The sequence below is a fragment of the uncultured Chloroflexus sp. genome, from assembly GCF_938091255.1.
GTDB lineage: Bacteria > Chloroflexota > Chloroflexia > Chloroflexales > Chloroflexaceae > Chloroflexus.
The window spans coordinates 1-57671 of record NZ_CALLJH010000028.1; the positions used below are offsets into that span (position 1 = coordinate 1).

At 58.4% G+C, this 57671-nt stretch carries 45 protein-coding genes and 1 other annotated feature (1 of these 46 running past the window's edge); of the genes, 22 read left to right on the plus strand and 23 right to left on the minus strand.

Annotated features, from left to right (window positions below; all coding sequences use genetic code 11):
• Positions 1–286: 286 nt before the first annotated feature.
• Complete coding sequence (locus tag Q1A00_RS10130) at positions 287–1438, minus strand: FAD-dependent monooxygenase (protein WP_298404995.1); 1152 nt, start codon at positions 1436–1438, stop codon at positions 287–289.
• Positions 1439–1606: 168 nt separating this feature from the next.
• On the opposite strand from Q1A00_RS10130, the gene Q1A00_RS10135 reads away from it, so the two are divergent.
• Together Q1A00_RS10135 and Q1A00_RS10140 are read left to right on the plus strand one after the other, a co-directional pair.
• A complete protein-coding gene (locus Q1A00_RS10135; RefSeq protein WP_299756603.1) occupies positions 1607–3403 on the plus strand; it encodes a DUF1800 domain-containing protein in 1797 nt (598 codons plus the stop codon).
• A gap of 29 nt (positions 3404–3432) precedes the next feature.
• The gene (locus Q1A00_RS10140) at positions 3433–4794 is read left to right on the plus strand and encodes a DUF1501 domain-containing protein (RefSeq protein WP_298404989.1); all 1362 of its coding nucleotides are present in this window, start codon (positions 3433–3435) and stop codon (positions 4792–4794) included.
• A 148-nt stretch (positions 4795–4942) separates the two neighbouring features.
• Here the strand turns inward: Q1A00_RS10140 and Q1A00_RS10145 are convergent, their stop codons facing one another.
• The 3 genes from Q1A00_RS10145 to Q1A00_RS10155 are packed head-to-tail and all read right to left on the minus strand — an operon-like array spanning position 4943 to position 7312.
• Positions 4943–5986: an agmatine/peptidylarginine deiminase gene (locus Q1A00_RS10145; protein WP_298404987.1), complete on the minus strand. Its 1044-nt coding sequence runs from the start codon at positions 5984–5986 to the stop codon at positions 4943–4945.
• Complete coding sequence (locus Q1A00_RS10150; RefSeq protein ID WP_298404985.1) at positions 5986–6879, minus strand: carbon-nitrogen hydrolase; 894 nt, start codon at positions 6877–6879, stop codon at positions 5986–5988. Before Q1A00_RS10150 ends, Q1A00_RS10145 begins: the two co-directional genes overlap by 1 nt.
• Positions 6880–6901: 22 nt before the next feature.
• Positions 6902–7312, minus strand: coding sequence for a gamma-glutamylcyclotransferase (locus Q1A00_RS10155; RefSeq protein ID WP_298404982.1), 411 nt, complete (start codon positions 7310–7312; stop codon positions 6902–6904).
• 108 nt (positions 7313–7420) lie between these two features.
• On the opposite strand from Q1A00_RS10155, the gene Q1A00_RS10160 reads away from it, so the two are divergent.
• The 4 genes from Q1A00_RS10160 to Q1A00_RS10175 all read left to right on the plus strand — a co-directional run bounded on the left by Q1A00_RS10160 (position 7421) and on the right by Q1A00_RS10175 (position 10315).
• Positions 7421–8344, plus strand: a complete 924-nt coding sequence (locus Q1A00_RS10160) for an LLM class F420-dependent oxidoreductase (protein WP_298404979.1) — start codon at positions 7421–7423, stop codon at positions 8342–8344.
• 18 nt (positions 8345–8362) lie between these two features.
• A complete protein-coding gene (locus Q1A00_RS10165) occupies positions 8363–9574 on the plus strand; it encodes an MFS transporter (RefSeq protein WP_298404977.1) in 1212 nt (403 codons plus the stop codon).
• A gap of 148 nt (positions 9575–9722) precedes the next feature.
• Positions 9723–10010, plus strand: coding sequence for a hypothetical protein (locus Q1A00_RS10170; protein WP_298404974.1), 288 nt, complete (start codon positions 9723–9725; stop codon positions 10008–10010).
• Complete coding sequence (locus Q1A00_RS10175) at positions 9986–10315, plus strand: SGNH/GDSL hydrolase family protein (protein ID WP_298405003.1); 330 nt, start codon at positions 9986–9988, stop codon at positions 10313–10315. The genes Q1A00_RS10170 and Q1A00_RS10175 overlap by 25 nt, the downstream gene beginning before the upstream one ends.
• Before the next feature lie 10 nt (positions 10316–10325).
• Here Q1A00_RS10175 and sfsA read toward each other — a convergent pair whose 3' ends face one another.
• Both sfsA and Q1A00_RS10185 read right to left on the minus strand, forming a co-directional pair.
• On the minus strand, positions 10326–11108 hold the full coding sequence (sfsA, locus tag Q1A00_RS10180) for a DNA/RNA nuclease SfsA (RefSeq protein ID WP_298404971.1): 783 nt from the start codon (positions 11106–11108) through the stop codon (positions 10326–10328).
• A gap of 410 nt (positions 11109–11518) precedes the next feature.
• Positions 11519–11755, minus strand: coding sequence for a hypothetical protein (locus Q1A00_RS10185; protein WP_299756610.1), 237 nt, complete (start codon positions 11753–11755; stop codon positions 11519–11521).
• Positions 11756–11890: 135 nt separating this feature from the next.
• Between Q1A00_RS10185 and Q1A00_RS10190 the strand changes: the two genes are divergently transcribed.
• The 6 genes from Q1A00_RS10190 (at position 11891) to Q1A00_RS10215 (ending at position 25121) form a co-directional block, all read left to right on the plus strand.
• Positions 11891–12895 carry a homoserine kinase gene (locus tag Q1A00_RS10190; RefSeq protein ID WP_298404965.1) on the plus strand — a complete coding sequence of 335 codons (1005 nt, stop codon included), beginning with the start codon at positions 11891–11893 and terminating at the stop codon, positions 12893–12895.
• Positions 12896–13171: 276 nt separating this feature from the next.
• The gene (locus tag Q1A00_RS10195; protein WP_299756613.1) at positions 13172–18346 is read left to right on the plus strand and encodes an Ig-like domain-containing alpha-2-macroglobulin family protein; all 5175 of its coding nucleotides are present in this window, start codon (positions 13172–13174) and stop codon (positions 18344–18346) included.
• 70 nt (positions 18347–18416) lie between these two features.
• The gene (locus tag Q1A00_RS10200) at positions 18417–18965 is read left to right on the plus strand and encodes a GNAT family protein (protein ID WP_298404959.1); all 549 of its coding nucleotides are present in this window, start codon (positions 18417–18419) and stop codon (positions 18963–18965) included.
• Between the two features lie 79 nt (positions 18966–19044).
• Positions 19045–20655 carry a glycosyl hydrolase gene (locus Q1A00_RS10205; protein ID WP_298482199.1) on the plus strand — a complete coding sequence of 537 codons (1611 nt, stop codon included), beginning with the start codon at positions 19045–19047 and terminating at the stop codon, positions 20653–20655.
• A gap of 176 nt (positions 20656–20831) precedes the next feature.
• Positions 20832–21101 (plus strand) — a binding site (T-box leader).
• A gap of 41 nt (positions 21102–21142) precedes the next feature.
• Entirely contained in the window at positions 21143–24343 is a 3201-nt protein-coding gene (gene ileS, locus Q1A00_RS10210) for an isoleucine--tRNA ligase (protein WP_298404956.1), read from the plus strand.
• 37 nt (positions 24344–24380) lie between these two features.
• Positions 24381–25121 carry a hypothetical protein gene (locus Q1A00_RS10215; RefSeq protein ID WP_299756617.1) on the plus strand — a complete coding sequence of 247 codons (741 nt, stop codon included), beginning with the start codon at positions 24381–24383 and terminating at the stop codon, positions 25119–25121.
• Between the two features lie 164 nt (positions 25122–25285).
• Here the strand turns inward: Q1A00_RS10215 and surE are convergent, their stop codons facing one another.
• From surE to Q1A00_RS10235, 4 genes are all read right to left on the minus strand, one after another.
• Positions 25286–26044 (minus strand): 5'/3'-nucleotidase SurE, encoded by a 759-nt coding sequence (gene surE, locus Q1A00_RS10220; protein WP_298404952.1) that lies wholly within the window; start codon positions 26042–26044, stop codon positions 25286–25288.
• Position 26045: 1 nt separating this feature from the next.
• The gene (locus Q1A00_RS10225; protein ID WP_298404949.1) at positions 26046–27305 is read right to left on the minus strand and encodes a VWA domain-containing protein; all 1260 of its coding nucleotides are present in this window, start codon (positions 27303–27305) and stop codon (positions 26046–26048) included.
• Positions 27306–27499: 194 nt separating this feature from the next.
• On the minus strand, positions 27500–27883 hold the full coding sequence (locus Q1A00_RS10230) for a hypothetical protein (protein WP_298404947.1): 384 nt from the start codon (positions 27881–27883) through the stop codon (positions 27500–27502).
• A gap of 288 nt (positions 27884–28171) precedes the next feature.
• Positions 28172–28930: a sigma-70 family RNA polymerase sigma factor gene (locus Q1A00_RS10235; protein ID WP_298404944.1), complete on the minus strand. Its 759-nt coding sequence runs from the start codon at positions 28928–28930 to the stop codon at positions 28172–28174.
• A 240-nt stretch (positions 28931–29170) separates the two neighbouring features.
• On the opposite strand from Q1A00_RS10235, the gene Q1A00_RS10240 reads away from it, so the two are divergent.
• Complete coding sequence (locus tag Q1A00_RS10240) at positions 29171–30250, plus strand: hypothetical protein (protein ID WP_298404943.1); 1080 nt, start codon at positions 29171–29173, stop codon at positions 30248–30250.
• Here Q1A00_RS10240 and Q1A00_RS10245 read toward each other — a convergent pair.
• The 4 genes from Q1A00_RS10245 to Q1A00_RS10260 form a co-directional block, all read right to left on the minus strand.
• Complete coding sequence (locus tag Q1A00_RS10245) at positions 30242–31288, minus strand: UDP-glucose--hexose-1-phosphate uridylyltransferase (protein WP_299756623.1); 1047 nt, start codon at positions 31286–31288, stop codon at positions 30242–30244. The genes Q1A00_RS10240 and Q1A00_RS10245 overlap by 9 nt on opposite strands.
• A 14-nt stretch (positions 31289–31302) precedes the next feature.
• Positions 31303–32142 carry a carbohydrate ABC transporter permease gene (locus tag Q1A00_RS10250; RefSeq protein ID WP_298404938.1) on the minus strand — a complete coding sequence of 280 codons (840 nt, stop codon included), beginning with the start codon at positions 32140–32142 and terminating at the stop codon, positions 31303–31305.
• A 13-nt stretch (positions 32143–32155) separates the two neighbouring features.
• Positions 32156–33097, minus strand: coding sequence for a carbohydrate ABC transporter permease (locus tag Q1A00_RS10255; RefSeq protein WP_298404936.1), 942 nt, complete (start codon positions 33095–33097; stop codon positions 32156–32158).
• 244 nt (positions 33098–33341) lie between these two features.
• Positions 33342–34661: a sugar ABC transporter substrate-binding protein gene (locus Q1A00_RS10260; RefSeq protein ID WP_298404933.1), complete on the minus strand. Its 1320-nt coding sequence runs from the start codon at positions 34659–34661 to the stop codon at positions 33342–33344.
• A gap of 547 nt (positions 34662–35208) precedes the next feature.
• On the opposite strand from Q1A00_RS10260, the gene Q1A00_RS10265 reads away from it, so the two are divergent.
• Complete coding sequence (locus Q1A00_RS10265; RefSeq protein ID WP_298404930.1) at positions 35209–35673, plus strand: MarR family winged helix-turn-helix transcriptional regulator; 465 nt, start codon at positions 35209–35211, stop codon at positions 35671–35673.
• A gap of 5 nt (positions 35674–35678) precedes the next feature.
• Complete coding sequence (locus Q1A00_RS10270; RefSeq protein ID WP_298404927.1) at positions 35679–36950, plus strand: MFS transporter; 1272 nt, start codon at positions 35679–35681, stop codon at positions 36948–36950.
• Here Q1A00_RS10270 and Q1A00_RS10275 read toward each other — a convergent pair.
• The 3 genes from Q1A00_RS10275 to Q1A00_RS10285 all read right to left on the minus strand — a co-directional run bounded on the left by Q1A00_RS10275 (position 36898) and on the right by Q1A00_RS10285 (position 45768).
• A complete protein-coding gene (locus tag Q1A00_RS10275; RefSeq protein WP_298404925.1) occupies positions 36898–38499 on the minus strand; it encodes a hypothetical protein in 1602 nt (533 codons plus the stop codon). The two genes, Q1A00_RS10270 and Q1A00_RS10275, sit on opposite strands and share 53 nt — an antisense overlap.
• 64 nt (positions 38500–38563) lie before the next feature.
• A complete protein-coding gene (locus Q1A00_RS10280) occupies positions 38564–39835 on the minus strand; it encodes an alkaline phosphatase family protein (protein WP_298404923.1) in 1272 nt (423 codons plus the stop codon).
• A 170-nt stretch (positions 39836–40005) separates the two neighbouring features.
• Positions 40006–45768, minus strand: coding sequence for a caspase family protein (locus tag Q1A00_RS10285; RefSeq protein WP_299756631.1), 5763 nt, complete (start codon positions 45766–45768; stop codon positions 40006–40008).
• Between the two features lie 510 nt (positions 45769–46278).
• On the opposite strand from Q1A00_RS10285, the gene Q1A00_RS10290 reads away from it, so the two are divergent.
• From Q1A00_RS10290 to Q1A00_RS10300, 3 genes are read left to right on the plus strand one after another with little or no spacing between them, the layout of a single operon-like run.
• Positions 46279–46992 (plus strand): phosphatidate cytidylyltransferase, encoded by a 714-nt coding sequence (locus tag Q1A00_RS10290; protein WP_298404917.1) that lies wholly within the window; start codon positions 46279–46281, stop codon positions 46990–46992.
• 49 nt (positions 46993–47041) lie between these two features.
• On the plus strand, positions 47042–47428 hold the full coding sequence (locus tag Q1A00_RS10295; RefSeq protein WP_298404914.1) for an STAS domain-containing protein: 387 nt from the start codon (positions 47042–47044) through the stop codon (positions 47426–47428).
• Positions 47415–47816: an anti-sigma regulatory factor gene (locus tag Q1A00_RS10300; RefSeq protein ID WP_066788037.1), complete on the plus strand. Its 402-nt coding sequence runs from the start codon at positions 47415–47417 to the stop codon at positions 47814–47816. Before Q1A00_RS10295 ends, Q1A00_RS10300 begins: the two co-directional genes overlap by 14 nt.
• 35 nt (positions 47817–47851) lie before the next feature.
• Here the strand turns inward: Q1A00_RS10300 and Q1A00_RS10305 are convergent, their stop codons facing one another.
• A complete protein-coding gene (locus Q1A00_RS10305; protein WP_298404911.1) occupies positions 47852–49039 on the minus strand; it encodes an iron-containing alcohol dehydrogenase in 1188 nt (395 codons plus the stop codon).
• 269 nt (positions 49040–49308) lie between these two features.
• Between Q1A00_RS10305 and Q1A00_RS10310 the strand changes: the two genes are divergently transcribed.
• Positions 49309–50559 (plus strand): acyl-CoA dehydrogenase family protein, encoded by a 1251-nt coding sequence (locus tag Q1A00_RS10310; protein ID WP_298404909.1) that lies wholly within the window; start codon positions 49309–49311, stop codon positions 50557–50559.
• A gap of 99 nt (positions 50560–50658) precedes the next feature.
• Here Q1A00_RS10310 and Q1A00_RS10315 read toward each other — a convergent pair whose 3' ends face one another.
• Positions 50659–50982, minus strand: a complete 324-nt coding sequence (locus Q1A00_RS10315; RefSeq protein WP_298404906.1) for a metalloregulator ArsR/SmtB family transcription factor — start codon at positions 50980–50982, stop codon at positions 50659–50661.
• A 427-nt stretch (positions 50983–51409) separates the two neighbouring features.
• Here Q1A00_RS10315 and Q1A00_RS10320 point away from each other — a divergent pair, with 427 nt between their 5' ends.
• Positions 51410–53194: a SulP family inorganic anion transporter gene (locus Q1A00_RS10320; RefSeq protein ID WP_298404903.1), complete on the plus strand. Its 1785-nt coding sequence runs from the start codon at positions 51410–51412 to the stop codon at positions 53192–53194.
• Between the two features lie 190 nt (positions 53195–53384).
• Positions 53385–54323: a 1-phosphofructokinase family hexose kinase gene (locus Q1A00_RS10325; protein ID WP_298404900.1), complete on the plus strand. Its 939-nt coding sequence runs from the start codon at positions 53385–53387 to the stop codon at positions 54321–54323.
• Here the strand turns inward: Q1A00_RS10325 and Q1A00_RS10330 are convergent.
• From Q1A00_RS10330 to Q1A00_RS10340, 3 genes are read right to left on the minus strand one after another with little or no spacing between them, the layout of a single operon-like run.
• A complete protein-coding gene (locus tag Q1A00_RS10330; protein ID WP_298404898.1) occupies positions 54314–54637 on the minus strand; it encodes a hypothetical protein in 324 nt (107 codons plus the stop codon). The two genes, Q1A00_RS10325 and Q1A00_RS10330, sit on opposite strands and share 10 nt — an antisense overlap.
• Positions 54615–55430 carry a class I SAM-dependent methyltransferase gene (locus Q1A00_RS10335; protein WP_298404896.1) on the minus strand — a complete coding sequence of 272 codons (816 nt, stop codon included), beginning with the start codon at positions 55428–55430 and terminating at the stop codon, positions 54615–54617. Before Q1A00_RS10335 ends, Q1A00_RS10330 begins: the two co-directional genes overlap by 23 nt.
• Positions 55431–55447: 17 nt before the next feature.
• Complete coding sequence (locus tag Q1A00_RS10340; RefSeq protein WP_298404895.1) at positions 55448–56167, minus strand: SDR family oxidoreductase; 720 nt, start codon at positions 56165–56167, stop codon at positions 55448–55450.
• Positions 56168–56420: 253 nt separating this feature from the next.
• Here Q1A00_RS10340 and Q1A00_RS10345 point away from each other — a divergent pair, with 253 nt between their 5' ends.
• Positions 56421–56924, plus strand: a complete 504-nt coding sequence (locus Q1A00_RS10345) for an HD domain-containing protein (protein ID WP_298404892.1) — start codon at positions 56421–56423, stop codon at positions 56922–56924.
• 131 nt (positions 56925–57055) lie between these two features.
• Here Q1A00_RS10345 and Q1A00_RS10350 read toward each other — a convergent pair whose 3' ends face one another.
• A protein-coding gene (locus Q1A00_RS10350) for an AI-2E family transporter (RefSeq protein WP_299756640.1) crosses the window boundary here: on the minus strand, positions 57056–57671 show its 3' end. Its footprint extends 647 nt past the window's final position; the window shows 616 of its 1263 coding nt (coding positions 648–1263); its start codon lies off the right edge, out of view — the gene reads right to left on this strand; its stop codon occupies positions 57056–57058.

Below are 57671 nucleotides of genomic sequence, written 5' to 3' on the forward strand. Positions count from 1 at the left end.
CACCTCCTTTCTAGGGAGCAATCCCACTCACTGCTCACGTGCTACGGCGCGGCTCATCACCACGCGTGCCTGTTCAGGTGCTAAACCCCACACCCCCTAGCTCACTGCTGGGGGGTGTGGGGTTTTTTGCTCGCGCGCCGGATGCGGTGCTCTTTGGCTTGGGTACGTACAGCACGCCACGACACATACGCGAGCACTATACTTTTCAGCTATGGCGTGCAGGAGTGAACTGTCGCCTTCTACAATGCGCACGATGCACTATTTGATAGCGCAACGTTGAGAACGTTCATTCACGAAACTGATAGAGCCAATTGAGCTGGCGTTGGCTCAACCAAGCAGGCATTAGTCGTACTATCCTATTTCGTAGCCATTGTAAGTAGCCTGAACGGATATGCGCGATCTGGCTGAACAGACGCGCAGCGCGGGCAATGCGCTCAACACGGGGCCGGCGCGTTTGTTCATAAGCGTGCAACGTTTCAAATAAGGGCAGCTTACTTAAACAATCAGCCAACACAATGGCATCTTCAATCGCCTGCGCACCGCCCTGACCAAGATTTGGCATCATTGCATGGGCAGCATCGCCAAGCAATACCACTCGCCGTTGCCACCAACTCGGCAGCGGCGGCAATTCGTAGAGATCGGTGAGGATGATCTCGGCAGGCGGCGTATGTTGAAGCAACGTTGGCACTGGTTGGGGAAATGTAGCATAACGTTTCGCTAACTGAAGCGTTGCTAGGGTTTCATTTCCTCCCGCCGGCGCAAGCAGAGGCGCAAACCAGTACACATGGCGCTCATCAATCGCTGAAAAACCAAACCTGTGCTCGCCATCCCACCATTCTTGACAGGTATGAGCTAAGGGTGGCGGCAATGTGAACGAGGCGATGCCGCGCAGACACGTCTGCCCGCTATAGCGCACAGCAATGCCGGGAAAGAGCGTTTGGCGAATGATCGAATGCAGGCCGTCAGCCCCGATCAGCAAATCAGCAACCGTTTCGGAACCATCGGCAAAGTGCATAGTTACGCGCTGCTCGTCTTGGGTAAAACCAGTACATCGGTGATCAAGCTGGCAGGTTTCAGGCAGTAGATGATCGCACAAGACGTGATGCAAATCGGCCCGCCGGATCGAAAGAGTGGTATATCCTAGCCGCTCGGCGATCAAGCGCAGGTCTACTTGCTGTAGCAAACCATCACGGCAATCGAGTATTTCAATCTTGGCCAACGCCCAACCGCAGCTCATAAGCGGCACGCTTAAACCTAGTCGATCAAGCGCCCGCAACGCATTCGTAGGCAACCAGATGCCCTTGCCAACAGGTTGCCATGACGCCGCAGCCTCGTACACCCGTACCGAGAAACCGCGCTGCTGTAATGCGATCGCTGCGGTCAGCCCACCAATCCCGCCCCCGACAATTGCAATCTGCACAGTATTGACCTTTCGCACGAAATAGTACCTTCAGGTGATTCCATAGTTTTTGGATCAAGATTACATTATTGTCAGGTCAAGAGGTTATCTCTGCTGAGCGCAGATAAAAGTTATCGCGTTTGGCTGAGATCTTCGACCAATGCGCTATTTTCATTATCAAGTTAGCTTCATCAGGAACACCCTTGCATGGAACTCACCCGACGAGATCTTCTCGAAAGCGGCGCTCTGCTGATTACAGGGTTAGCCGCCGGCGGTTTTGCCGCTATCGGAGCTCCAGCCACCCCTGTCGCCGCCTGCTATAACGCTCCACCCTCGCTACGCGCAGTTGCGATGCGGCGCTTAGCGTTCGGCCCTAGTCCTGAACTCATAGCGATGTACGAGGCCACTCCGGGAAGCAATGACGAAGAGCGGTTTGACAATTGGGTACGCCAGCAACTGAACCCCGCGGCGATTGATGACACCCCCTGCGCCAACCGGCTCGCCGCAACCCAACTCAAAATCCGCTACACGTACAACAATCAGACGATGAATGAAATCCGTTCGCTCAATTGGCTCAATGCCTCACGTGAATGGCTCTGGCAACATCGCGTCATTCCTGACTTGGCTTGGGCGGAACGGATGCGGCCGTATGACGAAGTACGGGTTGCTACGTGGATTCGGGCAGTATATAGCCGGCGGCAGCTCTTCGAGGTGATGGTCGATTTCTGGCACAACCACTTCAATGTGCGGGCCGACGCCGATTCACGGATTGCGGCGACGTGGCCAGATTATGACCGGATCATACGCACGCACGCGCTCGGCAACTTTCACACACTGTTGCTCGAGGTAACGAAGAGCGTGGCGATGATGTACTACCTCAACAACGTTAGCAACAAAGCAGGCGGCGGCGAAGGTGGCAATGAGAACTTTGCCCGCGAACTGTTCGAGCTACATACGCTCGGCAGTGAGCATTATCTCAAGTTCTATGACCAACGCGAGAACATCCCGGTCGTCGAGTACGGTAGCGAACGGTTTGCCGCGGCGTACATCGATTACGACGTCTACGAAGCATCACGTTGCCTCACCGGTTGGACAATCGCCAACGGGCGTGATGGGAGACCAAACACTGGGGCATTTTATCTGATGGAAGCGTGGCACGACAACTTTCCCAAAACAGTGCTCGCACCGGCGCCGCTGCCGGGCATTCCGCCGGCACCGAATTTCCCCTTCAACAACGGCGCGCAACGCGATGGCGAGGAGGTGTTGCGCCTCGTTGCCCGCCACCCCGGCACAGGCCGTCATCTGTGCAAAAAGCTCTGCCAGCGCTTGGTTGCTGACGACCCACCTGAGGTGCTCATCAACGCTGCTTATACTGTCTGGATGCAACACCGCGATTCGCCCGACCAGATCCGGCGCGTGGTGGAGACGATTTTGTTATCACCCCAAGCAAAGAATATCTTTGGGCACAAAATGCGCCGTCCGCTCGAATCGATCTGGGCCTTTTTGCGGGCCACGAATGCCAATCTGCCTAGTGATGTCGCTTCGGTTAACGGGAATGCGACCGAAGGCAACTATTGGCAGCGTCTGTTCTGGAACGTCGATCAGACTGGTCACCGCCTGTTTGGGTGGGATACGCCGACCGGCCATCCCGATCGGGCTGAGTATTGGGCCAACACTAACGCGCTGCTGCGATCGTGGAATTGCTTTTACACCATCTCCCAATCGTGGGGCGGGAATGTTGGCATTGACATCGTCGGCCAAACCCCTGCCGGCCTGTCGTGCGCCGGGATTGTTGATTTTTGGCTCCAGCGGATGCTGACCTACACACCAACCGGCGATCTGCGCACCCTACTGATCAACTTCCTCGCCCAAGGCGGCGATCCAAACCAGCCGCCGCAACCGTTGCGCGGCGCGCCCGATTGGGGCAGCACGGAAGCAGTGCGTGATCGGATCAAGGCGATGGTGCAATTGTTGGCGATGAGTCCTGAGTTCTGGCTGCGATAAGTAACGCCCAATCCAAGGAGAATACAACAATGCAATGGACACGCCGCGAGTTTCTGATGGGTTGTAGCACTGCAATCGCTGCCATGGCCGCTGCCCGGATCGGTCACTTGGCATTCGCCGAGCCGGTCCAGCCGCAAGCGACCAATGAGATCTTTGTGCAGATCTTCTTGCGGGGTGGTTGCGATGGTCTCAGCTTGCTTAGCCCCTACGACGATAGCCATTATCGCACAGCCCGCGGATCGCTCGCGCTACCGTTGAGCGGCGCCAATGCGCCGTTGCGGATTGACACGTACAATCCTTCGTATCAGACAAACAGCTTTGGCCTCAATAGCAAGATGCCCCATCTGCGCGATCTCTACAACAGCGGCCATCTCGCGTTCATTCACGCCTGCGGCCTCACCGACGACACCCGCAGCCACTTTGATGCAATGGACTATATCGAGCGCGGGACGCCGGGCAACAAGACGACCAGCAGCGGCTGGATTACGCGCCACTTGCAATCACAAGGCGGAACGAGCAGTTTGCTACCGGCAGTGGCAGCCAATACCGCAACCCCGGCTTCGTTGCTCAATTATACTGCGGCAGTCGCGATGACATCGCCGAGTAGTTTCAATGTGAGCACGTACTGGCGCTACAACCGCCCCGAAGATAATTATCCCTTTCTGACCACGTTGCGCGAGATGTACAGTCGCAGCGCGATCAATCCGCTCGCCCCGGCTGGTCGGCGGGTGACGCAGGTGATCGATCTTATGAGAAGTATGGGCAGCTATAATCCAAGCAACTATCCATCGGGAACCTTTGGCGATGCGCTGAAGACGGTTGCCCAGTTGATCAAGGCTGAGATCGGCTTGCAAGTGGCAACGATTGACTTCGGCGGCTGGGATACCCACGAAGCGCAGGCGAATAGCGATGGCAGTGGTTATTTGTCTGACCGGCTCGGCATCCTCTCACAAGGGTTAGGCGCGTTCTACAATGATCTGGCAAACTACCATTCGCGTCTGACGATTGTGGTTTTGAGTGAATTTGGCCGCCGACTGGGCCGTAACCAGTCGAACGGCACTGATCACGGGCATGGGAATGTGATGATGGTACTGGGCGGGAATGTGAACGGGAGAAAAGTGTACGGCACGTGGCCGGGGTTGCATCCCGATCAACTTGATAAACGGCAAGATTTGCAGATTACGACCGACTTCCGGCAGGTACTGAGCGAGATCTTGATCCGCCGGTTGGGCAATCCTAGGCTGGGAACTATCTTTCCCGGCTTAGGGTCGTACACGCCGCTAGGCATTGTCCGGGGCGCGGATTTGCCGCCGGTGCTCTCAGCGGAAGAAGCAGGGTTGGCTAACGCCGAGCATCGCGTGTTCGTACCGGTGATTCAGCAGTGTCGGTGAGTACACTCCTCCTCTTGCGCCGGCCTTGCGGATAGCCCCCCTGCTCGTGCTCGCGGGGAATTGCTTCGCCGCCTACGGCGGCGCGCAATAATGCAGAAAAGCGGCGATGCGCAAGGATTGAGCACACGTTGAGCTGTCACACGCTACGCTAGCGAGTTGCCGGCACCTGCTGGCTGAGGCAGTGCCACGAACCCAATCCCCAAATGACATCGGTAGCATCGATACCTACCACGCGCCGATCGGGGAAGCAGCGCTGCAACACCTCACAAGCGCGCTGGTCATTGGGATGGTTAAAGATCGGTACGATCACTGCATGGTTCGCAAGGTAAAAATTGGCATACGAGGCCGGCAGACGCTGGCCTTGAAAAACCACCGGCGGCGGCATTGGGATGGTCAGCACCGTGAGCGGCTTGCCGGCGGCGTCGCGCATGAGTTGCAGGCGACGGAGATTGTCTTGCAAAGCATGGTAGTTTTCGTCGCTGGGATCCTCTTCGACCGCGGCGACGACAGTGCTCGGTGCGACGAAACGGGCGATGTCGTCAATGTGGCCATCGGTGTCATCGCCAACAATACCCTCGCCGAGCCAGAGAATCGTATGCACGCCGAGCATCTCACGCAGGCGCTGCTCGATCGCGGCCCGGTCGAGGTGCGGGTTGCGGTTGGGGTTAAGCAAGCATTGCTCAGAGGTCAGCAACAACCCCTTACCATCGACATCGATCGAACCGCCTTCAAGCACCATCTCGCCACGGAAGCGCGGCACGCCGAGGTATTCGGCCATGCGGGCCGGAATCTGGTTATCGAGATCGTAGGGCGGATACTTCTCGCCCCACGCATTAAACTCCCAATCGGTCGCGGCCAACTCACGTCCGTTCGGACCGTCGCGCACCACAAAGATTGCGCCGTGGTCACGACACCATGCGTCGTTGGTGGGAAACTCGTGCAGGCGAATATCGCCACTTGCTCCAGCTTCGGCTAAAAAGGCACGGGCCTGCGCTGCCATTGCGGCATCGTTGACATTGAGATGCACTGTTTCGCCGCGAGCTACCTCGGCAACAAAGCGAGCATAAACTGGCCAGATTCGCTCAATAATCCCCGGCCAGCTCGCCTCTTTATGCGGCCACGACAGCCACGTCGCCTGATGCGGCTCCCATTCGGCAGGCATGAAATATCCAAGTTCGGCAGGAGTCGCCATCACACCTCCTCCTCATCAATATAGCGGCGGGTAATCTCGCCATAGGCATCGATCCGACGATCGCGCAGAAATGGCCAATGGGTGCGTTGCACATCGATCTTGCCTAGATCGGTTGGCGCAACCAGCACGGCTGGCTCGTCAACCGGGGCGCGGGCAATGATCATACCCGACGGGTCGGAGATAAAGCTCTGGCCCCAAAACTCGATCCCGCCAGACGGATCGCCTTCGTGGCCGGTGCGGTTGATACTCACCACATAGCAACCGTTGGCAATCCCATGCGAACGCTGGATGGTCTCCCAGCTCTGATGTTGGGCAACGCCGTATTCGGCTTTTTCAGCGGGATGCCAGCCAATCGCGGTCGGGTAACAGAGAATGTCAGCGCCACGCAGCGCGGTGAGCCGGGCGGCTTCGGGGTACCACTGATCCCAGCAAATGAGCACACCAATGCGTGCATAGCGAGTCTTGAACACCTTGAACCCCAAATCACCCGGCGTAAAGTAAAATTTCTCGTAGAAGAGCGGATCATCGGGGATGTGCATCTTGCGATACTTCCCCAAATAGCGGCCGTCGGCGTCGATCACCGCCGCCGTGTTGTGATAGAGACCTTCGGCTCGCTTCTCAAACAGGCTCGCGACAATCACCACACCCAACTCAGCCGCCAGCTTGCTGAGACGCTCGGTACTAGGGCCGGGTACCGGTTCGGCCAGCGCGAAATAAGCGTGGTCTTCGCTCTGGCAAAAGTAGAGCGAACGGAACAACTCGGGCAGACAGACAATCTGCGCACCTTGAGCAGCAGCAGCACGGATACCGGCTTCTGCCGTAGCCATATTAGCTTCCGGGTCGGCGGTGCAGCGCATCTGCACCAAACCGACATGAACAATGCGTTGCGCCATCTCATCTCTCCTTCAGGGCATCTCACCACACACCGCCGTCAATCAACCGTAGTCGCCCTTGCCGGATCGCTTCTTCGGCGCCAGCCCCAGCGACATAAACCCACGCCTCGCGCGGGCCGTTAGCCGTCTGCACTGTTATGACAACCCGCTCGTAGAGATTGCCGGCGCGAGCGGGCATACAATCCTCTAACTCATCGAGCAGCGCCAAGACCGGCTGATACCGAGCTGGCGCCACTTCCATCAGCTCACCGAAAACGGTCGAACCCGGCGGCACCAGATCAACCGCTCGAACGAGAAACGGGTACGGGCCGGCGGTATAAAGCGCAGCACCGGGCAACCAAGCCGGCTCCTCGCTCACCGTCTGCCCGGCCAACAAACGGGCATAGTTTGCATGACCTCGCTTTAACGTTCCGTAGACAAAAAATGGACGCATCAACTATTTTTCGCGGTATACTAACAACGACGCCGCTATGCGGCACCCTGATACTATACCATCATTGTACGGACATAGCGTTGCTATGCCCCAACGAGGAGCGCATGCATGCCGATTGAAATCGCTCTCATGATCGAAGGCCAAAACGGGCTGACGTGGCCGCGCTGGCAGCGATTGGCGCAAGCCGCCGAAGATCTTGGCTTTGCCGGCCTTTACCGATCCGATCACTTTACCAACGCCAATCCGCCGGAAAAAGAATCGCTCGAACTGTGGATCTCGCTGGCATGGCTGGCTTCACACACCAAACGGATCGAATTCGGGCCGCTGGTCTCGCCGGTCTCGTTTCGCCACCCGGCGCTCACGGCGCGAATGGCGGCAGCGGTTGATGATCTGTCTGGCGGCAGGCTCCAGCTCGGCTTGGGAGCGGGATGGCAAGAGCGCGAACACACAATGTTTGGCTTTGACTTACTGCCGGTTAAGGAACGATTCCAACGTTTCGCCGAAGGGCTAGAGGTGGTTACACGCCTGTTACGCAGCGACACGCCGGTAACGTGGATCGGCGAATACTACCAACTGCGCGACGCGATCTTACTCCCACGCCCGCAACGTCCGGGAGGGCCGCCGATTGTGATTGGGGGCAACGGCGAAAAGCGCACCCTTACGCTCACCGCCCAATACGCCGATGAGTGGAACGCGGTCTTCGTGCCGCCAGCGCGCTTCGCCGAACTCAACGCTAAGCTTGACGAACTGTTGACCGCAACTGGTAGACCACGTACAGCAGTCCGCCGGTCGTTGATGATCGGGTCGGTGTTTGGGCGAGATGACGCAGAAGTCGAGCGGCTACTGGCCGGACGCGACCGGGCCGCGCTGCGTGAACGCGGGATGTTAGTGGGCACAGCTGGCGAGATTGCCGAGCAGATTCACGCCTTCGCAGCGGTCGGCGTCGAGCGGATCATGGTGCAGTGGCTGGATTTGGATGATCTTGACCGGTTGGAAGCATTTGCAACGCAGGTCTGGCCGCAAACAACGTAAACATATCAGCGTAACAACATGCAGACACGTTGGCAAACCACGCTCTGGATTATGTTCATCGCCCAATTTCTGTCGGCGATCGGCTTTTCGATCATCTTTCCCTTTCTGCCGCTGTACGTGGCCTATCTCGGCGTAGCTACGTTTGGCGATGTCGCCCTCTGGGCCGGGTTAGTCTTTTCGCTACAGGCGCTGACGATGGCGATTGCCGCGCCGATCTGGGGATCGTTAGCCGACCGGCTCGGCTACAAACTGATGGTCGAGCGAGCGATGTACGGCGGCGCGATTATTCTTTTGCTCATGGGGTTTGCCCGGTCGGCGGAAGAACTCACGCTGTTGCGCGCAATTCAAGGGATGATTACCGGCACCATTTCGGCAGCCAATGCGCTGGTCGCGACCGTCACCCCGCGCGAACGAATGGGCTTTGCGATGGGGGCATTGCAGATGGGCTTGTGGAGCGGCACTGCTGCCGGGCCGCTGATTGGCGGTCTTATGGCCGAGACGCTCGGTTTTCGGGCGACATTCATCACCACGGCGGTGCTTTTGCTCGCATCGGGGATGCTGGTGACGATAGGGGTGCATGGGGGCGGGAAGGCGCCGACGAGACAGAAGCAACAACGAACCAGCATGGTGCAAAGCTGGCTGATAATAGCGCGCACTCCCGGCATCGGGCCGGCTTACGGGATGCGATTTCTGAGCAGCTTAGGGCAGACCATCTTGCTCCCGTTTGCGCCCCTCTTCATTGCTAGCCTACTCAGCGCCGGTGAGCCAGTCAGTGCCTTCACGGGCCTGATTGTCGGCGTTTCGTCGGCAGCAGGCACAGCTACCGCCATCTGGCTAGGCCGGCTCGGCGACCGGATCGGGCATCGGCAGGTGTTGATGGGTAGCGCGTTGCTAGCTAGTTTGGCCTTTGCCCCACAAGGATTGGTCACGAACGTCTGGCAACTGTTGGTGTTGCAGGCGCTGAGTGGGGCCGCGATTGGCGGGATCACCCCCTCGCTGAGCGCGCTGTTGGGGCGTTACACCGCTAGCGGCAGCGAAGGGGCGGTCTATGGCCTTGACAGTTCGATCGTCTCGGCAGCGCGGGCCGTAGCACCTTTGATCGGAGCGTTAGTGGTGGGGCCGTTTGGGTTCGGCAGCGCCTTTTTCGTCAGCAGCGCAGCGTGCATCGCGATTTGCATCGGCGCGGCGCGCTTACCGGCGGAAGAGCGGCGATTAGCACCGGCAGATTAGCGGGGAGGAGGTTACGTCGGAGTGCGCCGGATTGGGATCATTGATCTCACCCTAGCGGGGGGCCGTCTGTTTGGGCGGCTTAGTGGCGCGCCCGCTGTCGCGCCACGATGAACGGCTCTTTCACCTTATGAGGCGCAACTGATTGGGTATGACCACGTTCGGCGGCGAACCGGCGACCACGGCGCAGATCGTCTTGTTTGGCGACTCGCGGGCCGCGGCGTGGCCGGTGCCGGCGGGATTCGCCATCGCCAACTGCGGCATCCCCGGCTTCACTAGCACCCAAGCGCGCTTCCGCTACCGGTTGGACGTTAGCCCGCTCAAATCCAAACTCGTGATTGTCCAAGTAGGGGCAATGATCGAACAGCGCTGGCTGGGTTTAGGCACACAGAAGAGCGCATCATACAAACCACAATTGCCAATCTCGGCACGATCGTGAACAAAGCGCGCAGCAACGGCAGCCGAGTGATTCTCACAACCATCTTTGGGCTTGGTCTCAACGCCTGCGAGCGCCTCGATCCGGCGACGGTGCAGATACAGGCGGCGATTGAACGAGTGAATCGAACGATCCGGCACATAGCAGCACCGAATGTGGTCATCTTCGATAGTGTAGCGATATTGGCTGATGAGAGCGGTTTCGTTGCTGAGCAATACCGGGACGATCTCCTGCATATCAATGCGGCAGGCTATCGAGTCTTAAACGAAGCGCTCGGCAACCTACTGGCAGCGCAGCTACAGCATTAAGCAAATCACCTTACGTCCTCCGCCGTAATTCGAGCGGCACCGCATCGAGCGAAGCAAAGATCGGCACCTCGTGGCCAAGGGTCACACCAGTCATACTCACGGGGCAAACATAGGCATACATCTCAACCCCCATCGAGCGCGCAGTGCGTAAGGCGCGGCTAAAGGCGCGATCGATCGTCTCGTCAGGGGCAAAGGCAACGCCTTGCGAACGTTGAATAATAAACACGACCGCCGCGCGCTGGCCATTACGCGCAGCATTGGTCAATAGTTCGAGATGATGGCTACCGCGATCGGTGGGAGCATCGGGAAAGACGGCGACATTCTCAACCAAGCGCGTCACCGATTTAACTTCCAGCCAGCAGCTATCAAGCCCTTCACTAAGACGAAAATCGATCCGGTGCGGGCCAAGCTGAACTTCGCGTTGCACGCGGGAATAGCGAGCAAACTGCGGCAATGCACCTAAAGACAACGCGGCGGCGACGAGCCGGTTGGGCAAGTGGGTATCGAGCGACACTAAATCGTGCCCTTGATAGACCGCTACCACCTGAAACGCCGTTTTGCGACCAACTTCTTCACGCGGGGCGAGCAACAAACGTGCGCCGGGCACGAGCATATCAACCAAACGACCGCGATCGGCGAGATGGGCGCGTACCATCCGGCCACCCATCTGCGCCTCAATCAAAAACTGGCCGGAACGGGCAGCAAAGGTTGCCTCGACCAGCGGCGCGCCGGTCGAGAGGGGCACCCGCACGGTGGGGTGGATATGGGAGCTGGCATGTTGCTCAGTATTCATTGCATTAGTATAGCATACGGAGTTAATGAGCCAATACATTATCCACCAGAGCACTTAAAGTCGTTGACAAGCAGCAGCGACAGGGTAAAACGATCTCGCATCGCCGTCAGCATGACACCTAATCAGGTGCAACGAACGCCCCACTCCACCGCAGTACGCTTTTCGGAAGGAACCTGTAACATCGGATCGGCTACTAGCACCAAGACCGAATGGCCGTGAGGTAAGGTCACGACGACTGAATAGATGCGTGGTTCAGGAGTAGCTAGCGGAGATGTTGCCGCGCCTTGCCCGAAGAGGGTCGTTGAAGGTTGCAATACTACCATCTCAAGCGGCTAAGATGATGAAATGGTTCGGACGCTGGCCGGCTTGCACACCGGGCCATTCGGCAATCAGGCCGAAAAGAAGTGGAATTACCGGCTCATCACCACCCGCGCCGTCCACCACACTATCCAGACATTCTGCCAAGGATCGTCTAACGGCGGCTGGTTACGATACCCGGCTGCTGGAACTGAAGTGAATTGACTCCAGATCGAGCTAAACAACCAAAGTACGCCAACGATGGCAACCATCGTTATAATCAACAACTCAGTTACTAGGCGTTGCCGTGATACACACGACAAGTTGATATTGAAAGTTCGATCAGCCATAGTAGGTAACTACTCACGCTTTCGGTGACGCTAGCAAACGATTGTAATTCAGGCGCAAGAGCGTAAAGCGGCCTTACGAGGGCCGATACTGCTGATGGTACAATTGGGGAGGAAGCATGGCTACGAGGATACTCAATGCTGACCCATGATGACATTGCCCGCGCACTGGCATACTACGATGTCGGCGAGCTACGGTCGAGCCGTCCGGCCAGCCATGGCGCGATCAACGAAACGGCCTTCATAGAGACCACGGTTGGCCGGTTTGTCATCCGGCGCAACCGGCGCCACATTGGGTTTCAAGCCATCAAGTTACGCCACCGTCTGCTTGATTGGCTGCGCCAGCGCGGCTTCCCGGCGCCGCGCGTCTTGCCGGCGCGCAACGGCGATACGGTTGTGATCCTCAACGATCGGGTGTACGAGCTGAGTGTGTTTATCATTGGCGACGAGTTCAATCCGAGCCGTCCACGCCAACTGAGCGACATTGGCCGGGTGTTGGCCAGCTATCACCGGGCCGTGACCGGCTTCCCCGATCCGCCCCCACCCCCACCGCCACGCTATTTGCCATCGAGCTTGAGCAGTTTAACCGAACGCCTCATTACCCGTGATCTGTTAGGAGACCTGACCGTTACGCTCCATTGGTACGAACGGCGAATCGCCGAGTTGCGCCGGCAATTGAGTGATGAAGCCTACGCCAAGCTGCCGCACCTGCTCATTCACGGCGACATTCACCGTGACAATCTTATTTTCCGTGGCGATGCAGTGGCGGCACTCATTGATTACGACCAGATCGGCATCGACGCGCGGCTCGTTGATGTGGCTGATGGGCTGGTTGACATGGCGGTTGGTCCACCGCCGCCCAATTGGTCAATGTGGGGAGTTTATCGCGCACCGCTTGATCTTGAGCGGGTGCAACTCTTCCTGAGTGCGTATAATGCGATTGCACCTTTGTCGAAGAGTGAGGCGCAGGCGCTGCCGGCGATACTGGAAGTGATTTGGCTGCAAGGCAATCTGCGCCGTACCCTAAGCACACCAGATGCCGAGCCAGATTACCATCTTGAGCTGTTGGGACAGGGACAGTGGTTGTCGGAATGGATGGATCGCCACCGTGAGCATGTTCTCGCCGCAGCGATGGTATACTAAGTTTGTTCCTAATGGCTTGCGTAGCGCAGGCCATGAGCATGACAACAAACGAGGCGCTTGTCGCTTGGCCGGCTTTCGGCACAGCATGTAATAAGCGCACGCGGCTATTCCTCGTCTTCGCGAGCGACTGCGACTGCTGCGGGTAGACTAGACAATGCGTAACTTTGCCAAGACCTGCGCTCGCAATAACAGAACGACACCGCTATCCGTCACTACCATCGCGGCAGGGTATAACGGTATGGCACATTACCCACAATATCCGGCATGAGAATACGCATGCAGCGTTGGATGCGCGTTTTGGCCCATCTCTGGACAATTATGCTGGCCGGTGTAGTCGTGAGCTTGCTCGGCGGGCTATCGATACGCTGGCTAGTGCCATTATCACCGTGGGTTGAAGCGCCAACGGTAGAATTACGCGATCCCTTGCCGCAGAGCCAAGCGGTGCCACCACGCAGCACGATCACGCTTGCATTTAGCACGCCGATGAACCCCTTTACGGTCGTGCGCGCGCTGCGGATCGATCCGCCGTTGGCGGGATCGTTTGAGTGGTCGGATGATATGCAAGTGTTGCGGTTTGTGCCGGCGCAACCCTTGCAACCAGCCACAACCTATCGCGTGCAGGTCATGGCTAGCGCAGAAAGCCGGTGGTGGCGACCATTAGCGCAACCCCTCGACGTTGCATTCACTACTGCTGCGCAACCTACGGTCGCCGCTGCGCTGGCACCGCGCTCGCGCGACGCGCCGATCGCTCTCATCTTTAGCCAGCCGATGGTCGCCACGAGCGCCGTTGGCCAACCTGCCTCGCTGTCGCACGTACAACTGACGCCACCGTGGCCGCTGGAAGGGCAGTGGCTCGATCCGCAGACTCTCCTATTGCCGCCATCGATCGCGTTCACCGCAGCGACGACCTACACCCTCACCCTTGACGCTCATCTACGCGATGCGCGCGGCATCGAACTCGGCCAGCCGTTCCGGTGGCAATTTGTCACGCCTTGGCCGGCGTTGATCGCGCAAACCCCGCCACCCAGCGAACGGTGGGTGAATCCGCAACAGCCGCTGACACTGGTCTTTGATGCGCCAATTGATACCCGGCTGCTTAGCACCGCCTTGACGATCACGCCGGCAATCAGCGGCGATTTTAGCAGCGCCACCATTGATGGCAAGCATACGGTCACGTTCACGCCGTACCACGGCTGGACTCCCGGCCAAACCTATCAAGTACGCATCCAACCGCCATCCGCCAGCCAACCACTGGCAGAATGGCGCTTCACTGTAGAACCTGAACCGGCGCTGATCGCCTCGTTTCCGGGACAAGGACAAACATTAGCACCGGGGCAAGAGATTCGGTTGATTTTTAGCACACCGATGGATGAAGCCGAGCTGCGATCAGGATTACGCTTTGACCCGCCGGTAACTGAGATTGAGCTACAGGTTGACGAGAATCGCGTCAATCTCCGGCCTGCATTGCAGGCAGCAACCACCTATGCGATCACCGTTGCTGCCGGCACCCGCGATCGCAGCGGCGTACCGCTTAACGAAGAAGTTTCCCTTGCTATCCGCACGGCGAGCGCGCCACCACGGTTGCACATCACGAGCGATTCGATTGTGAGTTTTCCTGCCGACGCGCAGCCGGCAGTGACGTTAGAGCGGATGAACGTGAGCGCGGTTGACGCACAGCTCTACCAACTCGATGCGACGACGCTGGTGCGCGCGATCTCGCTCCGGCCAACCGAATGGCCTAGTTTCGTGCCCGAACGCTATGGTCAGCCGCTCGTGCGGGCATGGCGAGAGACCTTCTATGACCCGCCCGACACCGTTATGCGCAGTCTGCTGCCGCTGGTCGCCAACAGCGCCGGCGACCCGCTGCCGACGGGTGCGTACTATCTGCGCTTGACCGCCAGCAGTGGATTGCGCGTTGACCGGTTAATCCTGATTTCGGCACTGCACTTGACAATGTTGCCTAACGGCAATGAGGTGTTGCTCTGGGTGACAAGCAGTGGCAATGGCGCACCGGTGAGCAATGTTGCGGTGAGTATCTATGCCGGTGAAACGATGCTCGCCCGCGGCAGCAGCAACGAGCAAGGTCTTTGGCGGATCAAGGTAGACGAGCTAGGATTGGTGAGCACTAATGCGCCGGCCCGTACTCTGATTGCGCTTGCCGAAAGCAACGGGATCGCCCTTGCCCGCCAAGACATCACCACCATCCTCCAACCACGCACCCAAGCCTTGATAACGTCTGACCGGCTCAGCTACCGTCCGGGGGGAACCGTGCGCATTAGCGGTGTGGTGCGCGAACGGCAAGCTGATGGCCGGCTAGACTTGCCGGCTGCCAGCACGTGCGACCTCCAACTCGACGGCCAGAACGTGCTCGGAGAGCCGCGTGCCGTGGTCTGCACAGTGAGCGAGAATGGAAGGTTGAATGGCAGTCTTCAACTCAATGCCCGCACGGTACCCGGTTTGTACACCGTGCGCGTATTCGTTGGCGATTCGACATACGCTATCCCGATCAGGGTGAGTGTGCCGGCGACCGGCGCCACTGCACGAGTGATCCCGATCCGTCCGGCAGGATTGGCGGTTGATGTCACCCGCGCCGATCTGCCTGTCAGCGGTGCGGTGGTGAGTTGGACGTTACGGATTGCGACGTTAGCGACGGTGGAACTTGATGGAGTAGATGGTGAAGTTATCGGTGCAACCAGTGAAACCCAAGCCAGTGCGGTGACCGATCCGAGCGGGAGAGCCGTGATTAGCTTGCCGGCTGACGAGAATCTGCTGCGCCCGCTCCGCTACACCCTTCACCTCATCGTGCAATTGCAGGACGGCGAGCAAATCGAACGCATAACCGAGGGGGTGATCACGCCGCGCAGTCCCCGCTTAGCGATCACGATGCCCGCTGTGATCGAGCGCAACGAACGGGCAAGCGTAACGGCAACGTTACGTGCGGCTGATGGGCAACCCATCACCAATACCCTAATCGAAATCGACCTCCGGCGCAACGCTGCCGAACCGCCGCTGCTGATCCGCCGGGTACGCACTGGAGCCGATGGGCAGGCTACTACCGAACTTGTCACCTTAGCACCGGGCCGGTATGAACTCACGGCGCGGGCCGGAACAGCTCTCACCCGCAAAGAGCTGTGGGTAGCAGGATCGAGCATCGGCACCGCTGAACCGCGAATCATTGCTGATCGTCCAGCCTATACCGCTGGCGACGTCGCCCGCCTTTTGCTTACCGGGCCAAGCGGCGGCGGAACTGCGCTGGTGATCGTGGGGCAAGGCGAAAACGCGCTGGTCAGGCAAGAGAATGTCCGCCCCGGCAATATCATGATCATACCGATCAGCGCTGATATGGCGCCGGTTACGGCGATCACCGCCCTGATCGATGACGGCGTGCGTGTTTGGACGACCGCAACCACGATCCAGATCGACCCGCCGCCAGCGCCGGTCATCAACCTCAACCAGCGCGAAGTCTTGCCCGGCGCGACCATCCCCCTGACGGTCACGGCGGCTACCGATGATCTACTGGTGACGCTGACGCCTATTCACGCACCGCCAGCGAGTCTGGATCGCTGGAATAGAGTGCTCTTGCCGGGGCAACCGGCACTGGGGACACCCGGTAGCTTACCCGGTATCAATGTCCTTGCTGGCGTGCAATCTTCCAACAACCAACACGAAATCACCGTGCGCCTACCCAACCAGCAGGGCCGCTGGCGACTTGAGGTGATAGCGATCGATCCTGCCGGCATCGCTAGCAGCGCTAGCACGTTGATCGATACCAGCCAGCCGGTGGAGGCGATTGCGACGCCGTTACCAGTATTGCGGCCAGCCGATACCGCGATTGCGACCTTGATACTGCGGAACGTTGATGGGCAAGAGCGCACGATCCGCGCACGGCTATGGCTCAGCGGCGGCGTGTTGCTCGATCCGTTCGAGCAAATCGTGCGCGTGCCGGCTGGCGCAACAGCGCCGGTGCTCTGGCGGGTGCAAGCGCAAGCGCATGCTTCGATCATTGGGTTGCGCTACGAAGTAATTGATACTGTCAGCCTGCCGCCCATTGAATACGCCGTGCCAGTGCGACGAGAGGCGCAGCTACCAGTGACGGTGCAAACACGGGTGACAGCTAGCGCCATTGAGCTCACCCTGCCTGACGGCAACAACGAAGTGGTTATCGCGGCTAGCGCACGGGCAGCCTTAGCCGATCAGGCGCAACGACTGTTGCAAACGACGCCGCTAACGGCTGAGGCGCTGGCTGCGGCAGTGATCATTGGCCGCACACTGGAACGCACGGCGCCCACCAATGCGGAAGCGGATGAGTGGCGCACGCTGATCGACAGCGCGCTTACCCAACTGCACGCACTGCACAACAGCGATGGCGGGTGGAGTTGGTGGCCGGGTAACAGCTCAGACCCGTTTGTGACGACCTTTGTGCTTGAGGCGATTGGTCAAACCGAACCCGCAACCCGGTTGCGCGAGCTGAGCGAACCGGCGCTGGCGTACTTGCGCCGGCACCGACTAGCCCAACCCGCTGATGCGCAAGCGTATTCTGATTATGTCATGTCAATCCATGGTGAAGAAACAGGGCAGCCAGCCCTCCCTGCCGGCGCCGGCCCTGCCGGACGCGCCTTCACTGCGTTGCGCGCCACGAGTGGGCGGAACGCGCTCCTTGCGCCGTTCTGGAACACGGCGAGCAGCGGCTTGCCGTGGGCCGGTGCAGACGGGATGCCACCCAGTGCACTGGCGGTAAGCGCCACTGTGGTGCAAGCGTTAGCCGCTGAACGTCCGGCTGACCCGCGGTTATCCACGTGGCGCACAGCGCTCTTGCGGCACTGGCAAGGAGACGGCTGGTCAACACCCTACGAAGCGGCACGGGTGGCGCTGGCGCTCGGCCCAACCTTACTCACCAGTGACACCAGCGTGAGGGTAACGCACAATACTGCTCATCTCACTGCCGAACGGCCAATCAGCGGCGTCGAACGGTTCCGGCTTGATGGTGGCACGTTCCGCGTTGAGCCAACTAATGGCACGGCGCTGATTGCCACGCGCAACTCAGTTAGCAGCGCCGGCCAGCCGGGAGAGGTGCGAGTACGGCTATGGTATCGAACTGCAACGGAGCCAAACATCATTGATCAACCAGTTGACATTGAGCTGCTGCTAATCGTGAGCAAGCCCATCTTCCGGTTAGAGGCTGCCATCCCGCTGCCAGCCGGGCTTATGCCGGTCAAAATTAATGCTGGAGAGGGTTTCACCTACCAACAGATTGACCGCGAATGGCGACAGGTGCAGATCGGCGGGGCTTATCTCGACCCCGGCGTCTATCGCGTAACGATCACTGCGCAAACGACCACAGCGGGAGTCTTTGCGATCCCACCGGTGGTGATCACGGCGCCGGGCAGCGATGTTGCGCCAGTCGTAGTGTTCGCGCAAGAGACTATCACGATTGAACCAATGATCCGGTAAGCGGGCATCGCGAGCGACGCACCCTGCCGCACTGCAGGCATAACCCCGCGAGTGCGGGAAGCGTGATGAAATGAACACGACCATCCTTACCACCGAACGGCTCTGGCTGCGGGTCATGGCGCCACGTGACAATGAAGCGGTGCGGGGATACTTTCGCCGCGCATGGACGTTCGGCGAAGATTGGTTGCCGATACCGCCCGATGACTTTTTCACCTTGCAAGGCCAGCGTCGCCGGTTGGCGGCAGAAGAAGAGGCCCGCTACGCCGGGCACAGCCTACGCCTGTTCTTGGTGCGGCGCGATGACCCGCTCGAGCGGATTTGCGGTGATATCTGGATCGACAACATTGAACGAACGATACGCCACACAGCGATCATCGAATGCCGGATGGAAGAGCGTTCGAGCCGGAAAGGGTATATGCGCGAGGCTTTAACCGCCGTGATCGGATTTAGCAACACCACATTAGGCCTGCGCCGGTTAGAGGCATTGATCGCACCGGCGCATACGGCTGCCTGCCGGCTGGCTGAAAGGTGCGGATTTCAGCCGTTGGCAGGGGTGACGTGCTGGCGGCGGATTGGGTTGGGGTGGGTGGAACATCAGGTCTATGCAGTGGAATGGTGAAATGGGAGAGACGCACGGCGGTGTGTCTCCAACCAAGACGCACGGTGATGCATCTGTACGATATTGCGTTATCGTGATCATGATCGTCGTGGCGGGGATATTGGCCGGGGATGCGCCGGCCCCGCGCTGGTTGATCACGGCGCCGATTGCAGTACGCACGCCAACTGGGCCACTTGCAATCGGGATCAACAGCCATCTCGCCACCCGCTATCCCGACGCGGCAACTATGCCTATCCCGGCGGCGATTGTCGCCGATCTCGGCGTGCAATGGGTGCGCGAAGACTTACATTGGCACCGCATCCAACCCCAACCCGGCGTCTGGGATTGGGTCTTCACCGATGCTGCCCTCTATGCCTTACACCGGCAGCGCTTGCAGGTGCTTGGCGTGCTGGGGCCGGCAGTGGGTTGGGCCACACCCGACCCTACCGATCATCCCAACCTGATTTCGTTCGCGCCGCCTGATGAAGCAGCGTTTGTCGCTTATGCCGAAGCGGTGGTCACACGCTATCACCATCTCGTCAAGCACTGGCAAATCTGGAACGAACCGGATCAGACACTCTTCTGGCGGCCAGCCCCTGACCCGGCCCGCTACACCCAACTCTTGATCAAAACGGCTCAGGCAATTCGCGCGATTGACCCCACCGCCATTATCGTACTCGGCGGAATCAACCCGTTCGATACCGCTTTTCTGCGTACCATCGCTGAACATGGCGGCTGGAATACCTTTGATGTTATCGCCATTCACCCCTACGTCGATCCACTCAACCCAGAGGAGGGCAACCTGATCGCCGCCGCCGATGGGGTACGGGCAGTGGCGGCTCGCTACGGCCCCAAGCCGATCTGGGCCACTGAGGTGGGATGGGCCAGTGGCCCCGGTGACCGCGACGCACTTGGTTTGACCAATGCCGACCAACAGGCAGACTACCTTGCCCGCGCCTATCGCGCCCTCTGGCAAGGCGGCGTCAGTCACGTCTTTTGGTATATGCTCAAAGACGATCCGCACAATCCTTACGGCTTGTTTGCGTATGGTAGCGGGCGGGCCGATTTTAGCCATCCTAAGCCGGTGGCGGAGGCGATGCGCCACTTGACAACGACCCTTACATTACCCACAGCGCACCCAACCAACGCAACACGATTACTCGACGGTACCCAGTCAATCCAATGGCAACGACCGGCCCAACCCAACGGCTCACTCCAGCGCACTGCTGGCTTCCTTCGCCTCACCTACCGCTTCACGACCCGCGAGAATGATTATGTCGCGTTTGAACTCAGCGAACCCATCCCCTTACCCGCTGAAACAACTGCGCTGGTCATCCAGCTCTACGGCGACGGCAACGGCCACCGGCTGCGGCTCTGGCTGTGCGACCGTGAAGGCGAAGTGTTCAGTGTGACCGCCGGCGTGGTTGGCCCCCCAGCATGGCAGACTCTCATCACACCGCTCAGTCGCCGTCCGGCGCAGTACGAACGGATCGCCGGCAGCGGCAATGGGCGACCTGATTGGCCGTTGACCTTACACGCGGTAGTGATCGATGATGAATACGACCGGTGGAGCGGGATGGGAGAGATTCGTATTGGGTGGATCAATGCGATCATAGGGGGGCAAGGGGTGCATCCCCCACCCCCGGCCCCTCCCCTATGCAGGGGGGAAGGATGTATCCCCCCCTCTCCCCTCGTGGGAGAGGAGGGCTAGGGGGGTGAGGGGGCAAGAGGGGTCTTCCCCCCACCCCCGGCCCCTCCCCCGTCATTCATTTTCTCTTTGTTGTTTAAGCCGCCCAGCCGTGTAGCGCTAGAGCCTGCAATCATTCGTTGGTGAAAGAGGACGGCTGTGCGCCTTGACGCGGCGCACGTCCCGACGTATACTGTTGCTCAATGGCAATGACGGGGAAGAGTAGCTGCCGCTTGCCCGCCAGCGAGCCCGGGATGGTGGAAGCCGGGTGGAACCGGTGGCAGTGAAAATCACCCCTGAGCTGGCAGGTGAACCGCGTGGTTAATCGACACGCGCAGTAGCCGCGCCCGGAATGCCCACCGTTAGCGGGGCAGAGCGTTACTTGACGCTCACTGAGTGCGACGCGCGCTCGATTGTGTGCGCCGTCGAAATGGGGTGGTACCGCGGGGTTAATCAGCCTCGTCCCCTTTCGGGGATGAGGCTTTTTTACATTGACGCGCACGGAGGTTGCATGTTTAAACCGGTTGATCCGAATGTCAAGTTCCCCCAACTCGAAGAGGATGTGCTGGCGTGGTGGGAGGCCAATGACATTGTCGCCAAGTCGTTGACCGCTGGCGAGAAGCCGTTCGTCTTCTACGAGGGGCCGCCGACCGCGAATGGCCGCCCCGGTTTACACCATACCATCTCGCGCAGCTTCAAAGATGTGATCTTACGCTATCGCTCGATGCAGGGCTATCGCATTATTGGTCGCCGGGAGGGATGGGACACCCACGGCCTGCCGGTTGAGATCGAGATCGAGAAGAAGCTTGGGTTCAGCGGCAAGCCCGACATCGAGCGGTTTGGCATCGCTGAATTTAATCGTCTCTGCCGCGAAAGCGTCTGGGAGTATATCCAAGAGTGGAAGGCATTTACCAAGCGCATCGCGTTCTGGCTCAGCGAAGACGCATATATCACCTACGAGAACGACTATATCGAGTCGACATGGTGGATCTTCCGCCAGTTGTGGGATCGTGGCTTGCTCTTCCGCGATTACAAGGTGACGATGCACTGCCCGCGCTGCGGCACCAGCCTCAGCGACCACGAGGTGAGCCTCGGTGCGCGCGATGATGTCGATGATCCGAGCGTCTATATCAAGTTCCGCGTGAAGGGAACAACCGCACCGCCGCCGGCGGTTGACGGTACGCTCAATGATGCCTTTCTGGTGGCGTGGACAACAACCCCATGGACGTTGCCGGCCAACGTGGCGCTGGCCGTGAAGCACGACGCCGAGTATGTTGAAGTCGAGCACAACGGTGAACGGCTAGTGATGGCGGCAGCGCTGGTCGATCAGGTCTTGCCTGCCGAGAGCTTTACGGTGCTGCGCCGGTTCCGTGGCAACGATCTGGTCGGCCTCCGCTACGAACCGCTCTTCCGCGGCGTACCCGGCACCGGCGATACGGTCGATTGGGAGACGGCCTACCGCGTGATCGCCGATGAGATTGTCAGTCTCGACGATGGCACCGGCATTGTCCATATCGCGCCAGCCTACGGCGATCTTGAAGTCGGGCGCAAGCATGGCCTACCCACCCTCTTCTCGGTGGGGTTGGATGGCCGCGTGTTGCCCGAATTTGCCGAATTGGGCTTCGCCGGCAAATTCTTCAAAGAGGCCGATCCCGACATCACCCGCAACCTCAAATCGCGTGGCCTGCTCTTGCGCAGCGGGCGCGTGCGCCACTACTATCCCTTCTGCTGGCGTTGCAGCACGCCGTTGCTGTACTACGCCAAGCGTTCGTGGTACATCCGCACCACTGCCTTTAAGGCCGATCTCGTCGCCAACAACCAGCAGATCCACTGGGTGCCCGAACATATCCGTGATGGCCGCTTCGGCAACTGGCTGGAAAACAACATCGACTGGGCCATCAGCCGCGAGCGGTATTGGGGCACGCCGATCCCAATCTGGACGAATGCCGACGGCTCGCACATGGTCTGCATCGGTTCGCTGGCCGAGCTAGAAGAAAAGGTTGGCCGCTCGCTGCGCGATATCGACCTGCACCGGCCCTATATCGACGAAGTGGTCTGGGAAGACCCTAACCATGGCTTGATGCGCCGGATCCCCGATGTGGCCGACTGCTGGTTCGACAGCGGTTCAATGCCGGTGGCCCAGTGGCACTATCCGTTCGAGAATCGCGACGTGTTCGAGATGGCCCATCCCGCCGACTACATCTGCGAGGCGGTTGACCAAACGCGCGGCTGGTTCTACACCTTGCACGCAGTAAGTACCCTGCTCTTTGACCGGCCAGCGTTCAAGAACGTGATCTGTCTCGGTCACATTCTCGACAAAGACGGCCAAAAGATGAGTAAGAGCCGGGGCAACGTGATCGAGCCGCAAGAGGTGATCAACGCCTACGGCGTCGATGCTTTGCGCTGGTACCTGTTCACCGCTGCGCCTCCCGGCAATGCCCGCCGCTTTAGCATGGATCTGGTCAGCGAGAGCATGCGCAAGTTCCTGCTCACACTCTGGAACACGTATGCCTTCTTCGTCACGTATGCCAATCTCGACCAGTGGCAACCCAACAGCGGGCGCACCGCTGAAGTACAGCCGATCGACCGCTGGGCGCTAGCGGCGCTCAACCAGCTCGTGCAAAACGTGACCGATGCGTTCGAGGAGTACGATGTCTATACCGCCGCCAACGCGATCGAGCATTTCGTTGATGAGCTGTCGAACTGGTACGTGCGCCGCAATCGCCGCCGGTTCTGGAAGAGCGAAAGCGACGCCGATAAAGAGGCCGCCTATCAGACGCTCTACACCTGTCTGGTAACGGTGGCGAAGTTGGCTGCGCCGTTCACCCCGTTCGTTAGCGAAGTGATCTATCGTAATCTGGTCGCCGAACACGACGCCAGCGCGCCAGAGAGCGTTCACTTGGCGCGCTGGCCGCACGTGGATCGTGCCTTGCTCGACGATCAACTGGTCGCCGACACCGAAGCCTTGCTGACCGCGGTTTCGCTAGGACGGGCAGCGCGCAAGCAGGCTAACCTGAAGGTGCGCCAACCGCTGAGTGAACTCTGGCTGCGGGCCAGCACGCCGGCGCTACTCAATGGCGTGCGCCGCTTCGAGGCCGAGCTGCGCGATGAGCTGAACGTCAAAGCGGTGCGTTACCTCGACGCCAATAGCGCCGTGGTCGAGTACCGCCTGAAACCGAACCTCCGCCTCGTCGGCAAGAAGTTTGGCAAGCTGGTACCGGCGCTGACAGCGGCGCTGCGCGATTTGAGCGGCGATACCGCGCGCGCAGCGGCGCAGGCGGTGGAAGCCGGCCAGCCGGTGCGCCTGCCGGTTGATGGCCAAGAGATCGAGTTGCTGGCCGAAGAGGTGCTGGTCGAGAGTAGCGCGCCAGAAGGCTATGCGGTAGCTGAGGCCGATGGCATGCTGGTGGCGTTGAACACGACGGTGACGGAAGAACTGCGGCTCGAAGGCGCGGCTCGCGATCTCGTGCGCTACATCCAAGAAGCCCGTAAGAGCGCCGGACTAGCGATCAGTGATCGCATCCACCTCTTCCTCACCAGTGCCGACGAAGCCGATCTGCTAACGGCGACACTGGCGAAATACGGCGATTATGTCAAAAACGAGACTCTTGCCGTCGCGTTAGACATCGGTACGCCGCCGGACGGCGCCTACACCGAGACCGACGAATTCGGCGACGGCACGGTGACCGTAGGGATTGTCGTTGCGCGGTAGCGACTTGCATTGCAACGTCTCTACCGAATTCAGCACTATGCGCGAATTGCACCTCAAACCACGGTGCAGCGGCGGGGCCGGAGTCATACAAACTGCCACCGGTTTGCGTCTCATCCGTCCACCCGGCCCCGCCGACCACTACCGCAACGCCCAACTCGACGACTTTGGCCGGCGGCCCGGCCCGCCACGCGCGTTACACGCACCGTACACCTTGTGCCTTCGTGCGCGGATGTCGCATCGGGCAGATCGCCTCATCGGTACTGCCGGCTTTGGCCTATGGAACTACCCATGGGCATGGCCGCCGCGTATGCCGCAAGCAGTCTGGTTCTTCTTCGGCGCACCACCACACGATATGCCACTTGCGATGGAGATTCCCAGCCACGGCTGGAAAGCAGCGACGGTTGACACCGGGCGTTTGGCGGCGCTAGCGTGGCTACCGATTGCGCCGATCATTGTGCCGCTCCTCAACCTACCGCCACTCTACCGCCGACTGTGGCCACGCATCCAGCACGCCGCCGGTATCGCCGAAGCCCTCGTACCCGTTGATCTCACCCAATGGCACGACTACGAAATCCACTGGGGCACCAAAGAAAGCGTCTTGCGTGTTGACGGCACACCTATTTTGCACGCTCCCTCACCACGCGGCCCACTGAGCATCGTGATCTGGATCGACAACCAGTACGCGGTTGTGCGGCCAACCGGACGGTTGTGGTGGGGGTTGCAGCCGTGCGACGACGCACAGTGGTTAGAGGTCGTGCTCAGCCACGGCGTGGTGTGACACACCATGCGCCCCGTAGGATGACCCGCTGTACCCACCGTGGCGTGCCTCCCGCCGTTCCCCTCCCCCGTGCCCATGTGGTACGGGCACCGCATGCCGTGCCCCGACCTAGAGACGTAGCAATGCTACGTCTCTACTACGCTATATGTCGTCTCTACATTCCGCTATAACTTCCATTGCCGCAGCTCTTCCAGCCAGCGATGACTGGTCAAATCCATCTGCACCGGGGTAAGGCTGGCGTAGCCTTCACTGATGGCGGCAATATCAGTACCCTCTTCGTAGTGATCTTCCGGCTCGGCCCCATCGATCCAATAGTAGGGTCGCCCACGGGGATCGTAACGTACTACTAGCTCGTCGCGATAGACGCGACGGCCAAGTCGGCTAACTTTGATGCCACGTAACTCGTTGGGGGCAACCACCGGAATATTCAGATTCAGCAATATCTCTGATGGCAGACCTCGTTCACGGATAGTCGTTACCAACCGTCGCACAGCCACCTGCGCGGCGCGAAAATCCCATTGACCGTCTTTGGGCCGCACTTGCGAGACCGCTAACCCCGGCACCCCGAAAACGATGCCCTCCATAGCAGCCGCTACGGTGCCAGAGTAGAGCAGGTCGGTACCAAGGTTGGCCCCAAGATTGATGCCCGACACTACTAGATCGGGTTTGCGGTCGAGTAGACCCATCACCGCGAGCGCGACACAATCAGCCGGTGTACCATCACAGATCAGCGCAGGTGAACCGTCGCTGAGTGTTCCCTCCCACGCCCGCAGCGGGTCAAAGAGCTTGCGGTAATGTCCAGCGGCGCTCCAGTTGCGGTCGGGGACAACTACTGCCACTTCGCCAATCTCGCTGAGTACGGCTCGCAACGCCGCTAAGCCCGGACTTTGGTAGCCATCGTCGTTGGTGACTAGAATGTACATATTATTCCTTCGGCAATTCAATATCGGTCAGGCGCACCGTCTTGCGCCCCTGAAACTTGATCGTCTTTTGGCCCTCGCTTGACATGTGGCCTTGTTGTTCGAGATTGGCAATCTCTTGCTGCATCGTCGCCGCTAACTCAACTTCACCCTGATTGAGCAAACGTGTCACCGCGCTCTTCAGCTTCTGCGTCGCGCTCCTCACATCACCGCTGGCAAGGTCTTGCAGTGCGCGGGTCTGGAGCTTGAACGCGCTCACTTTTTCAACAATATTCATCACCGCCGGATTAAGCTGCTGCAACTGAGCCGCATCGGTCGTGAAGGTCAGCATAATGTCAATCCGCGCCTTTTCACTAACCAACTGCAACGCCGGCGCGTCATAGCTCAGCTCGACCTGCCCAACGCGGTATGTACCGATTGGCCGAGGGTCGATCAGGAGTTCAATCAACAGCGCGCGCGCTTGGGAACTTTCGAGTTCACCGAGATTGACACTGACGGCGCGATCACTGATCGGCTGGTAGCCGAGATTGTCGATCAGTGGTGTCACCTGCCAGACGGCGCGCGGTGTGACGCCTTGTACCAGCCGTAAGGTTAGCACACTGTTCTGAATGACGGTCTGTTGGGCGCGTTGCACGGTGTGCTGGAAGTAGTTGACGATTTCGCTCGGTTGGGCGATGTAGTCGGCCACTCCTTTCGAGCGATTTGCCATCTCGATCAGCAGATCTTCATTCCAATCTTTGCCAATGCCAAGCGCAGTGATCGGAATGCCTAGCCGGCCAGCATCGTCAGCCCGCAGCAGACACTCCTTCTCGTGCTCGGTTTGGCCGTCAGTCAGCAGGATTAAGCGGCGCACACCGGTCGGCATCTTTTGCAACTCGTTCAACCCCTTCTCGACCGCCGGCGCAATGCGGGTGCCGCCAGCATCGCGGATGCGGTGGACGAGATCGAGAATGGTGGCCCGATTGCGCACCGGCTGGGCTGGCACAATCACTTCGGTGCGGTGATCGAAAATAACGATGGCGATGTTGTCTTGCTGGTCAAGCTGCTCGATTGCCTTGACAACCGCCTGCCGCAGCCGCTCAATTTTCTCCCCCTTCATCGAACCACTACGGTCAAGCACGAAACAAACGTTGACCGGTATGCGTACCTGCGTCATCTGGGGCGCCGGCTGAACTTCGAGCAAGATGTATGCTACCTGTGGCGTTGTCGTGGCCGCCAAAAAGGGACGCGCCAGCGCGGCGCGCAGATTCACTTCTCCTGCCATAGCCAACTCCTCGTCGTAACCGGCTCGCCCGGTTGGCGAACGGCCTCGACGTATGCGACGATGCGACAGTGGCGACGGTTGCAATTAATCGTATTGTACCGCACCCTACCAAAGATCGCACTCCTGTACAGCCGCACGGCCTGTGGCTCTCCCTTAGCGATGCAGCCTGCGCACCGTCGTGTAGCTCTACGTGATTACCGCAGATACCGCAGCACGCGTTGGTTAAGCAAATCGCTGAGCAATAATCGGTCGATCAGGGGATCGCGCTGCATCAATAACTCAATTTCGGCGCTACAGTAGGGGCAAGAAGCAATATGGCGGGCAACGAGAGCGTGTTGAGCAGGAGAGAGGAGACCTTGACAGTAATCAATTAACTGATCAGTGGAAGGGCAAAGAGCGCGGTATAAGCGATAGCGCAACGCTTGTTGCACATTGCGCAAGGTGGTGACTCGTTGGCGACACAACGCACACTGACGCAGGTGAGACACAATACCTTCACTAGCCTCGCCGTCAGCAGCCGCAATAAGTTCAGGGCCGGAAAGATGGATTGCGCCGTCGCTCAATTGTTCTTCTTCCATACCGGCGCACCTCCGTGAGCAACCAGATCAACAGGTGAACCTGCAAGCGTTTCCTGTTGAAAGAAACGCAAACGGGAACGTTTTTCACGTTCCCGCCGGTACAAGATTTTTGTTACTTCTTTTGCAATGACTATGACAACTTGCGAATATCTATCAACACCTCTATCTGATCCGTATCGATACTATTGCACCCATGTCGATCCTTGTACTGTTCGCGCTGCATTGACGCCTTTGCGTGCTCGGCGCACTCTGCGCCTTTACGTTTGAATCCGCTGCGCCCTTCTGCGTTCACGCCTGCCCAAACAACGTCCGCAGATGGCTATTACGGCTGAGTCGGCTCAAAACGTTGCGCTTGACGTTGTACACATCGTAGACGCTCTCGAACAGCGTGGTATAACGCTCAAAGATTGCTCGTGGCGTCAAACCGAGCACAAACGAACCATAGACCACCACCCGTTCGCTCTCGCTGTGCAATTGGCTATCAATAAACCGCCAGAACTCTTGCCGATCGACGCGCTGCATCGCTTCTTCATCAGGCGAGAGGCGCGGCACTCGCTGCTCGCTGATCCGATCTTCCGGCATCATCTCGGCCCACGACTGAGCCCGTACTGAGTCGATCACGACGCTTGAGGCGCACAGTTGCAAGTATTGCAACAGCGAAGCCAGATTGGGGAACGAAGCGAAACGTTCGGGAGTCACCGCGCGCCAAAACTTCGCGAACGCACCCACGACAAAATATTCGCTACTTTCGCCGCTGCTGACAAATGCGCCGCTGCGCCGGATCCATCCCTCAACCAACGGGCTATAATGTTGAAAGAGGTAATTCCACGCGGTTTCATCACGCTCGACCAGCGCCCGCCGGAATAACTCATAGCTGTAGCGCGAGTCGTGCGACTGGCCGCGGTAGAACCGCTCACTCTCAATCGCACAACGACGGGCTAACTCTTCCACGTCTATCGTGGCAAGGCCGGTCGCCGCTTCATCGCCCACGACTGACGCATGCAACGTTGCCGGTGAGTTCAAGGTGGTCATTGTAGGCGCAATCATCGATTTCCTCGTTTCGTATGCTCAATGTCTCCGCTTCGCGCCTCGGTGGCTGAAACAACCGGCGACACGATCGCTTGGTTTATGTCCCTCTGCGCTGCATTGTAGGAAGTTGCGCCGCAATCGAGAAGTATGCAAGATGAGCAAGAGATGACAAATAAGGTTAAAAATCGTAGCAGCTTTGTTGCGCAATGATGCAACGAATGAGCCACTTGCATAGTTTAGCGACAGGATAATCGTTGAATGAGTAACGTAACCATTAGCCCACTATCCACTGCGATACCCGCTCTGATCGATCCAGCGCTGTTGGCGCACCGGCAACGCCACCCACGCTACCAACCTGCCTTGCATCTGTTCGCCACAACCGATCGTGGTGATCAGGCTATCGGTCTCGTTACCCATACTCGTTGGCGACGCCAGCTCGCCCAGTTTGAGGTAGGAGAGGTGGAATTGTTTGGCAGCGCTCATTTTGACGTGACGGAAACGCTGCTGGCTGCGGCTGCCGAGACTGCCGTCGCCGCCGGCATAGCATGGTTGCGCTGCGCGTTGCCGTTGAGCATAGCCGGCCAATGGGGCATGATCCCGGCAACCCTGCACAGTCGGATCACGTGGCATGGCGGGGATGGTACGCTGATACCGGCTACACTCGCCGATGTGGCCGATCTCGTGGCGCTGGATCAGCACGCGCCTACGCCGCGTTGCGTGACACCCCTACGTTACGAACCTGATTGGCGCTGGCAGATGAGGGATCAGCCGCCGTTAGTGGCGCACGACCAACTTGGCCGCATTGTCGGCTATGTCCTGCTGCGCGATGAACACGTGATTGAAGGTCGCGCCGTCGATGCAGGGGCGGCACGCGATTTGCTGTGCCGACTGCCCCACTCAACGCACGAACTGTGGCTTACGCCCGATCATCCACTGGCGCAGGCAGCGCTTGAGTTGGGAGCCACCCTGATGCTCCATCTTCCACCAGCCGATGGCATCCTTCCGGTGTGGATTGTGATCGACCCGCTGACAGCATTGCGCGCTCATCAAGCGGCGTTCAGGGTTAGGATTGCCGCTTCGCGGTATGCTGATTGGTATGGCAGCGTAGCGTTGAGCGGCGAGTGGGGGGCAATGCGCATTGAATGCCGCGCCGGTAAAGTGCATATCAGCGTCGGAACTGGCATTGCCGATATTAACGTATGGCAGCTCAGCAATAGTGGGCTGTCAGCGCTTTTGCTGGGCCGACGCAGCGTGAGCGATCTGCGCGCTACCAACGAGCTGCGCTGCGCCGATCACGGATTAGAAGTGGTAGAGACGCTCTTTCCGGTTTCAGCGTAACCGCTCCGCTGCCTGTTCGGGTGTCAGATCGCGTTGGGGCTGACCCAGCATCTCGTAGCCGACCATAAACTTCCGCACCGTTGCCGAACGTAACAGAGGCGGATAAAAATGGGCATGTAAGTGCCAACCATCGTGCGGCAATCCATCGGTTGGTCGCTGGTGAAAGCCCATGCTGTAAGGAAATGAAATGTTGAACAGCCGGTCGTAACGTCTGGTCACATCGCGCAAGATGGCGGCTAACCCCTCTCGCCCAGCATCATCGAGATCGGGAATCGCCCCGGTATGGTTGCGCGGCAGTACCAGCGTCTCGAACGGCCATACCGCCCAAAACGGCACCAGTGCTACCCATGTCTCGTTGGCGCAGACGATCCGCTCACCGGCGTCCAGCTCAAGCGCCAGATAGTCGCAGAGCAGGCAGCGGTTGTGCTCGTGCCAGTAAGCCGTCTGCGTCGCTAGCTCTTTCCGCATCTCGTTCGGCAACTGCTCGTTAGCCCAAATCTGACCGTGCGGATGCGGGTTCGACGCCCCCATCATCGCGCCGCGGTTCTCGAAGATCAACACCGACTGTACCCAATCGATTGCGCCCAATTCGCGATATTGCTCAGCCCAAACTTCAATCACCCGCCGCACCTCAGCCTGCGACATCTGCGCCAGCGTCAAATCGTGGCGCGGCGAGAAGCAGACCACCCGGCAAATGCCGCGCTCGGCTTCGGCGTGTAACAGCACCGGGCCAATCTCGCCATCAGCAGCCGGCAAGCGGATACTCACCCGCTCGAGCGGAATATCTGGCAGCAAAGCGGCAAAATCGTTCTCGAACACAAACGTCTCGGTGTAGGCTGGGTTTTGCGCCCCATTCGCCCGCATGTTGCCGGGGCAGAGGTAGCAGGTCGGATCGTAGGCCGGCAACTCGGTGGGTGGCAACGTCTCGACCTGACCCAACCACGGGCGCTGGGTGCGGTGGGGCGATACCAACACCCACTCGCCGGTGAGCTGGTTAAGCCGGCGATGCGGTCGACTGAAGAGATCGTGATGATGCATAGCACCTTCCTCGCTCAGCGTCCGGCTAACCCAGACGTAGCGATACCCTCGATGAAGTAGCGTTGGGCGAACAAAAAGACGATCAGCGTCGGCAAAATGGCCAGCGTCGAGCCGGCCATAATCAGATCGACGCGCGCAGCGTAGAGCGCCTGTAGATCAACCAGACCCTGCGTCACCACCTTGCGCGATGGACTGCTGATAATGATTAGCGGCCAGAGGAAGCTATTCCACGCATAAAGGAACGCAAACGTCGCTAGCGTCGCAATCGCCGGGCGAGCTAGCGGCAGGAAGATGCGGAAGAGAATGCCCCAATGCGACGCTCCATCGATCAGCGCCGCATCTTCTAAATCTTTTGGCACACTCATGAAAAATTGGCGGAGCAGAAAGGTGCCATAAGCTGTGAATAGCCACGGGATAATCAACGCTTCCAGCCGATCAACCCAACCAAAGACCAGCATCAAACGATACATCGGCACAATCAGCACTGCAAACGGCACCATCAACGTAGCGAGGTAAGCACCAAACCAAAACTCGCGTCCGGGAAATTCGAGCCGGGCAAAGGCGTAGCCGGCCAGCACCGAAGTAATCACCCAACCAAGCACTACCAACGCCGTGACGATCACGGTATTGAGCAATTGGGTACCGAGCGGAACAATATTTAGTACTTCTAAGTAATTTGACCATCGAATCTCGCTTGGCCACAGCGTTGGCGGCACCTGCACCACTTCGGTCGAGGGCTTGAGCGAGGAGAGCACCATATAGATAAATGGAAAGACCATCACAAAGCCGGTCACGCTGAGCACCGCGTAGGCCAGCAATTTTTCCCATGGCCGGCGTAAAATTAAGCTTGCCATCAGCCCTCCTCGCTTACTCGTAATGCACCCATCGCCGCGACAGCCGGAACTGGATGAAGGTCAGCAGCAGAATAATCACAAACAGCAACCATGCCAGCGCCGAAGCGTAGCCCATGCGTCCGCCAATAAAGGCCTCGCGCCAGAGCAACGGCACAATCGTCAACATCGAGTCGGCTGGGCCAACCGTATTCGAGCGGGTCAAACCGAGCGCAATCGGCACATCAAACACTTGCAGACAATTGATTAACGTTGTCACCAACACAAAGAAGGTGGTTGGTGAAAGCATTGGCACAGTGATGTAGAGAAACTGCTGCCAGCGACTGGCTCCATCAAGACTAGCCGCCTCGTAGAGCTGCGGCGGCACCCCCTGCAAGCCAGCCAAAAAGATCACCATATTGTAGCCTATCGTCTTCCACGAGAAGACCAGTATCACGCTGGCCAACCCCCATTCTGGGCGCGTCAGCCACGGGATCGGCTCGAAGCCAAGCAGACGAATGGCATAATTGACGAAACCAAAATCGACATTGAGCAGATAGCGCCAGAGCAAGGTCACGCCAACCACTGACGCCACCACCGGAATGAAGAAGACGGCGCGAAAGAAGGTACGACCAGCGATTCGCTCGTTCAGGATCACGGCCAGCAGCAAGGCCGGCACCGTCGAAACAACTAACGTCACCAGCGAAAATGCCGCCGTATTCCACATTGCCCGGTAGAAGGTCGGGTCAGACAAGGCGCGCTGATAATTGCTCAAACCAACCAGATTCGGGTCACCGAAAAGGCGTGCATCGGTAAAGCTCAGGTAAAACGAGATAGCAAGCGGCACTAAGAAGAAGATCAAAACACCCAAAATAGTCGGCAACAGCATGCCGAAAGCGTCGATCCATTGCCGCACACGCCGCCCGCTCAGATGGCGCGCGGTTGGTGCAGGCAGAGCGGCCGGCGCTTGGTTGGCCATGGTGTACCTCCGGGAAACTATTGCTGCGCTTCAATCTGATACCCCGCTTGTCATGGCGAGCCACCACAGGCGGCGCAGCAATCTTCCTGACCACGCGAGTAACCCACTGTGGGTTCGCGCTCGCCGCAGCGGGCGATTGCTGCGGGCGCTTTGCCCCCGCGCAATGACAAGCGGGCACGTTCTCCCAAGGATATTGCCGATCAGGCGAACCGGCGCACGCCCACCGCTCGCCTATCGACAGCATCTACTTGAAGGTATTAGCCGTCTGCTCACAAGCCCGCTGACCGAACTGCTCAGGCGTGATCTGGCCGGCGATCATCTGATCCCACAAGCTCTGGACGATACCGCTAAAATCGGCCCAGTTACCATCCCATACCGGCGCTTCCAACGCAGCGTAAGGAATGCCATCGAGGAAGGCCTGATTGTTGGCCGGCGGGGTCGAAGCGAGGAAGGCACTCACCGCCTCTTGATCGCTGCGCGGCGGGATGTTGGTACCGAGCGCGGCCACCTTTGCCGTTGCCTCGGCGCTGGTCAGCACCTTCAGCACCTCCCATGCCGCCTGCGAGTTAGCCGTCTTGGCGCTGACGAGATACGGCCCCCAGAAGAGCCACGTACTCTTGACCTTGCCCTCCGGCATCACCGCCACGTCCCAATTAAACGTAGCATTCGTGCGCACGCCGGGGGTAAACCAGCGCCCATTGAAGTACATAGCGACCTTGCCGGCATTAAAAAGCGCCTCGCCATCGGCATCACCGGCCGGCAACAGCTTCTCGTCGTAGAGCATGCGCACCATCGTCGCACCGGCAATCGCCTCTGGGGTATTCAGCGCGCAGCCGCGCCGATCGGGGGTGAAGGGACTGCCGCCAGCAGCGTTGATGAAATAGCCCCAACCCGGCCCCCACCAGTTGCCAAAGCCGAGACCGTACTGCTGGTTCGCCGGGTCGGTCAACTTGCGCGCCGCCTCCAGCATGGTGTCCCAGTTCCAATTGCCCTCAGCCGCCAGTTCTTTGGGCGTCTTCAGGCCCGCTGCCTTGAACAGGTCTTCGTTGAAGTAGACGACCATGGTCGAAATGTCGCGCGGCAAGCCGTAAATCTTGCCATCGCGCGTCAACTGCTCGATCACGTTGGGGTAGAAGTTACCCAACTGGAAGCTGCTATCGGCATCGATGATCGGCTTGAGATCAAGAATCTGACCGGTATTCACAAAATCTGCTAACTCAACACCGCCGATCCAAAAGATATCGGGTGCATTACCGGCTGCCAACTCAGTCTTCAACTTCTCGAAGTACCCCTGATTAGGCGCTGGATCATAGACCGCCGTAATACCCTTGTCCTTCAGCTTCTCGTTCACTAAAGTGTTTAGCTCTTCATAGACCCGCTGCTCGGCAGCATCGCCGGGGCGGGTACGCCAGCGAATCGTTACCGGCTGGCCGCCAGTGGTCACATTGCTGCCACTACCGCCACTACCGCCGCCGGTAGTCGGTTGCCCGCCGCCACAAGCCGCGAGCAACGTTGCGAACAATGCAACTAGCGCAATCCACGACAGGGTGTGTTTCCGTAGCATCGTTGCTAGATCCTTTCTCAACAGAATATCCTTACCACGCACTACGACGCCATCACGCAGGCTCGCCATTAACGGGGCGTGCCGCCATGAGCGCAACACTGCGTGTAACAGGTGCATTGCGTGGTGTGCGCATTATATAGTTGTTGCGCGAACTATGCAAGTATATCGCAAAGAGAGCTTCGCGGGCCATTTCTTGCGCGCCACGCCATAAGGTGCAAACTATCGGGTCGCTCTCTCCTTGTCTTGTCACACACTCGGCCAAAACGCGGTACAATGTGTCACATAAGGCCGTGTCGGCGCTCAGCGCCGGAAAGGAGAGAGGTATGCAGCCCGAGTGGAGCGGCGATCCTGAGGTCAAGCCCGTCTTTTTCGCCATTACTCTGACCGGAGCGGTCGCGTTTCTGCTGATGGTCTGGCTGTTCGCATTCTACTGGTGAGCACGCCGCAGCCGCTGCGCCTGACGCCGATACGCTTGGGGTCAGGCGCAATTCTTACTTGCTAAATCCAATAATTTTGATACAATAGTTGATAAGTCTAGGGTAGGATTATGCCTGAAATTAGTACCTGCGACTCGCCGCAAATCGAAGCCTATCGCCTTTTCCTGAAGCTGCATCGCCGCTTTCAGGAGCTGAACCGTGATGAGTTTCGTCCGTATGACCTCTCGACCCCACAATACGCTATTCTCTTCTACGCGACCGAAGAGGGGGTACCGCTCAGCTATATCTGTAACGAGATGCTGGCTGATAATTCCAACCTCACCCGGCTGGTTGACCGGCTTGAGCGGCGTGGCTTGGTGCAACGTGCTACCGACCCACGCGACCGGCGGGTGACGCTCGTGCAGTTGACGCCTGCCGGCAAGGCGCTAATCGATGAATTGCGTCCACGTCATCGGCGTTTGGTTGAACAACGTTTGAGCTACCTTTCCCCAGAAGAGTTAGCCGCCTTCCATCACGCGATGCAGCATCTGTATGAGGCATTACAGACCCATCGCGATCGCGAAGATACTGAGTAACATCTATGCGCACAAGCCACGCTCTTGCGGACGTTGACCATTGGCCGGCGATGTTTCGCGCCTTACGCCATCGCAACTATCGCCTCTTCTTCAGCGGGCAACTGATTTCGCTGACCGGCACGTGGATGCAGAGTGTGGCGCAAGGCTGGCTGGTGTTACGATTATCTGACTCGCCTTTTTTGCTTGGTTTGGTGGCGGCTGCTAATTCGCTACCGGTGCTTTTGTTTTCCCTCTTTGCCGGCACCATTGCTGACCGCTTTCCCAAACGACGCATCCTGCTCATTACTCAATCAATGGCGATGGTGTTGGCAGCGATCCTCGCCGTACTCACGCTCAGCAATCTTGTGCGCATTGAGCACGTGCTGAGCTTAGCATTGCTTTTGGGTGTCGTGAATGCGTTCGACGCACCGGCCCGGCAGGCGTTTACCGTCGAGATGGTCGGGCGCGAGGATTTGCTGAATGCGATTGCGCTCAATTCGTCCATCTTTAACGGTGCGCGCACAATGGGGCCAGCCGTGGCCGGTATGGTAGTGGCATGGATTGGCGAGGGGCCAGCGTTTCTGTTTAATGCGTTGAGTTTTGGAGCAGTGTTGACGAGCCTGCTGCTGATGCGGCTTGATGCCCAGCTTGCGGCTGGCCCGCGCCGCGGTGGGATGCTGCAAGCCGGCTTGCGGTATATCGTGACTGAACCCAATGTGCGAGCTTTGTTGTTCCGCGCCGGTGCGGTCAGTTTCTTTTGCTTCGTGCATTTGCCGCTGTTGCCGATCTTTGCTCGCGATATTCTACACATTGGCGCCGCCGGCCTCGGCTGGCTGTCGGCGGCGAGCGGGTTGGGATCGCTGGTTGCCGCGTTGATGTTGGCCCAGTTACGTGATGATGCGCCCCGCGATAAGCTGCTGACAGCGGCGGCGCTGCTCTATGCGCCGCTGCTGATCGCCTTTACCCAAGTGCGCAACGTGCCGCTCGCCCTTGTGTTGATCGGATTGTGTGGCTGGGCCGGCGTTACCACCATGGCATTGACCAATACGCTCATTCAACTGATCGTGCCCGACGAGCTACGCGGGCGAGTGATGAGCGTGTTTACCCTAATGCTGATGGGTTTGAGCCCATTGGGTGGCATGCTAGCCGGCAGCATTGCCGAACTAACTGGCAACGTGCCGTTGGTCGTCGCCAGTAGTGCAGTGATCGGTTGGGTATTCGTGGTGCTGGTCGAGCGGCGCGCCCCTACCGGGAAGGAGCACACGCCGGCGGCGCAGTCAACCACGGGGCAAATGTGATATTGCTACCTACCGCCTCGCCAATCCCTTGCGGGTTCGCATCAGGCTCATACGGCCCAGAAGCATGCCCCCACCAATTGTTGCGCATGTCGAGCGCGATCTCGCTCGCAGCACCACGGCCAATACCAAAGGTAAGGTAGGTTGGCCTAATCACCGGCGTGTGGCCCTCAATGAGGTTCTGCTCGATCCGCAATGGCATCAAGAAGCTGCCATCAGGATTCACTTGTAACGTCTCACTGCGCAAACTCAGCCCCAAATTGTCGCCAATCAAGGCATTGCAGACGATGGTACCCTGCAACATACCATTGGTGGTGAGCTGTACATTGGCGCTCCCACCACGGAAAAGATTCCCTTCAATTGTGAGGTTGAGCGTATCACGTGCATTTTGATTCGCCACTCGTACCATCGGCGCACCCGAACTAAGAATATTGCCGCCAATCCGATTGCCGGAGAGTGTGACGAAATTACCGCGGCTATACGCCGCGTCGAGAGCAGCGCCAAACGGTACATCATTGCCGGCAATTTCACTCTGCGTCATCTCGAGCTGCGAATCGACCACAAGTACGCCGCCGCCGTTATCGGTAATCCGGCTGAAGCGCATCACCAAACCACCCTCTTCACTGACTAACACTGTCCCGCCGAGACCGCCGCCACGGATTTCGGTATGCTCAAGCGCGATAAAACCGCCGGGACGACCAAAGATACCGCTCCACCGTGTACCGGTCGCGCCAACGAAACGTACCGGCCGTTCGGGCTGACCGAGCGCAATCATGCGACCACCATCAATATAGATCGACACAGCCGGCCCTAGGCGCACTTCAACCCCCGGCTCGATGATCAACTCGCTCCCGGGCGGGATTTGTACATCGCGGTTGAGCACAATCGGCCCTTGGCCCGCCGCCCAGCGCGTGCTGCCACGCAGCACTAACGCCGGAATTGGGGTAGGGGCAGCGGTAGCCGTCGGTACAGGGGTCGCTTTTGGCGGTGGTGATACTGTCGGACTATCATCGATCACAAGATCAGAACGAGTTGGCGTAGGCGGTGGCGGCGAGGTCGGACGCGGTACCGCAACTGTCGGCGGCGGTGCTACTGTCGGCGGCGGTGGTGGCGCCACCGTTGGTGGAGTTGGAATGGTCGGTTGGGCCGGTGGAGTCCCCTCTGGCACTGGATAAGCCGGTACCGTTGTCGTTGCCGAGACCGTTTCAGCCTGCACCGTAGCCGCCAAGGCAGTAATTTCCTGCACAATGCTGGTTTGGGTCTGAGCAATATCAACTGTTGGTTGTGCCACCGGATAAGTAGGCCCAGCGGTTGCCACACTTCCAGCCGGCATGGGCGACGTTTGGACAGGATACGGCGCAGCTTGCGTTGGTGGACGTTCACTGGTCGCAATCGATGTTGGCGCACCTATATCATCAGTCGTAGGTGAAAAGAGAAAGGTCAGCGCAACGCCAAGTGCAAGTAGTGCTAATGCACCAATCAAGAGCAGCGTATCGCGGTTTAAGCGGGGCGCTGGCGACGATGGCGGCGGTGATGGTTCAATCTCAGACACGAAAGAGCCTCCGCTAACATAGAAACATCTCTCGTTATCTTATCACACTTGCGCAAGAGGCATACTACAACGCCAGTGCCGCCAACTCAGTCAACATCTCAACCGGCGTCAAGCCGCCGTGCAAGCCACGCAGTGCAAAGGGCTGCGCGCGGGGATATTCCCAGATAATTGCCTTACCGGGCGCTGGCAAGATTGTCAGTTCACCCAAGCGCGATCGCAACCGTTCACCCGGTTGCGGGCCAAAATAGCCAGCCGCTAGCAGATCGGCGGTCGGCAACACGGTAGCACTATCGGCGAGACGCTGTTGCAATTGCGCTTGCACCTCGGCCACTGCTCCCGGCTGCACGTGAAGCATCGTCACTCGGGGCGACCCAGACGGCGGTAGTGGGTGATGATCCCCGCCACGGCGCAGGTACTGTTCGAGCTTGGGCCACCGTTGATTGAGTACAATCGCCTGCTGCGGATCGACGGCGATCTGACCATGATCGGCGGTCAGCAAGAGTAATGCCGGTTGTGGCGCGGTACGTAGCGCAGACAGCAGATGTTGTTCAAGATGAGCTAGCACCGTCTCGATGGTAGCCATCGCCGTTGCCGACTCCGGCCCGTGTTCATGCATTGCTGCATCAATCGAATCGATATAGAGTGAATAGAATGTTGGCCCGTGCTGATGAGCAAACAAATACTGCAACCGCGTCGCTGCATCGGCGAGATGTTGAAATGGCACAACCAGCGCGCCGTTGCACATAGTACGTGTGTAGACGGAATGGGCCAGTGGTGCCGGCAACAACACTGTGCTCGTTACTCCAGCAGCGCTCAGACGGCGATAAAACCGTTCGGTTGGATAGACCAGCGCTGGATCAACGCCATACGCGGCTAAGCCATCAGGCTCGCGGGCAAACACCGGCGAAAAGAGGAGTGAACCGATCACCGCTTGCAAATCAGGCACGAAGATATGCCATTCGTAGATGCCACTCTGATCGGCGGCTAAGCCGGTATGCAGTAGGGTGACATGCACCGCAGTTGTTGAGGGAAACGCACTGGTTAATTGACTGATCCGCCCTTCGTGCAGGAACCGACGCAAAAACGGCGCATGCTCGACAAAGCGATGAAAAAACTCCCAGCCAAACGAGTCGAGCAACACGAGCACCACCGTCTGGGGATGTTCCGGCAAACCTGCTAAGGCAACCGACGGCAAACCATTTGTGTCAGCACCGGTTAACAGGTGCTCAATCGTCGCTGGAATCCGGGCAAAACCGAAGGTGTCGTACAATGGGCGAACGTACCCATCAGCGTGAAACGCGGCGGTGACAGCAGCAGTCGATTCGGCAATAAGCATTAGACACTCCTTGACGATACTTGACCTGATAGTAGCACCTTGCCGCGTGTATGGGCGATATACCCCCGACAAGCAACCCTATCGTCCGAAACGAGAGACCACCTGCTGGAACACACATAAAGGAGCGCCCCTCATGGACTTGACCCACGAGCAGTCTCCATGCACAGTATTCATTCCTTCTCTACTTTGAATCCTGCTACACGCAGCAATGCGCGGTAGAAGGACTGATTGAGCGTGCCAGCTTCTTCAATGTCACTCCCATTCCAACGCCAGACACTGCGCCGACTGCGTGGATCACGTAGGGCATCGGCCAACAGTGCAACGATCTGGCGGCGTAGACCGGGTGTGATCATAGTGGCCGTTGACGTGCCAAGCGCCTCGAGCACTTGTGCGGCAACATAGGCACGAACGGCGCTTTCGCCGGTAAGCGCCTGTACCAACTCGTCTGGCAACCGCTCGCCGAGGTCGCGGTGCAGCCGATTGAAGCGCCGCGCTGCATCGATGATATCATTCTGCAATTCCACAATGTCACCGACGAGTCGGAAGAGTGCCGTCAGCACTTCACCGGTTATTTCGCGTAGCGCGGCAAGGGCAGTGATAGCAAAGCGACGCGCATCGAAACTTACCTGACTCACGGCGCTGCTCAGCAATAGTGACACCAGATCAGAACTGGCGGCCAGCGCGTTGAACCACTCAGGCATCGCGGTTGCACAGCGTGCCAACGCTGCCAATGCAATCCGTTGCGCAGGCCATCCGGCGTCAGTATTTCGCAACCGGGCAAGCAGCTCTGGTAAGAGGCAGTCATGGATAGCGAGCAGGTCGCGAATGGCGTCGGCAATCCGCTCATGGTAATCACTCCACCGGTCTTCATCAGCCCCCGCTGCCAGCAACGCTGCAAGGCAATCAGCAGGTTTAGGAACAATTGCAGTCAGTTCCGCCAACGAGATAGCTTGCCGTTTTGCCGCAATACCCTGCTGCACCGCCCGTCGTACCCGCGCAGCACGCACGGCCGGTATGTCCGGCGCAGCAGCGAGAGTAACGGCAATAGTGTCAGTGTTGGGCAAGCTACTCAACCGAGCCAACGTTGCCCACAGCGCCGCTGGCGGTTCAGACAGCTCCACCAATTGACAGAGCTGTGCCGTCTGGTCTGCACTAAGAGCGCGGGCAGAGCCTAATGCTCGCAGCGCCATCGCGCTAACCGGCGACGGCGCGGCACTCAGGCCAAGCAGAACATCCACCGTAGCCGATAGGTGCGGATGCCGAGGCGGTGTGGCCTGCAAGAGCCAGTAGAGCGAAGTGAGAATTGCCGCCTGCGTGTCGGGACTTGCGATGCGCAAATTGTCTAGTAGTGGGGGCCAGCACCCCTCAGCAAGGCGATGGATCGAGCCGAGTATGTAGCGACTGACCCGATCACCCGCATCAGACCGCGCGATCCAGTCGGTGATCCAAGCAGCGTCCGTATACTCAATCCGCTGCAACGCCCAGCCGGCATACATCGTGCGCAGATGTCCCTCAAGAATCGTATGCCCTTCCTGCGCCACCTGTGCTAGCCGCTCGATTGCTGACAACGACCACTCATCGGCGTTACTATCACGCACGAGCACCCGATACGCCCGGTAGCGGAACAGATCATGTGGGCTGGTCAACAAATCTAATGCGGCAGCAACCGATTCCGGTGTGCGCTCACCGGCTTCAAGCAGCAGCAGACCGGCACTCGCGCGCGCGACCGGATCGGCACTCGTAAGCCAGCCACGTACCTGCGCCAGCACAGCGCGCCGCTTCTTTACCTCATTCGGCAGTGCTAAGGCTGCATGCTGCTCGGTTGTTAACGGCAAGGTCACATCTGCCGACAGAGTCAGCCTTCGTCGACCATCAAACACCGCACCATCAGGCTGCACCAATTGATTTGCCAACACATCCACCGCCAACTGCCACTCGCTCACTCCATGTTCATTTACCAATGCGCGCACATCGGGCAACGCTGCCTGCGCCTGAGCAATCGATACGTGATCGACGCCTGTTTCTACTAAAGCCCGATCTAAATACTGACCGATCAGAACACATATCGTATTCAGCAGGTTGCGAGCGCGGGCACGCACATGAGCACGGACGCGGGTAAGGATAAGGATACGGGCAAGGGCACGGGCCCGCCCACGGGCACGAGTACGCACACGAGTACGGGCAAGAGCACGGGCACGTGTGCGCGCGAGGATAAGGGCTTGTGCGCGGGTATGAGCACGAATGCGGACACGAGCAAGGGCATGATCGAGATCGCCGTCGAGGGTGCGAGCGCGGTCGATGGCACGGCTAAAGGCGAGGACAATGGCGTGAAAACGGACGAGAGTGTGGGCAATAGCACGGGCCCGGATACGAGCGCGAGCAGCGGCCCGGATACGAGCGCGAGCAGCGGCGCAGGCATAGGCACGGGCGAAAGCGTAGGTGCGAACATAGGGACGATCGGGGACACGAACATAGCGGCTAGGAGCATGGGAAAGGGCGTAGGCACGAGAGCGGGCAAAGTCGAGGCTGAGGTCGAAATCAGTAGCGCGATCGCGAGTGCGGACGAGGTCGAGATTGAGATTAAGGTAAAGGGTATGGAAAAGAGGTTCCTCTAGGCGTGCGATAGTAGTAAGCCAACGCTGAATAATGCGTCCTGCAACAGCGCGTTGCACCGGCAGCGGTAGATCGCGCCAATCAGCACCGGTGAGGATACTCAACGCCAAAGCCACATCACGCATCAGCGCGTGATCAGTTGTAGACGCACGGTAAGTTTCCAATGCCGTGATCAGATCTGCCGGCGCGGCCCGCCGCTGCCAGAGCGGTTCGAGCAGCGGGGTGAGCGGCGAGTCAAGCATCACCTCAGCGGCGTTCAGCGGCACATCTGGCGCACGCCATCCCAAGCTATAGACGGCACGGATCAGCATGCGCCACGCCGGATCAATCCCGTCGTCTCCGGCGTGCAGCCAGCGACGCACCGGTAGCAATGCTGGGGTGAAGGCAGTGGGATATACCTCGGCATACCGCTCGATAGCCTTGAGCAAGATTGCTGTCGGTTCGACGAAATCACGGCCTGCAACAATCAGCACCGGTACAAGATCAGGGTGTGTCAGCTCACATTCCAGCAGAAGATCAATGGCAGCGAAGCGGCGAGCTGGATCAGGATCGGTCATCACCTGAACCATGCCTTTCACAGCGCCGGATTGCGACCACAGTTGTTTTAATGCTGTCACCACTGCTGCACGCAACGGTGCGGGCGTATCGTCAGCGATCGTGGCAGGCCATGTATGGGGAGCACAGGCAGTCACCAACTGTACTACCGCTTCGGCAACGACTTCTGCTGGCGGCGGAGTGATCAGCTCACCAACACAGCGAGCGATGAACAGTGCATTGCGTGGCAAGATTCCCGGCGCCGGTTCAGGGGCGTTAATCAGTGCCCGCATTAGTGTTGTCAGCTTTTGCTTAGTACGGCTAAGATTAGCAATGGCAAGGATCAGCACCTCATGCCACGCCGGGTCATCGAGACGAGCAGTAATCGCCTGTGCTGCCTCGGTATCGTCCCAACTCAACGCTAGCGCTGCAAAATATTCTTGAAAACTGCGGTGGAGGAAGGCGTAGATACCTTCACCACGCTCCATAAACAACCCGGCCGCCTCACGCACATACGTGATGATTGCTTCAGCATCGATCCGCGCACGCCGCTGCCTTTCCGGTGAAGGTGCAATCGCTTTCAGCGCCGTGGTCAACCAGTCATGCAACTCGTCGTAGGAAACGAAACCGGTGGGATGGTCAGCATCGGCGTGCAACCGTAGCGCCACCTGTGCCAGCGCATAGCGCAGTTCATAGTGTTTCATCCCGATTGCGACGAGCGCATCAGGGCGGTGCCGCAAAAAGGCATCGGTCACCCGGTCGTACAGTTCAACCCGGCGGCGGGGCAGATCGGTCGGCGCTGCACCGTATTGGGCGATCAAAGCGGTCAGCAAGAGTGGGTTACCGGCTAATTCGCGCAAATCGGGACGCTGCCGATCAACGAGCGCTTGCGCGAGGGTCGCAACACGCGCCGGTAGGTCAGCATCACCGGTTGCTACGGCCACTGCACTCCCCCACGCTGTGCAGAAGCGCCGGATAGCCACCTCGCTTAGCTCGGCGACGGTATAATGCGGAATAGTGGCGGGCAGGGGGGCCAGATAATAACCAACGATGCGGCTGGTAATAAGAATTTGGTTGCCGCCGTGTTCGGCCGGTAGCGTCCAATCGGTGTTTCGATCCTCATCAACCGGACAGTAGCCACTCACCGGATCACGTACATACTCGTGGATAAATGCGGTCAGCGCATCTACCACCCGCCCACGCCGGGTCTGATCGGCAATCTCATCGAGACCATCACACAGGATCAGCGCCTGACCGTGAGTCAGTGCTTGGTGCAAGAGCCGTTCCCCCTGCTCGGCATGAGCGAACAGCGGCTGGCCTAGCCAAGGCTGACGGCCTAGAAACGCAGCAATGGTCAAGCTGGTATCTCGTCCATCCGCCCAGCGCGCCGCTTCGTAGTCGGCAAGGCGCAAGAGCACCGGCAGACGCGCAGCCCCAAGATCGACATCTGGCTTCTGATCGGGATTCTCTTCATCAGCGTACACCTGTACCGCAGGCACAACGACCCGCTCACGCCCCGCCAACAATGCCTGCGCAAAGGTAAGCGCCGTCCAGCGCAACAGAGTGGTCTTGCCGGCGCCGGGATCGCCAAGCAGTACTGCCCACCGCTCGCGCGCCAGCAACTCGCCGAGGTTCAGACGGGAAGGCCGACCATCAGGCGACGTAGCGTCACCATCAACAGAACGGCGCAGCAGGTTGAGTGCGATTGGATCACCACGGGCCAGCGTTTGGCGAATCAATGCCCGCTGGAGGTACGGATCAGACGTATCGGGTGCCCGCGACAAAACCAGTTGCTCGACATAGCTGGCAGCGGCGCGTCGTTCAGCAGGCGGCGCAGCATCCGCTTTCAGCGCCACATAGACTCGTTCAAGCGGCAGTTTCTGCACCGGCCCGCCCAAACCACGCAGATCAATCTGCTGGTTGAGTTCGATAAGCCGTTGCAGATACGCACCACGATCAAGCGGTGGCAGCGGAGTAGACTGAGCTGGCGGTTCAAAGTGCACCAGTGGCATGCGCGTGAATTGCCCGCTAAGCACCGGACGCTGAAATGGCGCGAGGTTGCGATCAAGGTAACTATGCAGGCTCTGTATCGTCACCCAGCCGTCTGGCTCGCGAGCATCAGGAGCGTGGCCATACAGCGCCTGCAGCACATAGTAGGTCATGCGACCGTGCCGGAGCTGATCGTCTTCACGAGCCAGTTTGTTTGGTAGGCAAGCAGCCAACGCCGCCCGCCCAGTGGCATTGCCGGGCAGCAGACGCCTCACCTCACTTAGCACCAGCGTTACCCCGTTGTCACGATAACCGGGACCAAGAAAATCGCCGCTGTAGCAACTATCGAGGATGAATAGCCGCTTGCGCGCGCCTTCACCCTCAAAATAATCCCTGCGCAGACGTTGTAAACTCAGCGACTGATTGATTCGAAACGACTTTTTTTGTAATTGGGCGTAGTCAAAATCCCACGAGGCAAGGAAGACCTCTGGGTCACCATCATCGAAACTGACCGGTACGCCGTGACCGGCAAAGTAGAACACTAGAAAATCATTGACGCCAGCACGGTCAACGAATAGCTCATCAAGGGCAGCGGTGACATTGGCCAGTGTCGCCTCGGTGCCACAAAGGAGGCGACGATGCTCTGGTGGTACGCCCAGATCGTTGAGCAGCGCATCCATGGCGCGCGCATCGTTCTCGGCGTAGCGCAGTGCGCTTAGCCCGGAGACATGATTGTACTCATTCACGCCAACACAAACGGCAAAGCAGCGATCAGGCAGGCTTGGACGGCTAGTCATACGACTGTAAGCTAGGTTTAATTAGTCATATTAACTACTACAGCAGTCGGTTCAAGATCCTCGCTCTCTGCAGCTAACCGCAGTACATGCAGGAGAATGCGGTCAGGCATAGAACGCCACCCCTTACGCTTGGCTCGTTCGCGTTTCACGCTGAACAATACAATGGTACAGCTCAATCTGCTGAGATCTAGACATTATTTTATCAGAAGAAACGGGGGTTTAATAGTCTATCTGAGCCTCTAAAGCAGGAATATTGGTGCATTTGATGGTTGAGCCGCACTGCCGTGCAGAATTGGAGCCGCACTGACGCGCGACTGTACGGGCGGCGTGCGGCGTGCGCGTGATGGTTGAGCCGCAGCGCCGTGCGGCGCGAGATCACCCGTTACCATTCGTTCATTCGTTTTTGTCATTAAACATTCACAACACCCACTACCGGTCATCAATTGACGATTTGCCTGCCTACGGATAGAATAAGAGGCAAGTTTCGCCATCGATAGCACCGGCGCCACTATGAGTACACGCGATCTGATTGGCCTACTTGTCTCGTTCGGGTACGCCTTTGGTCTTCTTATCATAGCCGAAGTCATCCGCCGCTGGCGCGGCTATCCGCAAGATTTCACCCGCAAGTTCGTTCACATTGGCGCTGGAATGTGGGTGTTTGGCGTACTAGCCCTCTTTGAGAACTGGACGATCGGCATCATTCCCTTTGCCACCTTTATCGTACTCAATTTCATTTTTTACCGTTTCCGGCTGCTCGAAGCGGTTGACGCGCCTGACAGCACACCGGGAACGGTCTATTTTGCCTTGTCAATCACGATCTTGTTTCTGATCTTCTGGCGCACCAATTCACCAGACGATCGTGGATATATTGCCGCCGCCGGCACAATGGCAATGACGTGGGGCGACGCTCTCGCCGCAATCATCGGCAAGCGCTGGGGCCGCCATCACTACCAAGTCGGGCGTGGGCGACGCTCGTTTGAAGGCTCGGCTGCAATGTTTGCAGCGAGTGCGATCGCAATGTTCCTCACCCTGCTGCTGGTGCCGGGGTCGGCACTCAGCCCACAGAGCGCGCCGATCGGGGCGGGGGTGGCCCTTGCGGCAAGCGTGGCCGCGGCATTCGTTGCAACGGTTGCCGAAGGAGTCTCACCACACGGCACCGACAATCTGAGTGTGCCATTGTTAGCTGGGGCGGTCATTGCCGGAGTGCTTGCAGGTATGCGATAATATGAGGGCGAACATACAACGCTCGCTGGAATGAGATGAGGAGCGCGTCTTGGATAATCTTCGCATCCCGATCTTGAAAATTGGAGACATCCTGATCGCCTCGATTCAGGTAGCTCTCCATGATGCCTCCGCAGTACAATTTAAAGACGATCTTTTGCAAAAGATCCATGACACGCGCGCTCGCGGGGTGATTATCGATCTGACGGCGCTCGATGTCGTTGACAGTTTCATCGGGCGTCTCATCGCCGACATCGCGGCGATGGCCGGCCTGATGGGAGCGCGGGTCGTGCTTACCGGCTTGCAGCCGGCGGTCGCGATTACGTTGGTCGAGCTAGGGCTTGAATTACCGCGGGTGCTCACGGCGCTCAACCTCGAAAAGGGGTTGGCCATGATGCAGCGACTGACCAATGAGGAGAGCGACGATGGCGCAGAGTAAGACTGCTGTCATTCGAAGCGACCTTGATATTGTCATCGCGCGCACCATGGCTCGCGATATGGCCAAGGCGCTTGGCTTCGGGCCGATTGATCAAGCGCGCATCGCAACTGCCGTAAGCGAGCTGGCGCGCAATATCTTCCTCTACGCTGGTACTGGCAATGTTACGGTACGTGATATTGAGAAGGGGTCGCGCAAGGGGATCGAGATTATCTGCGAGGATCAAGGCCCCGGCATCCCGAATATTGATCTGGTGATGCAAGATGGCTATAGTACCTCGCGCGGCATGGGGATGGGGTTGCCCGGCGCTAAACGGTTGATGGACGAATTTGATATTAAGTCGAAAGAAGGCGTTGGGACAACGATTGTTTGCCGGAAGTGGCGCACGTAGAGGGGCGCCGCGACTGCGGTGCCCCTCCGCTATTACTAAACGGCTATGCGATCGCCTTCGTCGTAGGCTTTGGCGTACAATTCGATGATCTCTTGCTTGGTTGGCTTGCGCGGATTATTAGCCGGGCTACCGCTATCGATCGCCGCATCCGCCATCGCCGGCGCTAACTCCATCAGCCGCTCACGTTCAACACCCAACTGGCGCAGCGACGGGATCTTGATATCACGCACCAGTCGGCGGATCGCAACGACGGCACGATCGGCTGCTTCCATCAGCGATAGGCCATCAATCGGCTCACCCATTGCCCGCGCAATATCGGCGTAGCGCTTCGGATCACCCACTAGACTGAACTCCGTCACCACTGCTAACAAGGCCGCATTCGAGACACCGTGGGCAATGTGGAAGTAGGCACCAATCGGGCGCGACATGCCATGCACAAGCGCCACCGACGAGTTGCTGAACGCAATACCAGCTTGCGTCGCGCCGAGCATCATTTTCTCGCGTGCCTCAATGTTGTTGCCATTTGCCCACGCCTGCCGGATGTTGCTAGAAATTAACTCTATCGCCGACAAACACAGCACATCGGTCATGGGCTGCCGCTTGACCGAAACGTAGGCTTCGATCGCATGCACCAACGCATCAACACCGGTAGCTGCTGTCACGCTTGGCGGCGACGAAACGGTCAACATGGGATCAACAATTGCAATCGTCGGCATCAGGTGCGGGCTGCCGATGAGCATTTTAACATCGGTTTTTTGATCGGTAATCACCGTATAAATAGTTGCTTCGCTGCCAGTGCCGGCGGTAGTCGGAATAGCGACCAACGGCACACCGGGATTGGCAATCTTGCCGATCCCCTTGTACTGCTCAATCGAGCCGGGGTTGGTCACTAGCACCGCCACCGCCTTGGCAGTGTCGATCGGACTGCCGCCACCCACCGCCAAAACGAAATCACACCCGCCCTCGTGATAGGCAGCTAACGCCTCTTGCACATACTCAACCACCGGTTCGGTATTGACACCGGCATACACGACGCTGGCAATCCCATGATTGGCCAGATTCTGCTCTACCTGCCCAACAACACCGATCTTCTGCATAATCTGATCGGTGACAATCAGCGCCTTTTTCCATCCCCGTTTGGCGCACTGCGCGCCGGTCTGCTCAACGGCACCCGAACCGATCACCATCTGCGCGGGCATGATAAACTCTCGTGGCGGCATCATAAGCCCTCTCCTTTCTGGTAAGTAAATTGCGAACATGTGGGACAGTAACACGGCGTGATTGCCTTGAAGTGTAATACAATGTGCACATTGCGTCAAAAGGTAGCCTGCCGATGATCAAAGAAGAATAGCCGCAAAAAACGCCCAAATGAAACACCATCTGCTGCACTGCCCCGCTTGGCACGCATCATCGCCACTCACGGTATAATCAAGGTATTCGTGTAGCGGCAAGCGCGGCTGACCCGCTCGGCCCGATACAAAGGAGTATCGCAATGGATTTGACGGCAAACTACGACATGTTTCTCGGCCCTGAACACGACATGCTGCGTCAGACGGTGCGCAACTTCGCCGAGCGCGAGGTAGCGCCTCACATCCGCGAATGGGATCGCAGCGGCGCGAAAGCTGAAGGGCCGGAAGATCGCCCGCATCTGCGTCCGGTGCTGAAACGAATGGGAGAGCTAGGGCTACTCGGTATCTGCATTCCGCAACGGTACGGCGGGGCCGGGATGGATTATCTCGCTTTGGCGGTGGTATGTGAAGAGTTGGAGCGAGTCGATAGCTTTCTGCGCGTGGTGATGAGCGTGCATACCGGCCTCAACTCGCTCTCACTGCTGCAATGGGGCACCGAAGAGCAGAAACAACGCTTCCTCGCACCACAGGCCCGCGGCGAAAAACTGGCCGCCTACTGTCTCACCGAACCGAACAGCGGCACCGATGCCGCCGCAATGCAAGCCACCGCCCGCCGCGACGGCGATTACTACGTTCTTAACGGTGAAAAGATATGGATCAGTCTGGCCGATCTGGCCGACAATTTTCTTGTCTTTGCCAAGACCGACCCGACAGCAGGCCCACGCGGCATCACCGCATTCATCGTCGAACGCACAATGCCCGGCGTGAGCAGCTACCCGATTCACGGCAAACTCGGCGTGCGCGCCGGCAACACCGGCGGCGTCGTCTTCCAAGACGTGCGGGTGCCGCTCGCGAATCGATTGGGTGAAGAGGGGGAGGGGTTCAAGATCGCGATGGCTGCGCTCGACAATGGTCGCTACACGGTGGCTGCCGGAGCAACCGGCCTGATCCAAGCTAGTCTCGAAGCCAGCATCCGTTATGCCCGCGAGCGGCAGACCTTCGGCGTGCCGATCGGCGAACACCAGCTTGTCAAGCGGATGATTAGCCACATGGTGCGCAAACTCGACACCTCGCGGCTGCTGGTGTACCGGGCCGGCTGGATGAAAAACAAGGGTTTGCGCAACACCCGCGAGACGACGCTGGCTAAATGGCACGCGACCGTGAGCAGCTTTGAAGCTGCCGACGACGCCATCCAAATCCACGGCGCGTATGGCTACGCCGACGAGTATCCGGTTGAGCGGTATCTGCGCAATGCGCGCGGCGCGATCATCTACGAAGGCACCCGTGAGCTGCAAGAGCTGTTGCAGGCGGATTTCGTGATGGGCTACCGTAAGTATCCCAACCTACGCTGCGAATTGCCGGCGTATGACCCGAATTGGTGGGAGGGTGAATAGAGACCGTTGCAGGAGAGACGTTGCCGAGAGACGTTGCTGAAAGACGTTGTCGAGAAACGTTGCTGAGAGACGTTGCACGGCAACGTCTCTACCATAGGATTACGTCTCTTCACTCAAGGTTGCTAACATTTCTTGGGTATCAATTAGATGGTTGTTGAAAATCTGCCGGGCCACGTCGAGCAACTGAAAGATCATCGGATCGCGCACGCGATAGTAGACAGTGGTACCCTCTTTACGCGAATCAACGATATTCTTATTGCGCAGCACAGCGAGCTGCTGCGACACATTCGATTGCTCGATCGCCAGCGCCTGCTGCAATTCCTGCACGCTCCGCTCGCCAGTGCGCAGTTGATCGAGAATGGCGAGCCGGGTGGGATGGCCAAGGGCCTTGAAGAACTCGGCTTTGAAGCGATGCAGCGGCATGAGACACCTCTTCAAATATTCTAATATTTAGATACTTGTAACATAAAAGTGTGCAACCGTCAAGATAGAGAAGGTATCCACACGACGAGACCAGATAGAACGCTGCACCAAATAGCTCTGCGTGGCAACGGGCGCTCAGTGGAGTTGCCGACCGCCGTAGCGATTGCTCCGCGCTCAAGAGATGGCTTCAGCCAGTTTTGGCAAGGCGCTGCCTTACCAAAACCGCCTTCGCAATGACATACGACAACGCGAGCGCATACCAACTACGCCAAATGAGCTACTGTCTTGCAAATTTCCGCTGCTCTACCATAACAGCCATCTCGTTCCAATCCGCCTAGTTATCCCGTTGACAGCCCTTGGCAACAGTGCTATACTTCGCAAATATGAGAATATGCAAGTATTATCATATTTTTATTAAGGCATCATCATGAACAGCACGCTCAATCGAATCCCATTGTTCTCCATCTTGCGGCGCGAATTTGCCGGTTATTCAGGCAATGCACTACGTGCCGATGTGCTAGCCGGTCTCACCACCGGTGCAGTCGCTCTGCCACTTGCCCTCGCTTTTGGTGTCGCCTCTGGCGCCGATGCACCGGCTGGTCTCGTCACCGCTATTCTAGCCGGTCTGATCATTGGCGGTCTAGGTGGTGCAGCATACCAGATCAGCGGCCCAACCGGCGCGATGTCGGCGATCTTGATCGCAATTTCAGCGCGCTACGGGATCGAAGGAGTATGGGTTGCCACCTTGCTGGCCGGACTTATGATGATTGCACTCGGCATTGCCCGGTTAGGACGCTACATCGCGTTTATCCCCTCACCGGTTATTGCCGGATTTACCAGCGGCATTGCGCTGATCATCGCGATCGGCCAGCTTGATAATGTACTTGGCATTCAGACTCCTAAAGCTGAAAATGCCCTCGAAAAACTGCTGCACTATTTCACCCACCCGCTGATGCCTGATTGGCACACTGTGCTGATTGCCGGTATTGTGATTGCGGTGATGCTTGTCTTGCCCCGTTTCAACAAAACTATCCCTGCGTCGTTGGCAGGGATTGTCGTTGCAACTGTAGTGAGTGTTGGGTTAGGCTGGAATGTACCGATTATTGGTGATATTCCACGAACCATTTTGCTCGAGCATCGCTTAACATGGGAGCATATTCCGTGGGAACATCTAAGCGACATCTTGGCACCAGCCGTCTCGATTGCCGCGCTCGGCGCGATCGAGAGCCTGCTCTGCGGCGCCGTCGGTTCAACGATGAGCGGCAAACCGTTCGACAGCAATCAAGAGCTGGTCGCACAAGGGGTCGGCAATTTGCTTATCCCTTTCTTCGGTGGAGTACCGGCCACCGCTGCCATTGCACGCACCAGTGTGGCAATCAAAAGTGGGGCAGTCACCCGACTGACTAGTATTATCCACTCCCTGCTTTTACTCGCGAGTGCGTTGGCATTGGGGCCAATTATTCGCTACGTACCACTGGCAGCACTGGGAGGCGTACTCTTGGTCACGGCGTGGCGGATGAATGAATGGGAGAGCATTCACTTCTTCGTCAATACCCGCCTGCGCCACGCACTGGCTGGCTTTTTCATCACGATGCTGGCGACGGCTGCGCTCGATCTGACCCAAGCCATCTTGATCGGGATTGCGATTTCGGCAGTCATCTACCTACGCCAGTCGGCCACTAGCACCGTTGTAACGAGCGCACCAATTAATCCCCAACAGTTGCAAGTGCAAGGAACGCCGATCACCGCTACCTGCCCCAGCATTCACGTTTACTACTTGACCGGGCCAGTCTTTTTTGGCAGTGTGACAACGGTGCTCGAAGCATTTGAGACCGCCAGCGATTATCACACAATTATCATTAGCATGCGCGGTGTGCCACTCGTTGATGCGATGGGCATTCAGGCGCTGCACCAGATCGTGGAAGAGCACCATGCCCGCGGCGGTGAAGTGATTTTCACTGCGCTTCAACCTAATGTGCTCGAGATGTTCCGGCGCACGGGTCTGTTTGATTTGGTCGGCGCACGCAATATCTACTGGAGTTCGGCGGACGCGATTATCGAGTTGCACGAAAAGCGGCTGGTCGCCGGTTGCCCGCGCTGCCACGCCCATAGCGAGAGTTGCCAAGTGTTGCAGATGGCACGCGCGCGACTGGCCGGGCAACTGACGAATCCGCCCACGCCTGCGGCTGAGCCATCAAAGCAGGTGGGTTAGGCTCAACTATTAGTCGGGGCCAGCCGACGGGTCACCCCTCCCCCGATTCATCACCCGACAAACAACCATGCGCCAGAACCCGTCGGGCAGCCCCGACGGGTCACCCCCACTAGCCCTCTTACACGGTTTTGGTATACTACTGAAAACGCTCTTTGGATGAACACGCTGCTCATCGCTAAGTGAACATGGTATGCCTCAACCATCAACTCTCTGTGTTATTACCCCTAATCCGGCACTTGATCGGATCTTGATTGTACCGGAACTACAACCCGGTACCATTCGGCGCGTGTCAGACGTTCAGGTTGCTGCTGGTGGCAAAGGCTTCAACGTCACTCGTGCAGCGCAAGCAATAGAGGTCAATGCCGTGGTTTGCGCACCGCTTGGCGGTTTAACCGGTCAGCAGGTAGCATGGCTTGCCGCGCAAGAGGGTCTGCCGATGCATACGGTGACCATAGGTGGCGAAACCCGTATCTGCACATTGCTGATCGATCCAACCACCGAGCGAGTAACGGTGCTTAATGAGGTTGGACCGTGCGTAAGTGAATCCGAGTGGCGCGAATACGTAGATCGAATTTTGGCCATACCTACCGCTTGGTATCTCATCTGCGGCAGTCTACCGCCGGGGCCGCCACCTACAGTGCTTAGCTATCTGATTGAAGTCTTGCATCGGTGCGGTCGCCGAGTGATGGTTGACACCAGCGGCCCGGCGCTAGCGGCGGCAGTTGCCGCCAAACCGGATGTGGTAAAGGTCAACGGGGCAGAATTGGGTTCATTGCTCGACGTGAGCATTGACAATGTAGCGATAGCGCAACGCGCAGTCGAACATGTGTACAGGCAAGGTATCAGCAGAGTCGTAGTGACGCTTGGCGCACACGGTGCAGTGGGCATTGACAAAGAGGGCGGTGTACTCGCAATCCCGCCACCCATCACTGCCCATAATCCGATCGGGTGTGGCGACTCGTTCTTTGCCGGGTTTGCGGCAGCGATAAGCACCGGCGAATCGCTCGCTGAGGCCTTGCGGATCGCAACCGCCTGTGCCGTCGCTGACGCGCAAACGTTAGCGCCCGGCGCGATTAATCGTGCAGTTGTTGACGGGCTGTTGCCTCAGGTTGCGATCAGCTACTGGTGAACCTCAGCCGGCTGCGGCGGAGATGCACCAATGAGGCGGGCCAATTGGCGCATCTGATCGGCAGTCAGATACGCGCTGCGTTGACCGGTCGCGGTGTAAAACGTGAGATCACCACTGGCGCCAAGGATTAACCGGTAGCCGCCGAGTTCGCGAATCCGCTTCTGCACCGCGCCGAGCAATTCGCGCAACACCGCTACCTCATCGGCATTGAGCACAACTGCATCATACCCGCGAATGAGATGATGCAATATCAACGCTGGCGTCGCCTCAGGATGGTAAGCCGCTTCAAATTCACCGATCAGCGTGATCTGCATCCTCTGCCTCCCTCATGACCGGCCGGTCGCGAGTTGCGATCACCACCTGCCAAATACTCTCTTCCGCAAAGGGCACCGGCGGCAAGGCCGCATCACCAAAAACGCTCAGGGGACGAAGGCCAGCGGCGCGCAGCATTGCCGTCAATTCAGGGAAGCCGTAGAGCCGGATCTGATCACCGGGATGGGTGACATCAATCCCGCGACTGGCATCAACATAGCGATAATCGATTTCGAGCGTCGCGCGCCGCGGATCAAAACGCGCCTCACGCAAGACAAACCCACTGCCGATCGGATACCAACCACTGCGAAAATCGTGCAGATAACGGCTAATCTGGTACGGATTCAGGCACTGCACCACCAGCTTGCCGCCATACACGAGCGCGCGGGCAATGCCGTTGAGCACCGCTTGGTTCGTGGCATCGTCGAAAAAGCCAAGACTGCTATTCATGAGTAGCACCACATCAAACCGCTCGCGGTACGGCAAATCCCGCATATCGCCGGTGACAAACTCCACGTTCAACCCACGTTCGGCGGCAACCGCACGGGCATGGTCGATCACCGGCGCCGCAGCATCAAGGCCGGTGACCGTCCACCCGCGCGCCGCCAATGCCAAGCTATGGCGACCACCGCCGCAAGCCACATCGAGAATCGTCTCAACTCCTTGCAACCCAAGGGCATCGATCAGAAAATCGACTTCGCGGCGGGTCAACTCATCGGCATACTGGCGATAGTGGGCAAACTCATAGACTTGCAGCAGCTCTTCCCACCACTCACGCGACGCCTGTTCGGCCATAGCAGCTCCCGACGCAATTACAGATCGACGGTGCGCGGCATAATGGGTAATTCATCAACTCGCAGACTTGGCGGCAAGGTGCAGACCCATAGCAGCGCCTGCGCCACATCATCGACCGTCATCAAACGTTTGCGTAATTCTTCGGCCGGGTTGAGCGGGGCAATATCAGCGTCGATCATGCCAGAGAAGACAGTGGTGACGAAGACATTGTACGGGCGCAACTCTTGGGCTAGTGCCTGCGACAAGCCCGACAGAGCGAACTTCGCCGCACAGAAGGGTGCGATATTCGCAACCCCAATTTTGCCGACCCGTGAACCGAGATTCACGATCGTCCCACTACGCTGGCGCTTCATATACGGCGCGACTGCTCGCATCAGGTAGAACACGCCGTTGAGATTAACATCCATCACCGCCTGCCATTCGGCATCGGTAAACTGCTCAAGCGGAGCGATCTTCTCGACATTGCCAGCGCAATTGAGGACGATATCGATCCGGCCTAACATCTGCACGGTCGAGTCAACGAGATACTGCACCTGCGCTGGCACCGTAATATCGGTGGGAATGGCGAAGGCATTGTAGCCTTCGGTCGTAATCATACTGACCAGATGTTCGAGCCGATCACGCCGCCGGGCAGCAGCGATCACGGTTGCACCTTCGCGCGCGAAGAGACGAGCAGCCGCGTAACCCACCCCGCTCGAAGCGCCGGTAATAATGACAACGCGCCCTTTCAATTTCATAGTGTCTTCTCCGATCATCACCACATCACAACGGCTCCATAGGTATTATACCTGAGGAATATCTGAAATATAGACCTTTTCAGCAGAACAGGATGGTAATGCCGTGGTAGAATCATTGCGCTACCATTGCGTTGGCGAACAAGAAGTGGTATAACTTAACAGGCATGACGACATCAGGAGAAGGGGCGCAATGTACTGGGAGACAATCGCAGATCTACTACACCACCCACGGGTTGTTGAGACACGCCACCACATGCACCACAGTGTTCCCAAGCATGATCATCTGCTCCGCTCGGTTCACTTTTCATATTATCTAGCGCCTTTTTTTGGTGCCGATCAGGTGACGTGCGCGCGCGCCGCCCTCCTCCATGATCTTGACTCACGGTATGGCACGCTGACCACGCACGGCGCAATCGCCGCACGAGTTGCTGCCGAACTCGGTGAGCCAGCCGAGGTTTCTGCCGCGATCATTAGCCATATGTACCCCTTCGGGCCGCGTCCAACCACACGGGAAGGCTGGGTATTAGCGGTGGCGGATAAACTGGCATCACTCGCCGATCTAGGGGCATTTGTTAGTGGCCTTTTATCGGGGCACAGCCTGCGCGTGCGCCGACAGCTTTGCCAGAGTGACCCCTTCTACGCTGCCCGTTACGCTCGCCGTCGTCGCCGCCGGCTGATCAGTTCGTTATGGCGCCGGCTTGGGCGCACCAGTTTGTCGCGTTGGCGCTTGAGCGGCCAAACACCGCAGGTACATTAGCAATTGCCCCGCTACCAACCGGCTCATACAACGAGTGACAGGCGCCATTGCCTGTCGCTCATTTATGCCGAACCGATACCCCGCCAACACTCGCAGCAACCGCAAGCAGAGCGTGATCGACGGCACGCGCATCAATTGCTGCTTGATCGCTCGACAGATACCTCGTCAGCTAGAGGCGAGCGGGGGGCGTCTTGAGCCGGTTGATCTGTCGACAGAGCAGTTTCAGCTATCACTTCAGCCAACGCCGCCACCGGACGCAAACGGGCCGGCAACACACCGGCCGGGCTCGGCGGGTCGCTGAGCCGCCCATACAGATACAAGAACAGATCGCGCGCCATCGCGCTGAGCGGAGCCGAGAGAATAGCGCCCAGCAGACCAAAGACCTGCGAGCAAACGACCAACACCACCATCAGGATGGCCGGATGCACACCGACGCTCTCGCCAATGATGCGCGGCACCAGAATATGATTTTCAAGCTGCTGGATCGCGATGTAGAGGATCGTCACCGCCAGCGCGGTGGTCGGCGAATCAGCCAACCCCAGCAAGATCGCCGGAATCGCGCCGATAATCGGGCCGATCACTGGCACCAACTCGGTGATACCAGCAACGACGGCCAACAGAACAGTATACGGAATCTTCATTCCCGCCATGTTGAGTGCCGTAAGCCCAATCCACGAGGCGAGACCGACCGAGGTGCCAAGGATCAACTGGCCGCGTAGGTAGCCGCTGAGGTCGTGATTGATGATC

Excerpts from the sequence above, each read along its gene's own strand:
- Q1A00_RS10320 (WP_298404903.1), top strand. The coding sequence starts at position 51,410 with ATGAACAGCACGCTCAATCGAATCCCATTGTTCTCCATCTTGCGGCGC.
- Q1A00_RS10155 (WP_298404982.1), bottom strand. The coding sequence starts at position 7,312 with ATGCGTCCATTTTTTGTCTACGGAACGTTAAAGCGAGGTCATGCAAAC.
- Q1A00_RS10145 (WP_298404987.1), bottom strand. The coding sequence starts at position 5,986 with ATGGCGACTCCTGCCGAACTTGGATATTTCATGCCTGCCGAATGGGAG.
- ileS (WP_298404956.1), top strand. The coding sequence starts at position 21,143 with ATGTTTAAACCGGTTGATCCGAATGTCAAGTTCCCCCAACTCGAAGAG.
- Q1A00_RS10170 (WP_298404974.1), top strand. The coding sequence starts at position 9,723 with ATGACCACGTTCGGCGGCGAACCGGCGACCACGGCGCAGATCGTCTTG.
- Q1A00_RS10200 (WP_298404959.1), top strand. The coding sequence starts at position 18,417 with ATGAACACGACCATCCTTACCACCGAACGGCTCTGGCTGCGGGTCATG.
- Q1A00_RS10270 (WP_298404927.1), top strand. The coding sequence starts at position 35,679 with ATGCGCACAAGCCACGCTCTTGCGGACGTTGACCATTGGCCGGCGATG.
- Q1A00_RS10255 (WP_298404936.1), bottom strand. The coding sequence starts at position 33,097 with ATGGCCAACCAAGCGCCGGCCGCTCTGCCTGCACCAACCGCGCGCCAT.
- Q1A00_RS10165 (WP_298404977.1), top strand. The coding sequence starts at position 8,363 with ATGCAGACACGTTGGCAAACCACGCTCTGGATTATGTTCATCGCCCAA.
- Q1A00_RS10345 (WP_298404892.1), top strand. The coding sequence starts at position 56,421 with ATGCACCACAGTGTTCCCAAGCATGATCATCTGCTCCGCTCGGTTCAC.
- Q1A00_RS10225 (WP_298404949.1), bottom strand. The coding sequence starts at position 27,305 with ATGGCAGGAGAAGTGAATCTGCGCGCCGCGCTGGCGCGTCCCTTTTTG.
- Q1A00_RS10335 (WP_298404896.1), bottom strand. The coding sequence starts at position 55,430 with ATGGCCGAACAGGCGTCGCGTGAGTGGTGGGAAGAGCTGCTGCAAGTC.
- Q1A00_RS10150 (WP_298404985.1), bottom strand. The coding sequence starts at position 6,879 with ATGGCGCAACGCATTGTTCATGTCGGTTTGGTGCAGATGCGCTGCACC.
- Q1A00_RS10310 (WP_298404909.1), top strand. The coding sequence starts at position 49,309 with ATGGATTTGACGGCAAACTACGACATGTTTCTCGGCCCTGAACACGAC.
- Q1A00_RS10340 (WP_298404895.1), bottom strand. The coding sequence starts at position 56,167 with ATGAAATTGAAAGGGCGCGTTGTCATTATTACCGGCGCTTCGAGCGGG.
- Q1A00_RS10230 (WP_298404947.1), bottom strand. The coding sequence starts at position 27,883 with ATGGAAGAAGAACAATTGAGCGACGGCGCAATCCATCTTTCCGGCCCT.
- Q1A00_RS10250 (WP_298404938.1), bottom strand. The coding sequence starts at position 32,142 with ATGGCAAGCTTAATTTTACGCCGGCCATGGGAAAAATTGCTGGCCTAC.
- Q1A00_RS10185 (WP_299756610.1), bottom strand. The coding sequence starts at position 11,755 with ATGGCTGATCGAACTTTCAATATCAACTTGTCGTGTGTATCACGGCAA.
- Q1A00_RS10135 (WP_299756603.1), top strand. The coding sequence starts at position 1,607 with ATGGAACTCACCCGACGAGATCTTCTCGAAAGCGGCGCTCTGCTGATT.
- Q1A00_RS10330 (WP_298404898.1), bottom strand. The coding sequence starts at position 54,637 with ATGCAGATCACGCTGATCGGTGAATTTGAAGCGGCTTACCATCCTGAG.
- Q1A00_RS10260 (WP_298404933.1), bottom strand. The coding sequence starts at position 34,661 with ATGCTACGGAAACACACCCTGTCGTGGATTGCGCTAGTTGCATTGTTC.
- Q1A00_RS10280 (WP_298404923.1), bottom strand. The coding sequence starts at position 39,835 with ATGCTTATTGCCGAATCGACTGCTGCTGTCACCGCCGCGTTTCACGCT.
- Q1A00_RS10300 (WP_066788037.1), top strand. The coding sequence starts at position 47,415 with ATGGCGCAGAGTAAGACTGCTGTCATTCGAAGCGACCTTGATATTGTC.
- Q1A00_RS10240 (WP_298404943.1), top strand. The coding sequence starts at position 29,171 with ATGAGTAACGTAACCATTAGCCCACTATCCACTGCGATACCCGCTCTG.
- surE (WP_298404952.1), bottom strand. The coding sequence starts at position 26,044 with ATGTACATTCTAGTCACCAACGACGATGGCTACCAAAGTCCGGGCTTA.
- Q1A00_RS10265 (WP_298404930.1), top strand. The coding sequence starts at position 35,209 with ATGCCTGAAATTAGTACCTGCGACTCGCCGCAAATCGAAGCCTATCGC.
- Q1A00_RS10325 (WP_298404900.1), top strand. The coding sequence starts at position 53,385 with ATGCCTCAACCATCAACTCTCTGTGTTATTACCCCTAATCCGGCACTT.
- Q1A00_RS10315 (WP_298404906.1), bottom strand. The coding sequence starts at position 50,982 with ATGCCGCTGCATCGCTTCAAAGCCGAGTTCTTCAAGGCCCTTGGCCAT.
- Q1A00_RS10235 (WP_298404944.1), bottom strand. The coding sequence starts at position 28,930 with ATGATTGCGCCTACAATGACCACCTTGAACTCACCGGCAACGTTGCAT.
- Q1A00_RS10195 (WP_299756613.1), top strand. The coding sequence starts at position 13,172 with ATGCAGCGTTGGATGCGCGTTTTGGCCCATCTCTGGACAATTATGCTG.
- Q1A00_RS10140 (WP_298404989.1), top strand. The coding sequence starts at position 3,433 with ATGCAATGGACACGCCGCGAGTTTCTGATGGGTTGTAGCACTGCAATC.
- Q1A00_RS10290 (WP_298404917.1), top strand. The coding sequence starts at position 46,279 with ATGAGTACACGCGATCTGATTGGCCTACTTGTCTCGTTCGGGTACGCC.
- Q1A00_RS10190 (WP_298404965.1), top strand. The coding sequence starts at position 11,891 with ATGCTGACCCATGATGACATTGCCCGCGCACTGGCATACTACGATGTC.
- Q1A00_RS10160 (WP_298404979.1), top strand. The coding sequence starts at position 7,421 with ATGCCGATTGAAATCGCTCTCATGATCGAAGGCCAAAACGGGCTGACG.
- Q1A00_RS10205 (WP_298482199.1), top strand. The coding sequence starts at position 19,045 with ATGATCGTCGTGGCGGGGATATTGGCCGGGGATGCGCCGGCCCCGCGC.
- sfsA (WP_298404971.1), bottom strand. The coding sequence starts at position 11,108 with ATGAATACTGAGCAACATGCCAGCTCCCATATCCACCCCACCGTGCGG.
- Q1A00_RS10245 (WP_299756623.1), bottom strand. The coding sequence starts at position 31,288 with ATGCATCATCACGATCTCTTCAGTCGACCGCATCGCCGGCTTAACCAG.
- Q1A00_RS10305 (WP_298404911.1), bottom strand. The coding sequence starts at position 49,039 with ATGATGCCGCCACGAGAGTTTATCATGCCCGCGCAGATGGTGATCGGT.
- Q1A00_RS10285 (WP_299756631.1), bottom strand. The coding sequence starts at position 45,768 with ATGACTAGCCGTCCAAGCCTGCCTGATCGCTGCTTTGCCGTTTGTGTT.
- Q1A00_RS10215 (WP_299756617.1), top strand. The coding sequence starts at position 24,381 with ATGCGCGAATTGCACCTCAAACCACGGTGCAGCGGCGGGGCCGGAGTC.